The organism is Streptomyces sp. NPDC050549, from assembly GCF_040655035.1.
Classification (GTDB): Bacteria; Actinomycetota; Actinomycetes; order Streptomycetales; family Streptomycetaceae; genus Streptomyces.
Genome location: NZ_JBFAJD010000010.1, coordinates 112,954 through 168,164, shown reverse-complemented (window position 1 = coordinate 168,164; position 55,211 = coordinate 112,954). Strand labels below are relative to the sequence as shown.

Below are 55,211 nucleotides of genomic sequence, written 5' to 3'. Positions count from 1 at the left end.
CGCTCGACCTCCAGGGCATGCGCCTCGGTCCGGTCGTCGCCGCGCCCACCCGCTGGTCGCTGCTCGTCAAGCCGTACTCCATGGAGCAGTTGGGCGAACTGCTCTACGCCAAGGACCACGTCCCCGGCTCGCTCCGCTTCCACGGCGAGGGCGGCTATCTCGCCCTGCCCCCCTCCGAGACCGGCCAGGGCCAGATCCGCTGGGAGCGCGCACCACTGCCCGGCTCGTCCTCGCCCTGGGTCCCCGATGTCGAGGCCGTGGTGGACGCCGTGGTCGAGGCCCTCACTCGTACGGGTGTGAGCGCCCCCGAGTTGTAGGGGTGTCGGGCGCGCGCGGACCGCGGCGCCCGTGGTTGGTCGTTATCTTCCGCTACATGAACCTTCGTCTGCTCGCCCTCGCGGGCGTCGCGGTGTGCGCGGTCGCGCTGCCGCTGGCCGTGGCGTCCGCGGGACCCGTACGCGACGAGGGTCACGCGGTCGTACGTTCCCTGGTCGACTCCTCCGTCTCCTCCGGCGGGGACGCGAAGGAGCCGTCCGCCCTGCCCTCGCCGGCGCCCGCGCCCACCCGCTCCCCGCTGACGCTCGGCCTGGGGCTGGCCACCGCCGCCCGCTGCGGACCCGAACTCTCCACGCCCGACGGCATCGAGGCGCAGACCTGTGTCATGACGCAGGGCGAGGACACCTGGGCGCGCACCTACTACCGCAACGCGACCGGCGACGACCTGGACGCGGTGCTGAGCCTCATGGGTCCGGCGGACCGCACCGTGCAGATGCACTGCGCCGTCAGCGCCGAGGACGAGCCCTCGCTGTGCGAGACGCCCAGGGAGCACACACGGGGCGATCTGGGGGCCTACACGGCCGTCGCGGAGTTCGCCGCCGGACACGGTGGGCGCGGGCCGCTGTTGCTGCGCTCGGGGAGCAACTCCTCGGCGCCTACGGCGAGTTGACGGACGGCATCGTTCCGTACACGCGGGCCGGGCATGAAAAGACCCGGTTGCTGGCGACGGGGGATGCACCAGCAACCGGGCTACTCGAACGGTAACAAGAGATCGGCGGTTCGCAAATTCGATCTCGGCTATTCGGACACCGACTTCCCTTTCACAACGGGGAGTTGCGACAGGAGTCACCGGAGTGAACAGGCCTGTTGCGGCTGACCGGTCGGTCAGCCGAACCCCTGCGTCCTTCTGTGTGTCAGCTGAGCGTGACCTGCCGGTTGGTGAGGCCGCCGCGCGCGCGACGCTCGTCCGCGGTGAGCGGGGCGTCCGCGGCCAGCGCGGCGGTGAGGCGCTCGGCGAACTCGGCGGCCGGCTTCTCCACGTCGTCCGCGCCGAACCCGCTCGGCAGGTCCCAGACGGGCACGGTGAGACCGTGAGCACGGAAGGACCCCACGAGGCGCGTGCCCTCGCCGAGACCGGAGCGGCCGGCGGCGTGCAGCCGGGCGAGAGCGTCCAGAAGCTGCTCCTCCGGGTACGGCATGACCCAGCGCAGGTGGTTCTTGTCCGGCGTCTCGCACCAGTACGCGGCGTCCACGCCCTGGAGTTTCACGGTCGGGATGGCGGCGGCGTTGGCGCGCTCCAGGGAGGCGGTCACCTCGGGCGACGCGTTCTCCGCCTCCGGAACCCAGAATTCGAAGCCCGTGTGCACAACTGGCTCGAACGCGCCTTCCGGGTCGAGCAGTTCCTGCAGTCGGGGACCGTCGGCCGGGGCGCGGCGGGACTGCACCGGAGTGCCCGGCTCCGCGACCAGGGCGCGCTGGAGGGTGTCGGCGAGGTCGCGGCTGATGTCGCCGGACGCCGTGTCGTTCTGCAGACCGAGCAGCACCGAGCCGTCGTCGCGGCGCAGGGCCGGCCAGGCCATCGGCAGCACCGTGGCGAGCGTGACCGACGGAACCCCTTCGGGGAGGCCGCCCTTCAGGGGCAGCGCGACCGTGGCCGCGGGCACCAGCTCGCGCAGTGCCACCCAGTCGCCCTCGCCGGGCAGCCCCTCGAAGGGCCGCTGCACCAGCTCGGTCACCGCGTGCGCGGCGGCCCGGCCGTGGCACGCCTTGTAGCGGCGGCCGCTGCCGCAGGGGCAGGGCTCGCGGGCACCGACGACCGGGACCTCCGCGTCGCTGAGCTGCGGCCGCTTGGCCGTGGTCTGGGGTCGCTTCTTGGCCATCGTGGGTGTCTCCCGGTTACGGCTCGTCTCGTACGGGCGGGAGCCTAGCCGTTCACGCCATGACCGACGGGAGCCTGTGGACAACCCGGCGACGCGGGTCGGCGACCCGCCTGTGGAAAACCCGTCGCCTGTGGACGGACGCGTCGGTTCTGCGCGGACGGGTCAGTTCTGCTCGGACGCGTCAGTCCAGGTCCTCGTAGGCGTCCGCGTAGCCCAGCCGGGGACCTGCGGAGACCGTCGGGGCTGTGACGCGCGTAGCGAAGTCCTCGCGTCGGCGCGCGGCGTCCGGATCATGAACGTCCTCGTGCACGACCACCCACACCGTGACCTCGCCCCGGGTGTCGTCGCGTACGCCCCAGTCGTCGGCCAGCGCCGTGATGATGTTCAGGCCGCGCCCGCCGTGTGCCGTGACCGACGGGGTGGCCGGAGACGGGCGGGTCGGGCCGCCGCCGTCCGTCACCTCGACCGTGAGCCGCCCGCCCGTGTCCACGCGCCAGGCGCAGCGGACGTCACCGTCACCGGCCAGGGCGTCGCCCAGGGGCCGGCCGTGTTTGCACGCATTGCTCAGAAGTTCGGAAAGGATCAGTACGGCATCGTCGATGACCGCTTCCGACACCCCGCCCGTGCGCAACTGGTCGCGCATGCGATGTCTTGCCTGCCCAACGCCCGCAGGGCCATGGGTCACGGCCATGCTCGACGACGTGGGCACCTCCTGTGCCACCACCAACGCCACCCCCGAGACCTCCTTCGCCCCACGCCACGGTGTGGATGCCCTCTTGGCCTGTACCGGAAACCGGCCAATCCACGTTCAGTGACGCATTCGCAACGATCGAACACGGACCGAACGCGCCGGAGCACTCCCTGTAATCGGGTGGCTTGTTTTCGATGGTGTGGCCGAGTTCGGAGGATGGTGCAGGTGAGGCGCCCGGGTCAAGGGGTGTTTGGCGGTCTTTATGAGGTTCTTTAATGTTCTCTGCCGAGCTGGCTCAGAACGGCCCGCGGGCGGTTGGTGATGATGGCGTCAATGCCCAGGTCAACGCAGAGATCGACGTCCTCGGGCTCGTTGACGGTCCACACATGCACCTGATGACCGGCGTTTTTCAGCCGCTCGATGTACGCAGGGTGATTGCGCACGATCCTGATGGAGGGGCCTGCGATCCGGACACCGGCCGGAAGTCGACCGTCCCGGAGGCGCGGCGAGAGGAACTGCAACAGGTAGACCGTGGGCAGCGTCGGGGACGCGGCCCGCACCCGGTGCAAAGATCGCGCCGAGAAACTCATGACCCGTACCGGGGAGTCGGCGGCGGAGGCCGGGGCGTCCAGCCCGAAGCGCTTCAGAAGCACCAGCAGCCGTTCCTCGACCTGCCCCGCCCAGCGCGTCGGATGCTTCGTCTCGATGGCCAGCTCCACCCGCCGGCCCGCGTCCGCGACGAGTTCGAGCAGCCGCTCCAGGGTGAGCACGGAGGTGTCCTCGTGGTCCTCCGGAAGGTGCAGCCAGTCCGGCTCCTCGTCCCGCGTCTTCCAGGAGTCGCGGGACAGGTCGCGGCTCTTCCAGGAACCGAAGTCGAGGGCGGCCAGATCGGCGAGCTCCAGCGCCGAGACCGCTCCGCGTCCGTTCGACGTACGGTTGACGCGTCGGTCGTGGACGCAGACGAGATGGCCGTCGGCGGTCAGTCGTACATCGCACTCAAGCGCGTCCGCGCCGTCCTCGATCGCCTTCTTGTAGGCGGCGAGGGTGTGTTCGGGGGCCTCTTCGGAGGCTCCGCGGTGGGCGACGACTTGGATCCGGTGCTGCCGTGCGTGGGTCACCGCGTCATGGTGCCACCGCAAAGGGGTACACGTGGAACCGAAAAGGCGTAGGTATGCGCCTTTTCGGTGCCTATGACCGCTTATAAAGGATCGCCATGGACCCACAGGCACCGCTTATGGTGCCCTGACGTCCGGTGGGAAAAGCTGACGGCATACAAAAGCACCAGCACAGCTGTTTCGCGCCGGACCGTCGACAAGCGTGAACGAGTGTGACCGCATGCTTCCGAGAACAACAGCCGTGGACCGAGGAGAAGAGCTGTGAGCACCGAGAACGAGGGCACTGAGGTACCCCCGGCCCCGTCTGCACCTCCTGTGCCGGTGGAATCTCCCGCAGCTTCCCCGCAGGCGGCTGCGTCCGAGGGGAGCGCGCCCACCACGCAGCTCCCCCCGGTGCCTCCGAGCGCCCCGCAGGAAGCACCGCACGCCGGGCACACACCCGCGTACGGCGCCGCGCCGCAGGCATCCGGCCCCGAGAACACGGGATCCGCTCCCGACGCCGCCTGGCCGCCCCCGCCCACCACACCGTCGTACGCCGACGGAGGCACCGCCGCGGGCGCGTACGGCGGCGAGGGCGTGGGCGGCTACGGCGGTGACGGATACGGCGGTGACGGTGCGTCCGGTGCGGGTGGCTACGGCGGTGACGGCGCGGGCGGCTGGGGCACCCCGTACCAGCAGCAGCCGGCGCCCAAGAAGTCCGGTGGCGGACGCGGCGGGCTGATCGCCGCCGTCCTGATCGCCGCGCTGGTCGCGGGTGGCCTGGGCGGTGGCCTCGGTTACACCCTGGCCAAGGACAACGACAACAACAGCAACTCCACCACCGTCTCCGCCGACACCGGCAGCAGCGCCTCCGTCAAGCGCGACCCGGGCACCATCGCCGGGGTGGCCGCCAAGTCCCTGCCCAGCACGGTCACCATCGAGGCCGAGAGCACCAGCGGCGAGGGCGGCACCGGCACGGGCTTCGTCTTCGACACCCAGGGCCACATCGTCACCAACAACCACGTCGTCGCCGACGCGGTCGACGGTGGCAAGCTCACGGCGACCTTCCCGAACGGCAAGAAGTACGACGCCGAGATCGTCGGCCACGCCCAGGGCTACGACGTCGCGGTCATCAAGCTCAAGAACGCCCCCACCGACCTCAAGCCGCTCGCCCTCGGCGACTCGGACAAGGTGGCCGTGGGCGACGAGACCATTGCCATCGGCGCCCCCTTCGGCCTGTCCAACACGGTGACCACGGGCATCATCAGCGCCAAGAACCGCCCGGTCGCCTCCAGCGACGGCAGCTCCACCAGCAAGGCGTCCTACATGAGCGCCCTGCAGACCGACGCCTCCATCAACCCCGGCAACTCGGGCGGCCCGCTGCTCGACGCCCAGGGCGCGGTCATCGGCATCAACTCCGCGATCCAGTCGACCAGCAGCGGCGGCCTCAGCGGCAGCAGCCAGTCCGGCTCGATCGGCCTCGGCTTCGCCATCCCGATCAACCAGGCGAAGTACGTCGCCCAGCAGCTGATCAAGACCGGCAAGCCGGTGTACGCCAAGATCGGCGCCTCCGTCTCCCTGGAGGACAGCACCGCGGGCGCGACGATCACCACCGGCTCCTCCGCGGTCGAGGCCGGCGGCCCCGCCGCCAAGGCGGGTCTCAAGGCCGGCGACGTCATCACCAAGCTCGACGACTCGGTGATCGACAGCGGCCCGACCCTCATCGGCGAGATCTGGACCCACAAGCCGGGCGACAAGGTCACGATCACGTACAAGCGCGGCGGCACGGAGCACACCACGGAACTGACCCTGGGGTCACGGGTCGGCGACAGCTGACACACACGGCGGCAGACGTTCGACCGGCGGGCCGGGCAGGGGTTTCCCTGCCCGGCCCGCCCGTTTTCCGCCCCCTCCCTCCACCGGCGCGTGCACACCGCGGGAACCGGATTCCTCCCTGCGGCGAAGTACGGGTGAAAGCCCAATCTTCATCAGCGTGTTCGCATGGACGAGAGGAGCCCCGATGACCGTCGAACCAGGCATCAGGGTGGGGCAGGACAGTGACGCCCCGACGAGTGACGCCTCGGTGATCGAACGGTCCTGGGACGAGCCCGAGGCATTCGCCGCGCTCTTCGACCGCCACGCCGACTCGGTGCACCGTTACGCGGCGCGCCGGCTCGGCCCGGAGGTGGCCGAGGACCTGATGGCGGAGACGTTCACCATCGCGTTCCAGCAGCGCTTCCGCTACAACACGGAACTGGCCGACGCCCGCCCGTGGTTGTTCGGCATCGCGACCAACCTCGTGGGCCGGCACCGGCGCGCCGAGGCCCGGCGGCTGAAGGCGATCGGCCGGCTGCCGTCAACCGCCCCCGCCGACGGTTCCGAGGACGCGGTCGCCGACCGGGTGGCCGCGCGGGTCAGCGCACAGGCCGTACGCGGCGAACCGGCCCTGGGCATGGCCCGGTTGCCCGCCCGCCACCGGGACGTGCTGCTGCTGGTCGCGTGGGCCGACCTGGGCTACGAGGAGGTCGCCCGCGCCCTGGAAATACCGGTGGGAACGGTCAGGTCACGGCTGCACAGGGCCCGCAGAAAACTTCGCGATGCATTGGGCGGATCCGATCCGACAACCCTCCGAGAGGAATCCGACGTTGAGGAATCCGACGTTGAGGAATCCGACGATGAATGAGATGCGGCTCCTGAGGGAGTGGGACGCGGAAGCGCCCCCGCTCACGGACCACGCACGCGCGCGTGCCCGCCTCCGCCTGCACGAGGCGATGACCGCGCCCGCCACCCCCGTGGCCGTCGGTCGACGCCCGTTGCTGCGCATCGCGGTGGCCGGCGTCGCGACGGCGGCGGTCGCCACGACCGTGCTGGTCGCCAACGACTCCTCGCCCCGCACCCAGCCGGTGAGCGCGACCACCGTGCTCCAGGGGGCGGCGGCCGAGGAACGCAGACTGGAGAAGCCGATCGCCGCACGCGACGACCAGTTCATCTACACCAAGGAGGTCATCAAGGAGACCCCCGTCGGGGGCGGCCCGACCCGGACGTACGTCGACGAGAACTGGAACTCGGTCGACGGCTCCAAGAGGTCGTACGTCAGCGAACTCGGCCACAAGCAGTGGGTCCCGGTGTACGGGCCGGGCCAGAGCACCTGGCCGCCGAGCAAGTGGACCGAGCTGAAGCTGATGCCCACCGATCCGCGCAAACTCGCGATCGACCTGCGGGACATGGGCGGAAAGCCGGACTACAGCAAGCCGATGAAGCCGGGCGACTGGCCGATGGTCCAGTACTTCCTCTCCGGCCTGCTCCGCACGCCCGTCCTGCCGCAGGGACTGCGCTCCGCCGCCTACGAGGCGCTCGCCACCGTCCCCGGCATCAAGGTCGTACCCGGCCAGAAGGACGCCGACGGCCGCGTGGGCATCGGCATCCGCTTCGTGCCCGGCCCGGGAACGTCCCGGTCACCGCTCCTGGTCTTCGACGCGAAGACATACCGGTACCTCGGCATGCGCGATCAGCGGACGGCCGGTGGGAAGACGTACGAACAGTGGTCGTACGTCGCGGCGAGCGGTGTGGTGGACCGGATGATGGAGCGGCCGTAGCGAGGTGACGCGCAGGTCGCAGGGGGGTGTCGCTCAGTGGGCGGCGCCCCCGCCACCATGAGCCATGCGACCGGAGGACTGGCATCTCACCCATGACGCCGACGAATTCCTCGCCCGGGCCGGGGAGTTCCTGCGCTCACGACCCGCAGAGCACACCATGGCGCTCACGACGATCGAGAAGATCCGAAAGCGCGGAGTGAGCACATCCGGCGTCGAGGCCCCGCTGTTCGGCCGACTGGAACGAGGGGGCGAGGTGCACGCGGCCTTCTGCCGAGTGACCGCCCACCGCCACCTGAACCCCACCTCGCTCACCCCCGGGCAGGCCGACACCCTCGCCGCACGCCTGGTACGGCTCGGCCAACCGCTCTCGGGCGTCATCGCGGACCACGACACGGCCGACGCGTTCGCACGGGCTTGGCAGTTGCACACGGGTGCGAGGTCGGTACGCACCTGGGGTGCCCGTCTCCACCGCCTCGGCACACTCACCCCACCCCGGCCGACCCCAGAAGGCCGGTGCCGAGTCGCGGGCGAGCAGGACCGTGAGCAAGTCGTGCGCTGGTGCCGCGAGTTCTGCGTAGACGTCGGCGAGACCGTCTCCATTGCCCTCATCGACGCCGGCTCCTGGACCACCTCGCGCTTCGGCGACAGACACTTCACCCTCTGGGAGACCCCGGACGGCACCCTCACCTCCATGGCCGCCGTGACTTCGATGACCGCCGACATGGTCAGGGTGGACCCCGTCTACACCCCGGCCCTCCTCCGGGGCCACGGCTACGCGGGCGCCGTGACGGCCGAGCTGAGCAGAGCCGCGCCGACCGCGGGCGCGACGGACGTCGTCCTGTTCGCCGACCCGGCCAACGCCACGAGCAGCGCCCTCTACCGACGGATCGGGTTCGTACCGGTCGGGGACTTCATCGGCTACGAATTCACCGGGTACGACTTCACGGGTGCGGCGTAGGAGTAGCTCCACGGGATGCCTCCAGCAGGACCACGCCACCTGCGCACCCCCGATGCCGGTACGCTGTACCCGCTCCGTCCCTGGTGGGCGGCAGTGCAGGTGGGTTGCCCGAGCGGCCTAAGGGAACGGTCTTGAAAACCGTCGTCGCAGCGATGTGACCGTGGGTTCAAATCCCACACCCACCGCCGGACGAGAGCCTCTGACCAGCTAAAACGGTCGGGGGCTCTCGCCGTTTCCGCTCGCTGTGAGTACCCGTCATTCACCGTTGCTTTCCGTTGCTCCCCGGGCGACCAGGGATGTCAGGGGCATGGTCACCCCTCGTCATTCAGGCACACGAACTCATGAGCGGGAATGACGGGCTCGCCGGGTGTCGGGTCTATGGCGCCGATCCTGATGGTCACGGTCGCCACGGGGATCGCGGAGTTCGCTGCCTTCGGGTGCATCAAACGCCAACGGTGCCTGGGCGGGACCTTCTTCGCCGGCAACTCGAATGTTGCCAGCTCGACCCAACGGTCGTAGTTGGTGGGGTAGCAACGTACCGGTGCGTGGCACTGTGGGCAGATGCGGGGCTCGATTCATTCCCGTTCATCCGGGTCGGACTCGGGGTTCGGTGCCGCTGTGGCGCCCTCGCACTCGGCCAGCTCGTTGGCGACCTTGTTCCAGCACCTGTCGCAGAGGTCGGCCGACAGGGGAATGATCCGTCCGCGCTCACGAACATCGGGCCCGTTCGAGGAGCACAACAGGCACTCAGGCCGGCTGACACCGTGGGGAACCGCCATTTTCCGAGTGTGAGTGCCCGGTACATCATTCAAACAGAGCGCCTTTCGGCCTTATTCGCCAAAGTCGCACTTCAGTGTCCTGATCAGTGTGCAGGTGCCACTACCGCCTCAAAACACCACATACCCCAGCTTCCTTGCACTCATCGTGGTGTTGGTAAGGGGCGCCCTCAATTGAGGACGCCCCTTACGGGCGTTGGTCGTGTGGCCATCACGCGCCGCGCTCCGGTCTCACCCCCGCCGCCCCGTCATCCGTGCCGCCGAAGCGATCGTCGCCCGTGCCTCCCGTTCCGACAGGCCCGTGCCCAGGGCGGCCTCGACCAGGGGCTCGACGAGTGCCGGGCCGATGTCGTTCTCGTAGGCGCGGCAGGCCGCCCAGAAGAGGCGGGTGTTGCGTTGGCCCTCATGGGCCGCGAGGACGAACTGGACGAGGCCCTGGCCGTGTTGGCCGGTCGAGGTGGGGGTGGGGTGGTCGGTGCGCGGTGGGGGGAGGAGCAGGCGAAGGAGTGAGGGCGGGCAGGGGGCCGGTGCGAGGTGGGCCGTTGCGGGCGCGGCGCCGTAGAAGCCGTGTTCGGTGCGGGAGCCGGGGCCTACGAGGTAGCCGCCGGCGCCGCGGATATCGATGCCGGGGGCGAGGCGGCCCGCGGAGTTGGGGACGATCACGTCGGGTGGGCCGGTGAGCCAGAGGTGCCGGCCGCCGCTGGGGGTCAGGACGACGACTGTCTCGGGGATCGTGAACAGGTGGCGGAGGGCCAGTTCGCGCAGGGCGGAGGACGAGTCCGTACCGGATTTGGTGTCCAGGTCGACGCCGATCAGGTGGTGCGGTGGCAGTCCGCACGCGATGCCGTAGCCGGTGGCCCAGGGGGCGGCGGCGAACAGTTCGCGGATGCGTGCCGGGTCGGTGGAGGCGTCGTAGACCCCGTGGCCGAACAGTCCGCACTCGCCGTGGCAGGGCGGTCCTGCGGTGCCTGTCGCGCCCACCAGGTCGGTGTCGTCGCGGTGCGGCGAGCGCAGGGCCGGGAGTTTTGTTCGGGACAGGGGGATCACGGCCAGTCCGCGTTCGGCGGCTGACAGGGCGTGTGCGAGGGCCAGCGTGGTGGCCTGCCGGTCGATGGTGGCCATGGATCCATGTTCGTACGAGTGTTCGAAAAAGGGAAGAGGGGGTGGCGGTGACGCGCCCGGGAGGGGGCGGTTGCCGGGAAATGTGGCGGAACGCTTCGCCTCTTGTGTGGCCCAGGGCGGGATGTCCGTACCACCCTGAACTGCGGCTTTGGTGGAGTCAAAGGGGTTTATCGACTTGTCATCACGCTTCAGGGGGAATAACCGCTTCCGGCCTGGTTCGCCGGGGATTCGGTGGGCAACTCTGGTCTCGCGACGTCGTGCACCACACCAGGGCGGTAGGCCAACTGCCCTGGTAGAAGCCGTACTTGAAGCCGTACTTCATGTGCGTCCGGCTCAGCAGGCCGCCACGCACTCTGTTCTGGAGGAACAACATGGCAAGCATCCGTACCGCCCGCGTCATCGCCGCCGTCTCCGCCCTCCCGCTCGCAGCCGCCCTCTTCACCGGCGTCGCGGCGGCGGACAACGGCGCCATCGCGGGCAACGGATCGAACGCGGGTGTGGCGACCGTCAGCGGCAGCGGGGTCGGGCACGACAACAAGGGCAACTCGTCCACCACACAGCAGCAGGCGGTCGGCTCGGGGGCCTCGAACCAGAGCAACACCGCCCAGGTCAACGGATCCGCGTTCACCGCCATCAACCAGGGAAACTCGAACGTCGCCGTCAACTTCGCCAACTTCTGGTAGCCGCGCCCGACGACTTCCGTGCGGGGATGCGCGGAGGCGTCTGAGGGTGTGTGAGGTGTGCTCTGTGGGGTCGTAACGCGTCTGTGCGGTGGTGCTTCGGTGCCACCGCACAGACGTTTTCGCGTGCCGCACAGACGTTTTCGCGTGCCGCGCGGACGTTTTCGCGCGCCACGCGCGCGCGGCCGGGCGGCAGTGCGCCTGTGCACTGACGACCTTGACAGTCCACGGCATCTGACGGACAGTCAGAAACCATCGTCCGTACGGCTGAGGCTGTGACTCCGTACGGCTACGACGACCCGGAGGTCCGCGTCGTGCACCTCGCCCCCACCCCTCGCCAGCAGCGGTTGCGTGCCGAACTCCGGGCGTACTTCGCCGCGTTGATGCCGGACGGACCACCCCGCGCGGACGACCCCCAGGGACAGCGGGCGTTGCTGCGCCGGATCGGCGGCGACGGGTGGCTCGGGCTCGGCTGGCCGGTCGAGTACGGCGGTCAAGGGCGCGGCGCGGACGAGCAGTTCGTGTTCTTCGACGAGGCCTACCGGGCGAACGCGCCCGTCTCGATGGTCACCCTGAACACCGTGGGGCCGACGCTCATGAAGTACGGCAGCGATGCGCAGAAGGCCGCCTTCCTGCCGGGCATCCTGCGCGGGGAACTCGTCTTCGCGATCGGCTACAGCGAACCGTCGGCGGGCACGGACCTCGCGTCGTTGCGGACCCGGGCCGTACGCGACGGTCAGGGCTGGCTGATCGACGGGCAGAAGATCTTCACCTCCAACGCCCACAACGCCGACTGGATCTGGCTCGCCTGCCGCACCGACCCCGAGGCCCCCAAACACCGCGGCATCTCGATCATCCTCGTCCCGACCGACGCGCCCGGCTTCTCCTGGACCCCGATCGACACGGTGGGCGGGCAGCGGACGACGGCCACGTACTACGACGGTGTCCGCGTGCCGGCGGCCAACCTGGTCGGCGCGGAGAACGAGGGCTGGTCTCTCATCACCAACCAGCTCAACCACGAGCGGGTCGCCCTCGCCGCGACCGGCATGCAGGCCGAGGACTTCTACACGGCCGCGCTGACCGCCGCCCGCACACCCGATCCGGTGACGGGCAGGCGCCGGGCCGACGAGCCGTGGGTGCGGGCGCAGTTGGCCGAGGCGCACGCCCGGCTGGCGGCGACCCGCCTGCTCAACTGGCGGTTGGTGGGTGACGTGGGAGCGGGCCGACTGGCGCCCGGCGACGCGAGCGGCGTGAAAGTCGTGGGAACCGAATCGACGGTGGCGGTGTACCAGATATGTCAGCACGTCGCCGGAGCGGACGGCGGGCCGGCCGGGCCAGGCGGGTCAACCGGACTGACGGGACTGACGGGACTGGTGCGTTCGGGTTCGCCGGGTGTCTTCGGAGACGGCGAGCTGGAGCGGTTGAACAGAGCGGCGCAGATCAACACGTTCGGGGGCGGGGTGAGCGAGGTGCAGCGGGAGATCGTTGCCACGATGCGGCTCGGGATGGCCAGGGGGCGGCGGTGACGGGGGAGACGGTGGTGAGTGCGGTGGTCGATGAGCTGGGGGCGCGGCTCAAGGCGTACGAAGGGCGTCCGGCCGCCGTCGCGGGCACCGGCAAGGACCCCGTCAACGAGCCGATGATCCGGCACTGGTGCGAGGCGATGGGCGACACGAATCCGGCGTACGCCGGCCCGGACGCCGTCGCCCCGCCCACCATGCTCCAGGCCTGGACCATGGGCGGCCTCTCCGGGCATTCGGGACGCACGGGGGCCTACGACGAGCTGTTCGACCTGCTCGACGAGGCGGGCTGCACCTCGGTGGTCGCCACCGACTGCGAGCAGGAGTATCTACGGCCCCTGCGGCCGGGGGACGAGGTCACCTTCGACGCGGTGATCGAGTCGGTCTCGGACCGCAAGACGACGAAGCTGGGCACGGGGTACTTCGTCACGACGCGCATGGACGTGCGGGTGGGCCAGGACCTCGTCGGCACCCACCGCTTCCGCATCCTGAAGTACGCCCCCGCACGGCAGAAGCAGAAGAGGCAGCAGGAAGAGAAACCGGCTCGCGCCCGCCGCCCCCGTCCCGTGGTCAACCGCGACAACGCCGGCTTCTGGGAGGGCGTGGAGCGGCATCAACTCCTCATCCAGCGCTGCACGAGCTGCGGGACGCTGCGCCACCCCTGGTTGCCGGGCTGCAACACCTGTGGCGGCCCGGACTGGGACACCGTCGAGGCGAGCGGCGACGGGACCGTCTACTCGTACGTGGTGATGCACCACCCGCCCTTCCCCGCCTTCGATCCTCCCTATGCCGTCGGGCTGATCGAACTCGCCGAGGGCGTGCGGATCGTGAGCAACGTGGTGGGGATGCCGTACGACAAAGTGCGCGTCGGGCTGCCGGTACGGCTCGAATTCCGGCGCTACGACGACGATGAGGACGATCCGCTGGTGCTCCCCGTCTTCCGGGTCCAGGAAGGCCGAGAGGGCCGAGAGGGCGGGGTGGGCTGACATGGACTTCACCCCCACGGAGGAACAGGTGGCGGCCCGTGACCTCGCCGCCCGGATCTTCGGTGACCTCGCGACTCCCGAGCGGCTCACGGCGGCCGGGACGAGCAGCGACCCCGAGCTGTGGAAGGCGCTGTGTGCCGCCGGACTGGTGGGCGCCGTCGGGGAGTTGGGCCTGCTCGGCCTCGTCCTCCTCCTGGAGGAGCAGGGGCGGACGACGGCCCAGGTGCCCTTCGCCTCGACGTGCGTGTACGGGCTGCTGGCGGTGGCGGCGCACGGTTCCCGCGAGCAGCGGGAGCGGTTGTTGCCGGGCATCGAGGACGGATCGGTGGTGGTGTGCGGGGCGTTTCCGGCGCAGGGAGGTGTACGGGCGGCGGGCGAGTGGCGTGGCGGTGAACGGGCCTCCGCGCAGGGTGAGTTGACCGGCACGGTCCCTGTTGTCCCCTGGCTGCGTGACGCCACGCATGTCCTTGTCGCCGACGATCTCGGGGAGTTGTGGCTGACGCCGGTCACGGACGCGACCCACGTCGAACCGGTCGAGCTGACCGCACCCTGGTCGGCGGGGCGGCTGACACTGGACGGCACGCCGGCGGAACGGCTCGGTGCCACGGAGGCCCGTGCCGACGGTCTGACCCCCGCACGTGCCGATGTTCGCGTGACGGCCCACGCCGACGTCCTCGCCACCGCCCGTACCGCCTTCGCCGGTCTCCAGGCCGGGGTCTGCGCGGGGTCGCTCGCGCGGGCCGTGGCACATGTCGACGCGCGGGAGCAGTTCGGGCGTCCGCTGGCCACCCGGCAGGCGGTCCAACTCCGGGCCGCCGACGCGTACATGGACATCGAGGCGATACGGGTGACGGCGTACGAGGCGGCCTGGCGGCGCGACGCGGGCCTGCCGTACGCCACGCACGCGCTGACCGCGGCCTGGTGGGCGTCCGAAGCGGGTCGGCGAGTCGTCGACACGGGTCAGCATCTGCACGGAGGTGCGGGAGCGGACCTGGACCATCCGGTCCACCGGCACTTCCTCTGGGGACGCCAGTTGGACGCGTACCTGGGCTGTGGGGCCGAAGTGCTCCAGGAACTGGGGGAGTTGATCGTGAACGAGGAGGCGCAGCCATGAGGGCAGGAGGCGTGGCCGTGGCCGTGAGCGTGGGGCAGGAGTTGCCCCCGCTCGAAATCGAGATCACCCGCACGCTGATCGTCGCCGGAGCGATCGCCTCCCGTGATTACCAGGACGTGCACCACGACGCGGAGTTGGCGCGGCTGAAGGGCTCCCCCGACATCTTCATGAACATCCTGACGACGAACGGCCTGGTCGGCCGCTACATCACGGACCACTTCGGCCCGCGAGCCGTCCTCCGCAAGGTCGCCATACGGCTCGGCGCTCCCAACTACCCCGGCGACACCATGGTGTTGACCGGGAGAGTCGAGGAGACGGACGGCGACACGGCGACAGTGCGCGTACTCGGGACGAACGGCATCGGCAGACATGTGACCGGCACGGTCGTGGTCACGGTCGCCGTACCGACGGCGACGGAGGCCGGGGCATGAGCGCCCGCACCCGCGACACCCTCGGCGGACGGGCCGCGATCGTCGGTATCGGGGCCACGGAGTTCTCCAAGGACTCGGGGCGCAGCGAACTGCGGCTGGCCGTGGAGGCGGTGCGGGCGGCGCTGGACGACGCGGGGCTGACACCGGCGGACGTGGACGGGATGGTGACGTTCACGATGGACACCAACCCGGAGATCACCGTCGCCCAGGCCTGCGGGATCGGCGAGCTGTCCTTCTTCTCCCGGGTCCACTACGGCGGCGGCGCGGCCTGTGCGACCGTCCAGCAGGCGGCGCTCGCGGTGGCGGCGGGGGTCGCCGAGGTGGTGGTCTGCTACCGCGCCTTCAACGAGCGGTCGGGGCGCAGATTCGGCTCGGGCGTCACGCACCGGGAGCCGTCGGCGGAGGGCGCGGCGCTCGGCTGGTCGCTGCCGTTCGGGCTGCTCACCCCGGCGTCGTGGGTGGCGATGGCGGCGCAGCGGTATCTGCACACGTACGGCCTCACACCCGAGGTGTTCGGTCAGGTGGCGGTCGCGGACCGCAAGTACGCGGCGACCAACCCGGCGGCGTACTTCCACGGCAGACCGATCACCCTCGCCGAGCACGCGGCCTCGCGCTGGATAGTGGAGCCGCTGCGGCTGCTGGACTGCTGCCAGGAGACGGACGGCGCGCAGGCGATCGTCGTCACGTCGGTGGAGCGGGCCCGTGACCTGCCGCGCCCGCCGGCGATCGTAGCGGCGGCGGCCCAGGGCGCCGGTCGGGCGCAGGAACAGATGACCAGCTTCTACCGCGACGACCTGACCGGCCTTCCGGAGATGGGCGTGGTCGCACGGCAGCTATGGCGGACGGCGGGGCTCGGGCCGGACGACATGGACGTGGCGATCCTGTACGACCACTTCACGCCGTTCGTGCTGATGCAGCTGGAGGAGTTCGGGTTCTGCGGAAAGGGAGAGGCGGCAGACTTCGTGGCCGAGGAGCGGGTGCCGATCAACACGCACGGGGGACAGCTCGGGGAGGCGTATCTGCACGGGATGAACGGAATCGCGGAAGGCGTGAGACAACTGCGAGGCACCGCAGTGAACCGGATACCGGGGGCCGACCGGGTACTGGTCACGGCGGGTACCGGGGTACCGACATCCGGGCTGATCCTCACCACCGACGCCTGAGCCCCGGCCCACCGCAGCCAACCGAGCCTGACGCGCCCCGGACAACCGACTCCGGACGACCGACTCCGGACGACCGACTCCGGACGACCGACTCCGGACGACCGACTCCGGACAACCGAGCCCCCGAGCAACCCACAGCGTCGACCCCCGCAGGGTCCTGCCCCCAGAGGGGACCCGCAACGCCAGCCCCCGCAGGGTCCTGCCCCCAGAGGGGACCCGCAACGCCAGCCCCTCGCCCAGCTCACCCCCAGGGGTAAACCCGCAGTACGTCCTGGTTGCTCGTCCACCTTCAGGAGGTGGAGCCAGCCCCACCACTACAACCTGAGGCGGAGTCTGCTTCGGGACCTGCGGCCGATCCGCCGAAGCAGCGATCGCTCATAGCGTGGAGCCATGACCACAGCCGTCTGCACCAGCGCTTCGAACGCCGTCGCACGGGCCGCCGAACGGGCCGACGCTCTGACCACGACACGGCCCGGCACCCGCCCCGCGGCGCGCCCCGCCGTACGCCCGGCCGCCCGTCCCGCCACCCGGCCCGCGGCTCGGTCTGCGCAGATCCAGCCGACCGCGACCGCTGCCGCCACTGCCCTCACGTACCCCTCGTTCTCGTCGTACATGAGGGCCAGGCAGCCGGTGCTGCTGCGGACCGCGCGGTCGCTGACCGCGAATCCTTCCGACGCCGAGGACCTGCTGCAGACTGCGCTGACCAAGACGTATGTCGCCTGGGAGCGGATCGAGGACCACCGGGCGCTGGACGGCTATGTGCGCCGGGCACTGCTGAACACGCGGACCTCGCAGTGGCGCAAGCGCAAGGTCGACGAGTTCGCGTGCGAGGAGCTGCCCGAGCCGGAGCCGGGCGGCGGCGCGGAGGACCCGGCCGAGCAGCAGGCGCTGCACGACGCGATGTGGCGGGCGATCGCGAAGCTGCCGGACCGGCAGCGGGCGATGGTCGTCCTCAGGTACTACGAGGACCTCAGCGAGGTGCAGACGGCCGAGGTGCTCGGGGTGTCCGTGGGTACGGTGAAGTCGGCGGTGTCGCGGGCACTGGGGAAGCTGCGCGAGGATCCGGAGCTGGTTCTCGTACGGTAGGACCCGGACAGGTCGAGTGATCGATCACCCGTCCCTAGTGACATACCGTGCGGTATGTGCGCAGAATCAGCGCAACCCTTACTACCGCGTAGGCAATGTCGCCCCGGGAGGACGCCGTGCTGAGCACCATGCAGGACGTACCGCTGTTGATCTCCAGGATCCTGACCCACGGGTCGACGGTCCACGGAACATCGCAGGTCATCAGCTGGACCGGTGAGGGAGAGCCGGAGCGCCGTTCCTTCGCGGAGATCGGTGCCCGGGCGGCCCAGCTCGCCCACGCCCTGCGCGAGGACCTGGGTGTGGCGGACGGCGAACGCACGGCGACCTTCATGTGGAACAACGCCGTCCATGTCGAGGCCTACTTCGCGATCCCCGCCATGGGCGCGGTGCTGCACACCCTCAACCTCCGTCTTCCGGCCGACCAGTTGGCGTGGATCGTCAACCACGCGGCCGACCGGGTGGTGATCGTCAACGGTTCGCTGATCCCGCTGCTCGTACCCCTGCTGCCCAAGCTGCCGACGGTCGAGCATGTCGTCGTCTCCGGACCCGGCGACCGCAGCCCGCTGGACGGCACTTCCGTGCGCGTGCACGAGTACGAGGACCTGATCGCCGGCAAGCCGACCACGTACGACTGGCCCGAGCTGGACGAACGCCAGGCCGCCGCGATGTGCTACACCTCCGGGACCACGGGCGACCCCAAGGGTGTGGTGTTCAGCCACCGTTCGATCTACCTGCACTCCATGCAGGTCAACATGACCCAGTCGATGGGGCTCACGGACCAGGACACCTCACTGGTCGTAGTGCCCCAATTCCATGTAAACGCCTGGGGTTTGCCGCACGCCACCTTCATGACCGGCGTGAACATGCTGATGCCGGACCGCTTCCTGCAGCCCGCGCCGCTCGCCGAGATGATCGAGAGCCAGCGCCCGACGCACGCGGCGGCCGTGCCCACCATCTGGCAGGGCCTGCTCGCCGAACTGACCGCCAAGCCGCGCGACGTCTCCTCCCTCACCCAGGTCACCATCGGCGGCTCGGCCTGCCCGCCCGCCCTCATGGAGGCCTTCGACAGGCTGGGCATGCGGGTCTGCCACGCCTGGGGCATGACGGAGACGTCCCCGCTGGGTACGGTCTCGCGCCCGCCGGCCGAGGCGGTCGGCACGGAGCGGGAGTTCGAGTACCGGCTGACGCAGGGCCGTTTCCCGGCGAGCGTCGAGGCCCGCCTCACCGGTCCCGGCGGCGAGCGGCTCCCCTTCGACGGCGAGTCGGCGGGCGAGCTGGAGGTGCGCGGCCCCTGGGTCGCCGGCGCCTACTACAACGGCCCCGACGCCGAACCCCTGCGCCCCGCCGACAAGTTCAGCGAGGACGGCTGGCTCAAGACCGGCGACGTCGGCACGATCTCCCCCGACGGCTTCCTCACCCTCACCGACCGCGCCAAGGACGTCATCAAGTCCGGCGGCGAGTGGATCTCCTCCGTCGACCTGGAGAACGCCCTGATGTCCCACCCGGACGTCACCGAGGCCGCCGTGGTCGCCGTACCGGACGAGAAATGGGGCGAGCGCCCGCTGGCGACGGTCGTCCTGCGGGAGGGCTCCACCGCCGACTTCGAGTCCCTGCGCGCGTTCCTCGCCGAGGCCGGGAAGATCGCCAAGTGGCAGCTCCCCGAACGCTGGACGATCGTCGAGGCGGTCCCGAAGACGAGCGTCGGCAAGTTCGACAAGAAGGTACTGCGCAGGCGCTACGCCGACGGCGACCTGGATGTCACCGAGCTCTGACGGCTGCCCGGACTGCTCGGCCGGTAGCCGGTGATCCCCACCGGCTACCGGCCGAGCGGGCCGACGAACCGGTCCAGCCGGGAGACGACCTTCCGCAGTACGTCGACCGACCCCTCGGCGTCGTCCTTGAGCTCCAGCGAGTGGTCCGCCGAGGGAATCTCAAGAACCTCGTGCTGCCGCAGGGACGCGGCGACCCGCGAGTCCCACAGCTTGTCGGCACCGCCGCCGACGAGAAGGGTCGGCGCCTGGGCCCGCCGGAGGCCGCGTACCACCTGGTCGATCGTCAGAACAGGAGTGAGCCAGGCCGCCGCGATGTCCCGCTCGGCCGCGACTCCGCACCCGAGGGAGCCCAGGGACTTCCCGACGACCAGCCGACAGGCCCCCGCCTCGGCGTCGACGGCCCGCGAGACCTCCGCCTCCACCCACGCGATCCGCTCCTCCTCGGTGAACCGCGAGAAGTCGTCCGGGATCCGCCACCACAACTCCTGCACCGTCCAGCCGTGTTGGAGGAGTACGGCACGAGCGAAGTGCAGCAGCGGCATGGCGGGCGTGTACCCGACACCCGGCACGACGACCGCGACACGATCGGGCGCACCGTCGTAACGGGTGGGGACGGCGAAGGGGCCGGTCATGGGCGTGGACATGCCCGCAGGCTACTGGCCCGACTGGCCCGACTGGCCCGACTGGCCCGACTGGCCCGACTGGCCGGACCGGTCGGCTAGTTGGTGCCGATCCGAGCCAGCAGGTCCACGATCCTCGACTGGACCTCCGTGCTCGTGGACCGTTCGGCGAGGAACAGCACGGTCTCCCCCGATGCCAGCCGCGGCAGATCCGCCTGGTCCACCGCGGCCGTGTAGACGACGAGCGGGGTGCGGTTGAGCTGCCCGTTCGCCCGCAGCCAGTCGACGATCCCGGCCCGCCGCTTGTGCACCTGGAGCAGGTCCATGACGACCAGGTTGGGCCGCAACTGCCCCGCCAGCGTCACCGCGTCCGCGTCGCTCGCGGCCCGCGCCACCTGCATCCCGCGCCGCTCCAGCGTCGCCGTCAGGGCCAGCGCGATCTCCGCGTGCTCCTCGATCAACAGCACCCGCGGCGGATGCTGCTCACTGTCCCGGGGCGCGAGCGCCTTCAGCAGTACGGCGGGATCGGCGCCGTAGGCCGCCTCCCGCGTCGCCTGTCCGAGTCCGGCGGTGACAAGTACCGGCACCTCCGCCGCTACCGCGGCCTGCCGCAGCGACTGCAAGGCCGTCCGCGTGATCGGGCCGGTCAGCGGGTCCACGAACAGCGCCGCAGGGAACGCGGCGATCTGCGCGTCGACCTCCTCGCGCGAGTGCACGATGACGGGCCGGTACCCGCGGTCGCTCAGCGCCTGCGTGGTCGTCACGTCCGGCGCGGGCCACACCAGCAGCCGGCGCGGGTTGTCGAGCGGCTCCGGAGGCAGTTCGTCGTCGAGCGGCTGCGGCCTCGGCGTGTCCGCGATCTCCACGGCCCCGCCCGGTCCGTCCAGCGGCTCGGGCCCCTCGGCCGCGTTCTCGTCCGGTGCTCCTATGGCGTACGACCGTCCGGCGCCCTCGGTGATCGGCGAGAGCCGCGACTGCCCGGCCATCGAGTGCTGAGCCTGCTCACCCTGGGGATGCGGACGGGCCGCCTGCTCCGGCGCCCCGGCCGCGGGCTCGGGCCGCGTCCCCAGCTTCCGCCGCCGCCCGCCGCCGCCCGGCTGATGCGGCGGAGGCGTGGCGGTCGGCTGCTGCACCTGGGCCGCCTGCCGCGTGAACGGCACGCCCTGCCCCAACGTCCGCACACTGATCGCCCGCCCCTGAGTGGAGTTGGGATCAACACCCCCGACCGAAGCCCCGGCCGGCGCCTGCACCGCAGCTTCGGCGGGCAGCGGCTGCGCGACCCGGGGTTGCGCGGCAGCAGCGGGAGCGGCCGTTGTCGGGGCGTTCGGGTTCGGCTGCGGATTCGGGGCTACGGCGGGGTCGGCGCCGTTCGCCGGTACGGGGGCGCCAGGGACCGGCTGAGCGGCGGGAAGCGCCTGCGGCGGTACGGCCGCAGCGGGCGCACCGGGCTGGGCCTGAGCCCCGGCGACCTGGCCGGGGATGCCGTGCGGAGAGACCGGCTGCCCCTGGGCGCCGGGGACGCCCTGCGGCGGAATCGGCTGACCCGGGAGTCCTTGAGGTGAGACGGGCCGGCCGCCCGGCCCGCCCTGCGGCAACGCCGTCTGTGCCGGGATGCCCTGACCGGGGGTCGACTCCGCCGGGAGCGGCATCGGCTGGGCCGAAGTGGTCTGTCCCTGACCGGGGAGGCCCTGCGCGGGGGCGAGTTGCACGGCGGCGCCCGGCTGACCGGGCACGGGCTGACCGCCGACGGGCGGACCACCGACCGGCTGCGCCGCACCCTGCACCTGTCCCGGGAGCCCTTGTCCCACGGCCGTGTCGCCGGCCGCCGCGAGCTGACCGGAGTTCTGCCCGGGCAGCACGGGCGCGACCCCGACCTGTGCCGGTACGCCGACGGGAACACCCGGCCCCTGCTGAACCGGCTGCTGCCCAGGAGCGACGACCTGCTGTCCCTGGCCCGCCGTCCCCTGTGCCGGAACCACCGCGGCCGCCGCCTGCGCCGGCACACCCTCCGCGGGCTGCTGCGGCTGGGCCACGGCCCGGCGCCGCCGCCCGGTGGGCGCGCTCGCGGGATGCGGCTGCGGCGGAGTGTGGTCCTCGGACTGGTCGTGCAGAACGGCGTCGTGCCGCCCTTCGTCACCGGCAACCTGCCCCGGAGCGACCGGAACTCCCGGGGCGACCGGCATCTGCGCGCCCGTCTCCGGCGTCCGGTCCGCCTCGGCCGGCGGCAGCGCGAACACCGTACGGGCACCCGCCTCCTGCGCGGCGGCCCGCTCGGCCGCAGCCGCAAGGGCACGCCTACGACGCCCGGTCGGCTGCCCGTCCTCGCCACCGGAACCACCGGAGCCGTCGGCCGCACCCCCCGCAGGACCTCCCGCGGGCAACGCGGGCGGCAGCGCCTGCCGCTCGCCACCGGCGGGCGCGGGCACACCCTGCGGCGGCACCGTCCCGCCCAGTCCCGTCCCCGAGGCCGCCGTACCGGCCGCATGCTCGGCCGCCGTCATCACGGCACCCTCGGACACGCCCTCCGCGTCGTCCCCGTCACCGGCGCCGCCCTCGGCCGCCCGCCCGCGCCGTCGCCCCGTACCGCTGGAAGCGCCGTCGCCGCCCGCCTCCACGGCCGCCGCCGACTCCTCGCCCGCACGCCTTCTGCGCCGCCCGGTGGGCACCGCGGCCTCACCGTCGGAGCCGCCGGACTCGCCGTCCGGCACCTCGCTCTCCAGGAACGCGTCCACGGAGGACCGCCGGGCCCGTCGCCGCCCGCTGTTGCCGCCGGCCTGCTCGGGTACGGCGAGCTCGGCACCGCCGGTCGCGGCCGGAACCGCGACGGCCCCTGCCCCGCCCCCGATCGGAACCTCCAGCACATACGCGCTGCCGCTCATCCCCGGTACGTCGTGCGTCTGCAGCACTCCGCCGTGCGCCCGCACGATCCCGCGCACGATCGGCTCGTGCACCGGGTCTCCCCCGGCGTACGGCCCACGCACCTCGATCCGTACGACCTCGCCGCGCTGCGCCGCCGCCACGACGACCGTGTTGTCCATGTAACCGCCCGCCGACGCGGGCGAGTTGCCGGTCGCGTCGACGCCGGCGACGTCCGCGACGAGGTGGGCGAGCGCGGTGGCGAGCAGCACCGGGTCGACCTCGGCCTCGATGGGCGGCGCGTGCACGGCGAACTGCACGCGTCCCGGCCCGATCAGTTCCACGGCCCCGTCGACACCGGCGGCGACGACCGCGTCCAGCATCACTTTGGTCCGCGAGATCTCCTCGGCCCCGGTCTCCAGCCGCTGATAGCCGAGCACGTTGTCGATGAGCTGCGTGATGCGCGAGTAGCCGGCCGACAGATGATGGAGGACCTGGTTGGCCTCGGGCCACAGCTGCCCGGCGTCGTCGGCGGCCAGCGCGGCCAGTTCCCGGCGCAGTTCGTCGAGGGGCCCGCGCAGCGAACGCCCGAGTAGCGTGAGCAGTTGCTCGTGCCGTGCGGCCAGCTCCTCGTAGCGGTCCTTCTCCCGCTCCCCGAGCGCGGCGTACCGCTCCTCGTTCGCCGCGAGCTCCTCCTCGTGCTGCTCCTGGAGCTCCTCGACCTCGGTGATGTGCTTCTGGCGCAGGGCGGTCAGCTCGGAGGCGTGCTCCTCGTCGATCCGCTCCAGCTCGTCCCGGTGCTGCTTGTCGGCGGCCTCCTTCTCCTCGGCGAGCGAGTCGTAGGGCCGCCGGTCGGTGAAGGTCATCACGGCGCCGACGAGCTGGTCGCCGTCGCGCACGGGCGCGGTGGTCAGGTCGACGGAGACCCGGTCCCCGTTCTTGGCGAACAGCACCTGCCCGCGCACCCGGTGCTTGCGCCCGGACCGCAGGGTGTCGGCGAGCGGCGACTCCGCGTACGGGAACGGCGAGCCGTCCGCCCGCGAGTGCAGCACGAGGGTGTGCAGTTCCTTGCCGCCGAGGTCGCTGGCGCGGTACCCGAGGATCTGGGCGGCGGCCGGATTGACGAGCACGACCCGCCCGTCCGTGTCCGTTCCTACGACACCCTCGGCGGCGGCGCGCAGGATCATCTCGGTCTGCCGCTGCGAACGGGCCAGCTCGGCCTCAGTGTCTACGGTGCCGGAGAGGTCGCGGACGACGAGCATCAGCAGTTCGTCGGCGGTGTAGCCGTAGCCGTCGTAGGCCTGCTGGCCGTCTTCGAGGTTGGCGCTGGTCACTTCGACCGGGAACTCGGACCCGTCCGTCCGCCGTGCGATCATCCGGGTCGGCTTGGTCCGGCCGCGCGGGTCCATCGAGTCGGGGCGCCGCATGGAACCGGGGATGAGCCGGGAGTCGAACTCCGGCAGCAGGTCCAGCAGTCCGCGTCCGACGAGCGCGGTGCCGGGCGCCTCGAAGGCTTCCAGCGCGATGGTGTTCGCGTTGACGACCGTCCCGTTGGCGTTGACCAGCACCAACGCGTCGGGGAGTGCGTCGAGTATGGCTGCGAGGCGAGCAGCGCCTCGGGATGGCCTGCTGCTCACGAGACGCTTCCTCCCTGTTACCGCACCTTGCCGACCGCGGAGGCCATCTTGCCAACCGGCCCGCGACGTGTCACGCGAGGGAGTCTAAAGGCACTCCTCGTGCTCGCGGAGTGAGATGAGAGGGAGGTCGCACGGTGAAGTGACGCAGAACGTGTGACCGAACACCGACACCCCCCGATCCCCGGAGTTTCTAGTGGCCGGCGCCGAGGTCGGGCAGCAGCGGGACCATCCGGTTCCAGCGGGAGATCTCGCAGCCGTTGCTCCGGTCGTACGTCGTGTCGACGGGGCGTCCGGCCCATGTGCCGGTGACGTGGGCGGTGGCGGGGCCGCCGTAGATCATCGTGCACATGCTGTCGGGCGGCACCGGGGCGAAGGGGTCCTTGCCCCACCGGGTGTTGCGGCCGACGGCCTCGCAGGCGCCGGTCACGTCCGGGTGGGTCCCGCCGCCGGGGTGGCAGTACAGGTCGCGCGTGCCGTCGGCGGCGCCCGCGTGCCGGACGGTGACGGTGAGATGGTCGCCGCCGGACCGGTCCTCGTCATTTCCGGGCGGTGGGGCGAGGGTGCGGGCGGTCGTGGGGGACGCGGTGGCGGGCGTCGCGGCCACTGCGCCGACGGTGGCGGCGGACGCGGCGGCGATCACGAGGAGACGGTTGACCTGCAACATGACCTGACTAACGCCCACTGCCCCCGGACGTTGCGGACACGGCGGCCGGCATCAACGGCTTTGCCCTGCGGCCCGCCTGCCTAGTACCGTAGACCGCGATTGGTGGCACCCCGCTCGTCTGTGTCATCATCTGCACGCACCACTCGCGCTCGCGCGGGAGGTCGTTGCTGGAGGCGTCGCCTAGTCCGGTCTATGGCGCCGCACTGCTAATGCGGTTTGGGACGCAAATCCCATCGAGGGTTCAAATCCCTCCGCCTCCGCACCCCATCCGAAGCCCCGGTCGAAGCGACCGGGGCTTCGGTCGTTCACAAGGTCGTTTTCAGGCCGTTTCCGCAGCTCACAAGGGGTACGGCTAACGGATTTCACATGGCGGCGGCAGTCATGTAATGTTCTTCCTGTCGCCGCGAGCGGGCCGGAAGGGCCGGGAGCGGCGAAGGAAAACAAGAGAAAATCAAGCACTCGTAGCTTAACGGATAGAGCATCTGACTACGGATCAGAAGGTTGCAGGTTCGAATCCTGCCGAGTGCACATCAGTGACAGGGACCCTGTGGATCACTCCACAGGGTCCCTGTTCTCGTCCGGCGTCACGGGTTCCTCCTCGCCGGCGCGAGGGCGCCGGCTGCTCACCGCGATGTACAGGCCCCAGACGGTGACGAGTGCCCCAGCCACCGCGCCCAGGTCGATGGCGGTGTTCTTGATCCAAGCAAACGACCTCTCCGGTGTTGTCGGCCGTCACCTTCCACCGCCACGCCGCGCGGTCGTCCTTCGCCAGTACGCCCGCGGGCGGATGTCAACGGCCCGTCACATCGGCGTGGAAGAACCGCGCTCGCCCGCCTCCCGTTCTCGGATCTGCCCGGCCCGCGAGAGACGGGTTGCCGCCAGTCTGCGGGGCGCGGTCGCGCGGCGCTTTACTTGAAGAGTCTGAGGAGAAGGGCGGGGACACGGCATGCGTATAGGGATCACCGGGCACCGAGGGCTGCCCAGCGACACCGGGCGGGCGGTCACCGCGGCCATCCGGGAGGCGGTGAACGCCTGCCCCGTGGCCGACCTCGTGGGTGTTTCGTGCATCGCGGACGGCCCCGACGCGTGGTTCGCCCAGGCGATCCTTGAGCACGGCGGCTCGCTTGAGATCGTCGTACCTGCCTCGAAGTACCGTGCGTCTCTGCCGGATTGGCACCAGGCGGTCTACGACGACCTCGTGCACCGGGCGTCCGAGGTGCACGGGACCGGTCTGACGGACGCCGACTCCCACGCCCACATGGTCGGCAGCGAGGTCCTGGTCGGTCTGGTCGACGAGCTGTTCGCCGTCTGGGACGGGCGGCCGGCACGCGGTCACGGCGGTACCGCCGACGTCGTGGCGTACGCGGAGCGCGCCGGCGTACCCGTACGGATCCTGTGGCCCGCCGGAGCCGCCCGCGACTGAGGGCAGTCCCGACGGCGGCCCGCCCGGCAACGCCCTCGACCGCCAGGCACCCGCCGCACACCCATCCGCTCCTGCGCCCATCCGCCCCGGCACCCAAGTGACGTTGCTCACATGATTTCGTGTGCTCGGCGAGGGTGTCAGCGAGGTCGGCGACCAGGTTGTGATGAACAAGCGATGTGGACGGCCTCAGCGGGAGGCGTGTCTAGGCCCATACTGGAAGCAATGACAAAGCCAGCTGCACCGAAGCGCTATCTGCCCACCAGTCCCTTCAAGGCACCGGCCGCGGCGGCCCCCAAGCATTTCGCCGTGGGCGACCAGGTGACACACGACATGTACGGCCTCGGCCGGGTCATCGGCATCGAGGACGGCATCGCGGTGCTCGTCGACTTCGGGTCGGTTCAGGAGCGCATCCTGAGTCCGTACGCCAAGATGAGCAAGCTGTAGGACCGCAGTGCCCGGTCACGGCACACCAGGTCCTGGCGGCCTGTAACGAACGGGAGACCTCTCATCGAACTGACCTCGCTGTTCTCCGCCCCGGAAGGGGCGTCCCGCCGTGCCAACGCGGGATCGCCCCCTCCGGCGACGAACCCCTTCCAGGCCCCCGACTTCGGGGAGGACGAGACGCTGCCGCTCGACGACGGACCGGCGACGTTCTCGGAGCTGGACGAGGCCTACCGCCGGGCGGGCTAGACAGGACGGCCCAGCCACGGGGGGCCGGGCTTCCGAAGGGGAACGGGTTGTTTCCGGCGGCGGACCGGGCGTGCACAGTCATGCCCACTGCTCCTCCTCCCCCCCTCAACGGACCGAGCGGATGAGGACCAGGGACCCTTCATGGGCCTCCGCGTCCCGCAGCGCTCCGTGCCGCGCGTCCCAACTCCCGTCCGCCAAGGCGGTTTGATACGGCCGACGTACTGCGCCCGCGTCCCGTCCGCCACGAAACTCCAGGCCCGGCAGGCCTGGACCGCGCCGGGATCGAGAGCCTCGTTGAACCGTCCGTGCAGTCCGAGGGGACCGGCACGGCGGTGGCGGTGACCGTCCCCCCCCCGAGGGTGTCGGCGATGCCGGCGACGGACGGATGGCGGCGGGCCTCCGTGTCCAGGACCAGCGGCGCGTACTCGTACAGCCAGAAGTCCTGGACGAAACCGGGATCGCAGGAGGTCGGTACGGCGACCGGACCCCGTGTCACCCCGCGCATCTCACGCAGCCCGGCGCCGGTGTCGCTCCACTGGTGCACGCCGAACGTCGTCATCGCCGCGTCGAACGTCCCGTCGGGGAACGGCAGTTGCACGGCCACCCGCGTCCACTGCCGCGGCGAGCCCCCGAGGCCGCTGCTCACGCATCCAACGGGACGGCTCGACAGGGGTGACCCGCAGCCCCACGGTTTCGCGCGAACCCGCCCCCGCCCCCACGTTCAACACACTCTCCACCCCCGCCCCGAGCGCCTCGCGAACCACCCGCGCGATCCTCGGATCCCGCCGCCGATACCCGCTGTGCCCGGCCCGACGACCCCGCAGCCGACGTCCCCCGCACGGCCGTGCAGACGCTATCGAGCAGGTCGACGAGCCGATGACCCGCTCCACTCGGATGTACTTCAGCCATGACCACCCACCGCCAACAGCACACCGCCGCCTGGGTCCGCTACTTCGCCGACCGCGGTCACCCGGGCGCCCGGCCGCTCGCCGCCGGTGTCGAAGGTGCCGTCTACCGGCTCGGCGACGGGACGGTCGCCAAGGTCTGGAGCGGGAGGCGGCCGGCCGCTCTGGAGCTCGTGCGACGGGTCTACGACGACATCGCCCGGCACGCGCCGTCGTTGCCGTTCGCCACGCCGGAGATCCAAGTCGTCGAGGAGCACGAGGGCGTCCTCGTCACCTATGAACGCGAGCTGCGGGGAACGCCGTTGCGGGCCGACTCGGCGATCGCGGCACCGCCCCGGGAGCTGCCCGCGAGGGAGAACGACGCCCTGCTGACGGTTCTGCGCGCCCTGGCCGCCGTACCCGGCACCGAAGCCATGCGCCGTCTCACCGTCCAGGGCGACGACCGCCCCCTCTGGGAGGGCCACGCCCGCTTCCCCGACGCGCTCGCCGCACTCGTCCGGCGTGCGGTCGGCAGGCACGGCGACCTGCTCGCCGCCAGGGTCCCCGACCTCGCGGCGATCGTACGACGGACCACGGAGTCCCTGGTGGCGCTGCCGGGCAGCCCGTTCGTCTCCGTCGTGCACGGCGACCTCGTACCGCCCAACATTCACGTCGACGACACCGGCGCCCCCACGGCCGTACTCGACTTCGGGTTCTTCACCACCGCCGGCGATCCGGCCTTCGAGGCCGCGGTGACCGCCGCCGTGTGGGACATGTACGGGCCGTACGCCGAGCGCCACACCGCCGTGCTCACCCGCCTGTTCGCCGAGGAGCTCCACCACTCGCCGGACACGCTCGCCCTCTATCAGCGGGCCTACGCCCTGACGACGTACGACCTGTTCTCCTCGGACGGGAGCGACGGTCACCTCCGCTGGTGCGCGGGGCTGTTGGGGCGCGGAACTCTTATGCCGCCGCGCTGAACACGGGCGTCGCCGGGACCGGCCGTACCGGGATCGCTACGGTCGCCGGTGTGGTGCGGTCGGCGAATACGAACAGGCGCAGGACCAGGAAGCGGCCGATGCCGGCGAGGGCCGAGGCGCTGAGGTAGACGATCTGCTCGGTGAGCATGGTGGGGGAGGCCTGGACGGTGTGGAGGACGAGTATCGCGGCGGAAGTCGCCGCGTAGGCCGCCGTGGCCGAACCCGCCGACTGCCAGTGCTCACGCAGACCGGGACGGCGCCCGGTGCCGAAGGTGAACAGGGCGTGCAGCTCGGTGCAGAGGATGGTCGAGGCGACCGTGATCAGCGCGTTCGCCACCGCCCAGGGCATCAGCGCGGCCAGCAGCGGTACCGCCAGGCTGGACAGCACCCCGACCCCGCCCCCGCACACCACGAACCGTACGAAGGAAGCGAACGGACCGGGAGCGGTTGTCATGGGATTTCCCTCCGTGCGGCGGCCGTTCGACCTGCGCCGGTCCTCCTGACCGGCTGAGATCAACGATGCCGTCGTACGGCTGCGGGCACGATGAAGCGGTCTCCCGAACCGTTGGTGCAGCGGGCTCCACCAACGGGGTCGGGCTTACCCCCGGCTCCCACCCCCGTCCTGCTCCCCGTCCTGCTCCCGGTCCTGCTCCTTGTCCCGCGTGCGGAGTTCCTCGATGTAGTCCTGCGCCAGCGTCGACGTCCGCGCGAACCAGTCGGCCAGTACGGCGATCTCCTCGGGGGAGTAGTCGGCGAACTGGGCGTTGAGGCGGTCGTAGTAGGGGCCGTAGAGCGCGACGACCCGGGTCACCGCGGCCGGTACGGAGGCCACGCGGACGCGGCGGCGGTCGGTGGGGTCGGGGACGCGGGTGATGAAACCGGCGCGTTCCAGCCGGTTGAGGATGCCGGTCACCGCGCCCGTCGTGACGTGGGCGTGTTCCGCCAGGTCGCCCGCCGTGAGCAGGTTCTCGCCCGCCTTCAGGACGCAGGCGAAGCAGAGGAGATCGGTGACGTTCAGGCCCAGCCGCTCGGCCATTTCCTGCTGGCCGAGCTGGGCGGTGGCGATGAGGGAGTCCATCGCGTCCAGTGCCTGGGCCGGGGTGGCGGCGGGGCGGGGCTTGGCTTGCATGGATATTGCCTTAGCTAGTGAGAGGTTAATGCTCTAAACTTCTTAGATGGTGAGAGATTCGAGGGTTACCTGCGGGCTGTCATCTGCGGTTTGTCGTCTGTCGTCTGTCGAAGGGGCTGGCACATGAGCGCACACCAGTATGACGAGGGGCATACGGTCGCCGGGTGGACCGGATTCGGCATCGCGACCGTCGGGACGGCCGTCGCCGGCGCGGGGGTGTGTACCGTCTCCGCCGCGCTGATCGGCGGCGGACTGGGGATCGTCGTCGTCGCCGTCCTGGTCACCTGGGCGCTCCACCTCACCGGCTGGGGCAAGCCGCCCGGGCGGCGGGACCGGGCGCAGTGGGGGATGCGGGTGCGGGACCCGCTGGCGCGGGCCGGGCACGCCGGGTGTGTCGGGTGCCGGCTGGCGGGGCGGGGACGGCCGGCGGAGGAGTGCACGGACGAGGAGCGCGCGGTCGCGCTCCGGAAGTCCGCTTCCGTCCTGGTCGGAGAAACCGCAGGCTGAGGCCGTTGTCAGTGGCGCCCTCTAATCTCGTGAGCGATGGCACAGACATCACGGGCACAACGGACGTGGAAGTGCTCGGGACTCCGATGGACGGTGGGCGGTCCCGAGCTGAAGTGGGACGGCGGGCGCGGGAGCCCGCTGCCCCGGGGGAAGCGGGTGGCCTTCGAGGTCGCGGAAGGGGGCGGGCGGACATGTGTGGGAGCGCGGGGGCATACCTGTCCGGTGCGGGCGGCCGTGCCGGAGCGCAGCACGGGCGCGCGGTGCGAGGAGTGCGCGCGGCTGGACCGGGCGCACTCGGTGGCCGCCGACACGATCGCGGACGACCCACGGCCGTACCACGTATATCTGGCCTGGTTCGGCCCCGGCCTGCTCAAGGTCGGCATCACCGCCGAAGAGCGCGGCTCCGCGCGACTGCTTGAGCAGGGCGCCGTCTGCTTCAGCTGGCTGGGCCTCGGCCCCCTCATGGCAGCCCGCCGCTCGGAGGAACTCCTGCGCGCCGCACTCCGGGTACCGGACCGGATTCCCTACGGCGAGAAGCGCGCCGTCCGCTCCGTGCTCCCGGGCTCGGCGGCGGAGCGCGCGGCCGAGATCGCCGACCTGCACGCCCGGGCTCTCGCGCTGCCCGAATGGCCGGAGTCGCTCCACCGCGAGCCGTATCAACCCGTGGACCACGTCGACGTGTTCGGCCTCACTGACCTCCCGGCCGCCGTCGGCGAGGTGAGCGGGCTGATCGCGGGCGGAGTGGTGAGCGGGGAGGTGCTCGCGGCCGCGGGGCCGGATCTCCACCTCGCGACCGGGCGGGGAGTGGTCGTGCTGGACACGCGGCTGATGACGGGGTGGGAGCTGATCCCGGCCGGGGGCGAGACGGTCGAATTCACCGTGCCGGTAAGGGAGTTCAGGAGGGAAGCGCCGGGGGTCCAGGAGGGGTTGTTCTGAGCGCTCCGGTGGCGGCTCAGCTACCGTTTCACGCTGGCCCTCCTTGCGGACGAGCAGGGGCCGGTGGGCAGGAGTGGGGTCCCGTATGGGCAGTGAATCCGGTGATCGCGGCGAAACGGCCGAGGCGGCCGAGGCGGTCGAGATCCGGCGGTTCTGGGAGCGGCTCGGGCTCCCCGGACTCGTCGACGTGCACACCCACTTCATGCCCGAGCGGGTGCTGCGCAAGGTCTGGGGTTACTTCGACGCGCTCGGGCCGTCGACCGGCGGTGCGCTCGAATGGCCGATCGCGTACCGGAAGGAGGAGGACGAACGGGTCGCGCTGATAAGGGAGTTCGGAGTACGCGCTTTCACCGCCATGCTCTACCCGCACAAGCCCGGCATGGCCCGCTGGCTCAACGGCTGGGCCGTCGACTTCGCCGCCCGTACCCCCGACTGTCTGCACACCTCAACTCTCTTCCCGGAGCCGGGAGTCGAGGACTACGTCAGGGAGTCGCTGGAGTCCGGCGCGCGGGTGTTCAAGGCGCATGTGCAGGTCGGGGCGTACGACCCGGACGACGAACTCCTCGATCCCGCCTGGGGGTTGCTCGCCGAGTCCGGTACACCGGTCGTGATCCACTGCGGATCGGGGCCCGCTCCCGGCAAGCACACCGGGCCCGAGCCGATCGGCCGGGTGCTGGCCAGGCACCCGCGGCTGCGGCTGGTCGTCGCGCACATGGGGATGCCGGAGTACGAGGACTTCCTCGGCCTCGCCGAGCGGTACGGGGAGGTGCGGCTGGACACCACGATGGCGTTCACCGACTTCAGCGAACGCCTCGCCCCCTTCCCGCCCCGTGCGCTCCCCCGGCTGGCCGCCCTGGGAAACCGCGTTCTACTCGGCAGCGACTTCCCGAACATCCCGTATCCGTATCTGCACCAACTGCACGCCCTGGAGCGGCTGGGCCTCGGGGACGACTGGCTGCGGGCCGTCTGCCATCACAACGGGGCCAGGCTGTTCGGGCTTTGACGGAGACGCGGAGGTTGGGGGGGGATACAGGGGAGACCGAGGCGGCACGGGCGGAACGCACAGGTCCGCCGGAGCCGTGTGCGGGACGGGATAAGTCCCGGGCAAGAGATTCCAAGGTGTTCCCTGAGAGGCCCCTGTGCGTTTCTCAGGAAAATCACAGACTCTAGAAAGCGTGCTCTAAGAGGACCACGACAACGTGTCCACCATGACCACGACCTCGCCCCAGGGGCGCACCGAACTGCTGAGGCCGGACGGGAGCCCCGTCCGAGTGCTTGTGGTGGACGACGAGCTGTCGATCACCGAACTGCTGTCCATGGCCCTTCGCTATGAAGGCTGGCAGATCCGCAGCGCGGGTGACGGAACCGGCGCGATCCAGACCGCGCGTGAGTTCCGGCCCGACGCCGTCGTCCTCGACATGATGCTGCCCGACATGGACGGCCTGACCGTCCTGGGCCGGCTGCGTCGTGAGCTGCCGGACGTTCCGGTGCTGTTCCTCACCGCGAAGGACGCGGTCGAGGACCGGATCGCGGGTCTCACCGCCGGCGGCGACGACTACGTCACCAAGCCCTTCAGCCTCGAAGAGGTCGTGGCCCGGCTGCGCGGGCTGATCCGCCGCTCCGGTGCGGCGGACCGCCGTTCGGACTCCGTGCTGGTCGTGGGTGACCTCACCCTCGACGAGGACAGCCACGAGGTGTCGCGGGCAGGCGAGGGCATCCACCTCACCGCCACCGAGTTTGAGCTGTTGCGCTTCCTGATGCGTAATCCCCGTCGTGTACTCAGCAAGGCACAGATCCTCGACCGTGTGTGGTCGTACGACTTCGGTGGGCAGGCCAATGTGGTCGAGCTCTACATCTCGTACCTCCGCCGGAAGATCGACGCGGGACGTGAGCCGATGATCCACACTCGACGCGGTGCCGGTTACCTGATCAAGCCCGCGGCCTCATGAGCGGGCGACGACGGCCGCGTGCGCAGAAGAAGCGAGCGGGTAAGCCGCGCACCCTGCGGACCCGGCTCGTCGTCGCGTCCGTGACGCTGATCGCGGTGGTCTGCGCGGTGATCGGTACGGTGACGACCGTTGCGTTGAAGTCGCACCTGTACGACCAGCTCCAGAACAAGGTGCAGGAGACGGCCATTCGTGCGGTGGGCCGTGGCCCACAGGGCAGCCCGGGTGCTGACGGACCGGCTCCGTTGAACCCGAACGGCTCGTCGTCCTCCTCCACTTCCAAGAGCGGCGATCCCGATCAGAACCTCACGCCCGCCGCCAAGGTCAACAGGCTCTTCGGTATCGGTGCACAGGAGAAGACGGTCGCCGCCTATGTGAAGAAGGGCTCGATCACCACAGCGTCCTACAGCCAGCAGAAGACCGACAGCACTGGCGTGGGCAAGGGAATGGGTTCCGTGGGTCTCACCACGGCGCAGAAGCAGGCCCTCGCCTCCGTGGCGAAGGACAACAAGACGCACACCGTGACCATCCCGGGTCTCGGGAGCTATCTCGTCAAGTACGCCGCGATCCCTGACAACAGCAGCGAGGGTTTTTACGTCGCCCTGCCGACGACGGACGTCGACAACACTGTCGACACACTCATCCTCGTCGAGCTCAGCGTCACTGCCGCCGGCCTGGTCGCCGCAGGGATCGCCGGTTACGTCCTCGTCGGCGTAGCCACCCGCCCCCTCCGCCGAGTCGCCGCCACCGCCACCCGAGTCTCCGAACTCCCCCTCCACACGGGCGAGGTGACCCTGAACGAACGGGTCCCCGAGTCCGAGACCGACCCGCACACCGAGGTCGGCCAGGTCGGGGCCGCGCTCAACCGGATGCTCGACCACGTGCACGGGGCCCTGCACGCCAGACAGCAGAGCGAGATGCGCGTACGGCAGTTCGTGGCCGACGCCAGTCATGAGCTGCGGACGCCACTCGCCTCCATCCGTGGATACGCCGAGCTGACCCGTCGCGGGCGCGAACAGACCGGGCCCGACACCAAGCACGCCCTCGGCCGGATCGAGTCCGAGGCCGGGCGCATGACCCTGCTCGTCGAGGATCTGCTCCTGCTCGCCCGGCTCGACGCGGGCAGACCGCTGCAGTTCGACCAGACCGACCTGATCCCGCTCGTCGTGGACACCATCAGCGACTCGCGCGCGGCCGGCATGGGGCACAACTGGCGGCTCGACCTGCCCGACGAACCGGCCCTCGTGTCGGCGGACGCGGCCCGTATCCAGCAGGTGCTGGTCAATCTGCTGGGCAATGCGAGAAAGCACACCCCACCGGGTACGACGATCACCGCACGCGTGCAGCGGCGCGGGCCGTGGATGTGCGTGGACGTCGAGGACAACGGCCAGGGCATCCCGCCGGATTTGCTGCCGCACGTCTTCGAACGGTTCGCGCGCGGCGACTCGGCGCGTTCCCGCTCCACCGGGTCGACAGGTCTGGGCCTCGCCATCGTGCAGGCGGTCGCGACCGCGCACGGCGGTGCCGTCACCGTGGACAGCGTTCCCGGACGCACTGTGTTCACCGTGCATCTGCCCGCGCTTGCACCGGCTGTGCCCATGCCCGCCCCCGAAACGAATTGGCAATCGCACTCACAGGCACAGCACAGTGCCACCACATGGGTGCAACAGGGCGCTTGAGGAGAGTCGGTTCATGCGAACCGACTCTTCTCCCGGCACCCTGCCGGCGCGGGAGCACCTCCCGGCCGGAGACGCCGGTACGCCTGTCCTGGACGTAGTGATCCCCGTCTACAACGAGGAGAAGGACCTCCAGCCATGTGTGCTCAGACTGCACGAGCACCTCAAGCGCACGTTCCCGTACGCGTTCCGCATCACCATCGCGGACAACGCGTCGATCGACACCACTCCTCAGGTGGCGGCGCGGCTGGAGTCGGAAATCCCGGAGGTCAAATCCTTCCGGCTGGAGCAGAAGGGGCGCGGTCGAGCACTGCGCACCGTCTGGTCCGCCTCGGACGCCCCGATCCTCGCCTACATGGACGTCGACCTCTCAACCGACCTCAACGCGCTGCTCCCCCTGGTGGCGCCGCTGATCTCGGGTCACTCCGACCTGGCGATCGGTTCCCGGCTGGCCCGCTCGTCGCGTGTCGTGCGTGGCGCCAAGCGCGAGTTCATCAGCCGGACCTACAACCTGATCCTGCGCGGCTCGCTGCAGGCCCGCTTCTCGGACGCCCAGTGCGGGTTCAAGGCGATCCGGCGTGATGTGGCCCAGGCGCTGCTGCCGCTCGTCGAGGACACCGGCTGGTTCTTCGACACCGAGATGCTGGTGCTGGCCGAACGGGCCGGACTGCGCATCCACGAGGTGCCGGTCGACTGGGTCGACGACCCGAACTCGACGGTCCACATCGTGAAGACGGCGACCGAGGACCTGAAGGGAGTGTGGCGCGTGGGCAAGGCCCTGGCCTCCGGTTCGCTGCCGCTCGACCGTGTCACGCGCCCCTTCGGCGACGACCCGCGCGACCGTGACATCAAGGACGTGCCCAAGGGGCTGGCCCGCCAGCTCGTCGGGTTCTGTGTCGTGGGCGGTCTCTCCACCCTCTTCTACCTGGTGCTCTACAGCGCCTTCCGGCAGTTCTCCGGCTCGCAGATCGCCAACGCGCTCGCGCTGCTGGTCTCGGCGGTCGCCAACACGGCCGCCAACCGCAGACTGACCTTCGGGGTCCGCGGCCGGGGCGGCGCCGTCCGCCACCAGGCACAGGGCCTCGTCGTCTTCGCCATCGGCCTCGCGCTGACCAGTGGTTCGCTCGCCGCACTGAACGCGGCCAGCAGCAACCCGGCGCACTCCACCGAACTCGCGGTCCTGGTGGCCGCCAACCTCGCGGCGACCGTCCTGCGCTTCCTGCTCTTCCGCGCCTGGGTCTTCCCGGACCGCGGCGACGGCGCCGACGAGTCGACGCTCGCAGCCCTCAACACCTCTTCGTCGCCCACCTATTCGACGGCGGCGACGACACCCCAGCACGCGCAGCACCACGGTGCGTACGGCCCGCTGCCCATGCGGCAGCCCCAGCAGGGAACGTCGTACGACACCACCACCCAGTTCCGCGCCGGTGAAGCCGCGGACGGCACCTGGAGGGACGCGACCATGCAGTTGCAGCCGGTGCGTCCCCACGACACCGACCCGAGGGACCCCCGATGACCACCGAAACCGATCAGACGACCTATCCGGGAGGAGGCGGCCCCTCGTCCTGGGGGGCGCCGACCGGTGACAGCGGTGCCAGAGACACGGCCCTGCACGAACCGGTGGCGACCTCGGACACCCTGGCCCCCCAGGCCGGTGAGCCCAAGCAGCCGCTCGGCCGCCGCCTGTGGCGCGGCCGGCCCGAGGACCCCCGCTGGGTGCGCCCCGCGTTCTGGGGCATGCTGCTCGCGACGGGTCTGCTCTACCTCTACAACCTGAGCGCGTCCGGCTACTCGAACTCCTTCTACTCGGCGGCGGTCCAGGCCGGCAGCAAGAGCTGGAAGGCGTTCCTGTTCGGCTCGCTGGACGCGGGCAACGCGATCACCGTAGACAAGCCCTCGGCGTTCCTGTGGCCGATGGAGATCTCGGTCCGGATCTTCGGCCTCAACTCGTGGGCGATCCTGGTCCCCGAGGTCCTCATGGGCGTCGGCACGGTCGCGGTCGTCTACGCGGCGGTCCGCCGCCGCCACAGCCCCGAGGCCGGTCTGATCGCGGGCGCCGTGCTGGCGCTCACCCCGGTCGCCGCGCTGATGTTCCGGTTCAACAACCCGGACGCCGCACTGGCGTTGCTGATGTCGGTCGCCTGCTACCTCGTCGTCCGGGCCCTGGAGGACGGCCGTACGAAGTGGCTGGTGTGGGCCGGTGTCGCGATCGGCTTCGCGTTCCTCGCGAAGACGCTCCAGGCCTTCCTGATCCTGCCGCCGCTGGCCATCGTGTACGCGGTGTGCGCGCCGGTGAGCGTGAAGAAGAGGTTCGCCCAACTGGGCCTGGCGACGGGTGCGTTGGTCGCCGCCGCCGGCTGGTGGGTGGCGATCGTCGAGCTGTGGCCCGCCTCCTCGCGCCCCTACATCGGCGGCTCGCAGAACAACAGCTTCCTTGAACTGACCTTCGGCTACAACGGGTTCGGCCGCCTCAGCGGCGACGAGACCGGCAGCGTCGGCGGCGGAGGCGGCGGCACCGGCACCGGCATGTGGGGTGCCACCGGCTGGAACCGCATGTTCAACTCCGAGATCGGCAGCCAGGTCTCCTGGCTGCTGCCCACCGCGCTGATCCTCCTGGTCGCGGGCCTGGTGGCCACGCGCAAGCTCAACCGCACGTCGGTCAGGCGCAGTTCGCTCCTGGTGTGGGGCGGCTCGCTGGTGACGACCCTGGTCGTCTTCAGCTACATGGCCGGCATCTTCCACCAGTACTACACGATCGCCCTCGCTCCCTACATCGCGGCCGTGATCGGCATCGGCGCGGGCTCCCTGTGGGAGCGACGCGGCGAGATCTGGGCGTCGATCACCCTCGCGGCGGCGGTGGTTGCCGCGGGCGTGTGGGGTTACGTCCTCCTCAACCGCACCTCCGACTACCTGCCCTGGCTGAAGTGGCTGGTCCTCCTCGGCTCTCTCGCCGGCGCGCTCGGCCTGATCTTCGTCGCGAAGATCGGCCGTCAACTCGCCCTCGCGGCAGTCGGCCTGAGCATCGTGGCGGGCCTGGCCGGCCCTGCGGCCTACACCATGTCCACGGTCAACTCGGCGCACACCGGCTCCATCCCGACGGCCGGTCCGGCGGGCGCGAGCATGATGGGCGGCGGTCCGGGCGGTGGCCGGGGCGGCTTCGGCGGCGGCAACCGCACCGGCGGCACGGGCACGATGCCCGGCCAGCAGGGCGGCGGCACCACCCAGAACCAGGGCGGCGGCTTCCCCGGTGGCGGCACGATGCCCGGCGGCGGAACGGGTACCACGCCCGGCGGCGGCACCGGCACCGCGCCCGGTGGCGGCGGCACGACCCAGAACCAGGGCGGCGGCTTCGGCGGCGGCCAGATGGGCGACGGCGGCATGGGCGGCGGTGGCGTAGGCGGTCTGCTCAACGGCGCGACGGTCACCTCGGCGGCCAAGAAGCTGCTCCAGACGGACGCGAGCAAGTACACCTGGGTCGCCGCGTCCATCGGCTCCCAGAACGCCGCGAGCTACCAGCTCGCCACCGGTGACCCGGTGATGGCGATCGGCGGCTTCAACGGCACCGACCCGTCGCCGACGCTGGCCCAGTTCCAGAAGTACGTGGCGGACGGCAAGATCCACTACTTCATCTCGGGCGGCACCGGCATGGGCGGCAGCAGCACCGGCAGCTCCTCGCAGATCTCCTCGTGGGTCGAGAAGAACTACAAGAAGGTGACGGTCGGTTCGGCCACCTTCTACGACCTGACGCAGAAGACGAGCAGCTGACACCCGGCTGACGGTTCGGAGCCGAGAGGGGGCGGTGACCACACGGTCACCGCCCCCTCTCCGTGTCCGGAGCATCTCTGTTGTACGCCGTATAGTAAATGTTCTACGGTGTACAATATGAGCTCCCACCCCAAGCGCTGGATCGTCCTCGGAGTCATCTGCCTCGCGCAGCTCACCGTGCTGCTCGACAACACCGTCCTGAACGTCGCGATCCCCTCGCTCACCCGCGAACTCGACGCGAGCACCGCGGACATCCAGTGGATGATCAACTCGTACTCGCTCGTACAGTCGGGGCTCCTGCTCACCGCGGGCAGCGCCGCCGACCGCTACGGCCGCAAGAAGATGCTGATCACAGGTCTCGCGCTGTTCGGCACGGGCTCACTGATCGCCGGACTCGCCCATTCCACCGGGCAGTTGATCGTCGCGCGGGCCGGCATGGGGGTGGGCGCGGCGCTGCTCATCACCACCACCCTCGCCGTCGTGATGCAGATCTTCACTCCCGAGGAACAGCCGAAGGCGATCGGCATCTGGTCCGCCGTCAACGCGCTCGGCTTCGCGACCGGACCGCTCCTCGGCGGCTTCATGCTCAACCACTTCTGGTGGGGCGCGATCTTCCTGATCAACCTCCCCGTCGCGGCCCTGGCCCTGGTGGCCGCGGTGGTCCTGGTCCCCGAGTCGAAGAACCCGCGCGGCGACCGCCCCGACCTCCTCGGCGCCCTGCTCTCCACCATCGGGATGGCCGCGCTGGTCTACGCGATCATCTCCGGCCCCGCGCACGGCTGGACGTCGGACCGGGTACTGCTCACCGGGACGGTGGCGGTCCTGGTGCTGGCCGCCTTCGCGTACTGGGAGAACCGCGTCCCGTACCCCATGCTCGACCTCGACTTCTTCCGCGACCGCCGGTTCACGGGCGCGGTCACCGGAGTCGTCCTGATCACCTTCGGCATGGCGGGCTCGCTCTTCCTCCTCACCCAGCACCTCCAATTCGTCCTCGGCTACGGCCCGTTGGAGGCCGGGGTGCGGACGGCACCGCTCGCCCTGGTGATCGTCGCGCTCAACTTCTCGGGGTTGGCCGCGAAGTTGACGGCGAGGACCGGCGCCCCGTCGGCCATCGGGCTGGGCATGGTGCTGATGTCGGCGGGGTTGGTGTCGATCGCGTCGCTCGCGTCCGGTGGGTATGCGGGGACTCTGGTGGGGTTGATGCTGATCGGGGCGGGGACCGCGCTGGCCACTCCGGCGATGGCTCACGCGATCATGAGTGCGATTCCCGTGGAGAAGGCGGGGATCGGTGCGGGCATCAACGGCACGTTGGGGGAGTTCGGGAACGGGCTGGGGGTCGCCGTTCTCGGTGCGGTGCTGAGCTCTCGGTTCGCGGCGAGCTCCTTGCCGGAGGGATTGGCGGCGGCGACTTCGGCGGCCGAGCGGAAGAGGGCGACCGATTCCTTCTCTTCCGCGCTGGAGGTCGGTCAACTTGTTGGGGCGGTCGCTGTTTTGGCCGGGGGCTTGCTTGCTGCCGCGTTGTTGTGGCGGGCGGAGCGGGCAGACTCGGGGGTGGTGGTCGCCCAGTAGCTCGGGTGGCGGGGTGCGTGGACGACTGCGGGTGCGTTGTGGCTGGTCGCGCAGTTCCCCGCGCACCTGGATACTGGCCCGGAATTGAAATGCTGAGGTAGGTGCGTCATGGCCAAGACAAGCCCGTCGTCCGGGCGTTCCGCGCGTAGCAGTGTCTGGCTGGAGACCCGGACGCGCCGGAGCGGACGTGGGGGCGGACAGCCCTCCGGGCTTGATCGCGACCGCATCACCCACGCCACCGTACGACTACTGGACGCCGAGGGACTCGCGAAGTTCTCCATGCGGCGGCTCGCCACCGAGTTGAACGTGACCGCGATGTCCGTCTACTGGTACGTCGACACGAAGGACGACCTCCTGGAACTCGCCCTGGACTCCGTCTTCGGCGAGTTGCCGTTGCCCGATCCGGAGGCCGAGGCCGAGGACTGGCGGGACCAGCTCCGCATGCTGGCCACGGAGTACCGGGCGCTGCTGGTACGGCACCCGTGGCTGTCCCCGGTCGCCGGGACGTTCCTCAACATCGGGCCGAACTCGCTGTCCTTCTCCCGCGTCGTCCAGCGCGTGGTCCGGCGCACGGGGCTGCCGGACCACCGGCTGACGGGGGCCATCTCGGCCGTCTTCCAGTTCGTCTACGGCTACGGCACGATCGAGGGCCACTTCTTCGCCCGGGTCGCCGACACCGGCATGACCCCCGACGACTACTTCCGGCACGCCATGACCACGCTGGACGGGGCTCCGACGGCCGCCGAGGTCGTGGAGGAGTCCAAGCGGCTCATGGCGGCCCGGGGCGGCGACACGGTCGCGGAGATGATGGAACGGGACTTCACCTTCGCCCTGGACCTGCTGGTGGCGGGCATCGAGGCGATGGTGAAACGGGGCTGAGCCCAAGCCCTACTCGCCGTCCGCGAGCCGTGCGGGGAAGCCGCCGGTGGCCACCGGGCCCCAGCGCTCGGGCGTGACGCGGATGATCGACTTGCCCTGTTTGAGCATCGCCGCCCGGGCCCCTTTTGTCCGCGTCCCTCGCACTGCTTCGCAGGCTTCGGGGCGCTGCGCCGGACTCCGTCCGTCGGGTTGGGGTGGTACGTGGCTGTCTACTCGCCGTCCGCGAGCCGTGCGGGGAAGCCGCCGGTGGCCACCGGGCCCCAGCGCTCGGGCGTGACGCGGATGATCGACTTGCCCTGCTTGAGCATCGCCGCCCGGTACTCGTCCCAGTCCGGGTGCTCGCCGGCGATGTTGCGGTAGTACTCGACGAGCGGTTCCACGGAGTCCGGCGGGTCGATGACCTCGGCGGTGCCGTCGATCTGGACCCACGGGTCGTTCCACTCGTCGCTCAGGACGACGATGCTGACGCGCGGGTCCCGCTTGGCGTTGCGGGTCTTGGCGCGCTCGGGGTAGGTCGAGACGACGATCCGCCCGGAGTCGTCCACCCCGCAGGTCAGCGGTGAGGCCTGGGGGCTGCCGTCGGCCCGCCGGGTCAGCAGCAGGGCGCGGTGACGGGGTCGTACGAAGTCGAGCAACTCGTCCAGGGAGACGGTGGTGTTGGTCGCGATGTTCGGTGCCATACCGCCACCCTAGGCGCACGGCACCGCGTTACGCCTGAGGCAGCGACTTCCCCTGCACCGCCTGGATGTCCAGCTCGACCTTGAGGGTCGTGCCGATGGCGGCGATGCCCGCCTGGACGACCTGGTTGTAGTTCATCGCGAAGTCCTCGCGGTGCAGTTCCGTAGTGGCCCGGAACGCGGCGCGGGTGCCGCCCCAGGGGTCGGCGCCGGTGCCGAGGTAGGCGAGGTCGAGGTCGACCGGTCGTACGACACCGTGGAGGGTCAGTTCGCCGGAGACCGTCCAGCGGTCGGAGCCGGCCGGGGCGAGGCCCGTGGAGCGGTAGGTGATCTCCGGGTAGCGGGCCACGTCCAGGAAGTCCGGGGAGCGCAGGTGGTCGTCGCGCATGCCGTTGCCGGTGTCGATGGACGCGGCCCGGATGACCGCCTCCACACGGGACTTGGCGATGTCGTCCGGCGCGATCTCGACCGTGGAACTGAAGTCGGTGAAACGGCCGCGCACGCTGGAGATGCCCAGGTGCTGGGCGACCGCGCCGACCGTGGAGTGCGCGGGGTCCACGGTCCAGGGCCCGGGCGGCGGGAGTTCGGTGCCGCCCTGGCGGGCCAGGGTGACCGTGCCGACCTCGGCCCGGCCGCTCGCGGTGACGATCGCGGTGGCGGCGGCGGGCGCGTATCCGACGGCGGTCACGATCACCGTGTACGGCCCGGGGGCCATGGGGTTCGGGTCCCGCACCGCTCCCTCCGCGTCCGCCTCGGCCCGCAGCACCTGCGCGCCGGTCGTGTCGGTCACCGTGACGACCGCGTGCGACACGGCCCATCCGTCGCGGGTACGGATCTTCGCGGTCAGTCCCATGTCTCTCGTCACTCCTAGCCGTACAAAGCCGCACAAAGGGAACCGGCCCGTGGGGCGTGCCTCCGCTCGGGACACGTTCCACGGGCCGGGGTGGGGGGGTGAACTACTCGCCGGGGTGGGCGAGTTCGATGTCGTGGCCGTCGGTTCCGCTGCCGTTCAGCGTGAGGGCGGTCGCGACCGGCGGGTAGCCCGTCGCGATCACCGTGTACTCGCCGCCGCTCAGGTCGGTGAAGGCGTACGCCCCGTCCGCCCCGGTGGTGGCGGTGCCGACCACGTTGCCCGCCGCGTCCACGAGGGTCACCCGGGCGTCGGCCAGCGGGCCGTGCGGGGCCCGGACCACACCGAGGACCTGGGCGCCGGAGTCGAGGTCTATCTCGATCCGGGTGACACCGGTGCCGCCGACCTCGACGGGCAGCGCGCGCGGCCGGTACCCGGCGGCGTTCACCGCGACGGTCACCGCCCCCGGCACCAGCTCGGCGAAGGCGAACTCGCCCTGCTCACCGGTGGTTCCGGTGGACAGCAGATCCCCGCGCACATCGGTCACGACGACCATCGCGTCCTTGACCGGCTGACCCGAATCGGCCGCCCGGACAAGGCCGTTGAGGCCGCTGGTGCCGCTGAGGAGGATGTCGTACGACACCGGGTCGCTGCCGTTCACGACGACCGTCGACGCCTGCGGCTGGAAGCCGTCGGCAGAGGCGATCAGGACGTACGAGCCGACGCTCGGCGCGTCCAGCGCGTAGGAGCCGTCCGCCTGCGTGACCGAGCGGCCCAGCTGGCGTCCCCCGAGGGAGATCAGGGTGACGGCGGCCTGCGGGACGGGCGCGCTCTCGGCGCCGCGGACGAAGCCGCGGACGGAAATTCCGCCGGAGGCGGGGACGGACGCGGATGCGGTCACGGGTGCGGTCTCCTCCCTGGTCGCCGTGGCCACGGCGGCGGTCCGAGTCTCGGAAGTGGCGGCCCAGCTGGGGGTGTTGTTCTCCTTGGCCGGCGGCGGAACCTCGGCCGCGTCCAGCACGCCCACGGCCTCCTCGGCGGCCTGCGCCAGCCCGCCGGACGTCCGCAGCGGGACCTCCTTGATGAACATGACGACGACGAAGGCGATGAGGGCGAAGGGCGCCGCGTACAGGAAGACATCGGCGATGCCGTGGCCGTAGGCGCTCTCCAGCCAGGTGCGGACCGTGCTCGGGAGGGCGTCCATGTCCGGGAGCGCGCTGCTGCCGACGGCCTTCGCCGCGGCGGCCTGCGACTGCGGGTCGAGCGAGGTGACGGTGTCCTTGGCGTAGTGGGTGATCCGGCCGGACATGACCGAGCCGAGCACACCGACGCCGACCGCGCCGCCGAGGGACCGGAAGAAGCTCACCGTGGAGGAGGCGGCGCCGAGGTCCTTCGGGGTGACCTGGTTCTGCGTGGAGAGGACCAGGTTCTGCATCATCGTGCCGACGCCGATGCCCAGCATGGCCATGTAGATGGACAGTTCCCAGTACGGGGTGTCGTAGCGCATCAGACCGAGCAGGCCCAGACCGGCGGTGAGGAACAGGCCGCCGGCGACCAGCCAGCCCTTCCAGCGGCCGGTCCTGGTGATGAAGCGGCCGGAGACCATCGACGCGACGAACAGACCGCCGATCATCGGGATCGTCATGACACCGGACATCGTCGGGGACTTGTCGCGGGCCAGCTGGAAGTACTGGGAGAAGAACACGGTGCCCGAGTACATGCCGACCCCGACGAACAGCGAGGCCAGGGAAGCCAGGGAGACCGTGCGGTTGCGGAACAGGCGCAGCGGGATGATCGGCTCGCTCGCCCGGGTCTCGGTGAACACGAAGAGCAGCGCCAGCACGAACGTGCCGCCCACCATCGTGTACGTCTGCCACGACAGCCAGTCGTACTTGTCGTCGGCGAAGGTCACCCAGACCAGCAGCAGCGACGCGGCGGCGGTGATGAAGAAGGCGCCGGCCCAGTCGACCTTGACCTTCCGCTTGGTGACCGGGAGGTTCAGCGTCTTCTGCAGGACGATCAGCGCGATCAGCGCGAAGGGGATGCCGACGAAGAGGCAGTAGCGCCAGCCGAGCCACGAGGTGTCGGTGATCACACCGCCGAGCAGCGGACCGCCGACGGTCGCCACGGCGAAGGTGGCGCCGGTGTAGCCGGAGTACCGGCCGCGCTCACGCGGGGCGATCATCGCGGCCATCACGACCTGGACGAGGGCGGAGAGACCGCCGGCGCCGAGGCCCTGGATGACACGGGCGCCGATCAGCATCGCCGGGTTCTGCGCGAGGCCCGCGACGACCGAGCCGATGATGTAGATGACCAGGGATATCTGGACCAGGGCCTTCTTGCTGACCAGGTCCGCCATCTTGCCCCACAGCGGCACCGAGGCCGTCATGGAGAGCAGGGCCGCGGTGACGACCCAGGTGTAGGCCTCCTGGCCGCCGCCCAGGCTGCCGATGATGGTCGGCAGGGCGTTGGTGACGATCGTCGAGGAGATGATCGCGGCGAACAGACCGAGCAGCAGCCCGGAGAGCGCCTCCATGATCTGCCGGTGCGTCATCGGAGCGCCGTCGGGGGCCGCGGGGGATCCCCCTCCGTGCTTGGCGTGAGCCCGCACACCGGCTGGTGTGGTCGTTGCCATGGGCTTCCTTTTCTTCCGTGCTTATGCGGGTGTACGGGTGGTGCGGTCGAGTTCGGGGTGGGGGGAGTGGGGGGTGTGAGGTACGTGGGGAGCGGTGAGGCGGGACGGCGGCGCGGTGCGGCAGTCGCCGAAGTCGGCGCGGAGCCGGGCCATCAGGCGGATCAGCTGGCCGACCTCGTCGTCGCTCCAGTCGCCCAGCCGGTCGGCGAGCAACTGGGCGGTCCGCCGGGACAGTTCGTCGAGCCGGACCTGGCCGCTGGAGGTGAGGCGCAGGATGCGGGAGCGCTTGTCCGAGGGGTCGGCGGACCGTTCGATCCAGCCCCGGTCGGCCACGTGCGCGACATGGCGGCTGGTCACGGACATGTCGACGGCGAGCAGCTCCGCGAGCTTGCTCATGCGCATGTCGCCGTGCCGGCCGAGCAGGGTCAGTACGGCCGCGGAACCGCTGGGGCAGTCGGACGGCAGGATCCGTCCCAGCTCCCTGCGTACGGCGCCGAAGGCGCTGAACTGACGCATCAGCTCCTCGTACTGCGTCCGCTCGGCCATCACACCTCCCCTGCTCGCCGTGTTCGTTGCTTAGGGCAACCATAAGAGAGGTTGGTTGCTACAGGCAAATAAAACGGGGCAGGTGTGGCATAAAAAGTTGGCAAAGGCAAGCATTGTTGAACGTAAACCCACAGGTGGGAATGGCTGCGCGAGGCCCCGCACTTGGGTGTCCCCCGGGGATTCGCTAGTGTCTCGGCCCATGGCAAACACCCAGGGCCCCGAGGGCAACTACGACCCCGCCGGCAGCACCCAGATGTTCCGTGCCTTCGTCGACGAGACCCCCCAGGGCGGTCGGCAGCAGCAGGCCGCCGCCTCCGCCGGACCCCGTATCGGCCTGATCGTCGGCGTTGTCGTCGCCGTGCTGGTCGTGGCGGCGGTGGTGTACATGGCGATGATGTAGCGCAGACCGCGCGACTCGGGCGGCTACCGGGCCGGCCCCACGGGGAACCGGTGGACCGTCGAATCCCGGGCCCGGAAGCCCAGCCGCTCGTACAGACGGTTGGCCGCGGCGCGGTCGGGGCGTGAGGCGGGACCGACGCCCCGGGCACCGGCTTCCCGGGCGATCCGCAACGCCTCGGGAACCGATCAATCGCGCTGCGCGCGGTCCGCCGTCGATCGGCTGCGGCTTCGTCGTGGCTGGGCGCGCCGTTCCGCGCGCCCCTTCGGGGCGCTGCTCAGCGCCACTCGACCGAGACGTCCCGTGTCTCGATGTGCATCCCCAGCGGCACGCGCCACGCGTCGACGCACACCGTCCAGGACTTCTGCCTGCGCGTGCCGGGTGCGATCGGCACGGGGAGTTGCTCGGTGGAGTCGATCGTCGCCCAGTCGATCCCCAGAGCCCCGATGATGTGCGTCCCGAACGTCACCGTGCCCGAACGGACCGCCGTACCCCCGGAGTTGTGGAAGCTCATGGTGACGTCCTCGCACCAGCGGTGGGCCGTGGGCCTGCGGGTGGGGGTGTCCCAGGTGAGGGCGGCGGGGGTGGCCGGAGCTGTCGTAGGAGCGGTGGCTGGGGTCGGTGGTGGTGAAGGTGTGCTGCCACTGCCGGACTTGGCGGCCTTGGACGGAGTCTGTGCTGAAGTCCCGGTCGGGCGCGGCGGCTTGGGTGACCTGGGGGCATCCAGCGGTACCAGCGTCACGCCGCCGGTCGGGCGGGACGTCGTAGCGGATGGTGGCCGGGGTGGGCCGACCGCCGCGTAACCGCCGTTGCCGCTGCCCGCGCACGCGGTCAGCGTCGCGCAGACGACGGCCGCCGACGCACCCAGCAGGGCGCCTCGGCGGCCAGTTGTCCGTGTGGGACGACGCATCGCGCCATGGTGGCTGACACTTCGTCAAATAGGAACCCTTGGCGGCGGGTTCAGAAGGGGACTCAGTCCGAGATCAGGCCCTCGCGCAGGGTGGACAGGGTGCGCGTGAGGAGCCGGGAGACGTGCATCTGGGAGATGCCGACCTCCTCGCCGATCTGCGACTGGGTCATGTTGGCGAAGAAGCGCAGCATGATGATCCGGCGCTCGCGGGGCGGGAGCTTGGCCAGGAGGGGCTTCAGCGACTCGCGGTACTCCACGCCCTCCAGGGCCGTGTCCTCGTAGCCGAGGCGGTCCGCGAGGGAGCCCTCGCCGCCGTCGTCCTCGGGGGCCGGGGAGTCGAGCGAGGAGGCCGTGTAGGCGTTGCCGACCGCGAGGCCGTCGACGACGTCCTCCTCGGACACGCCCAGCACCGCGGCGAGTTCGGGGACGGTCGGGGACCGGTCCAGCTTCTGGGAGAGCTCGTCGCTGGCCTTCGTGAGGGCCAGCCGCAGCTCCTGGAGGCGACGCGGGACGCGCACCGACCACGACGTGTCGCGGAAGAAGCGCTTGATCTCGCCCACGACGGTCGGCATCGCGAACGTCGGGAACTCCACCCCGCGTTCGCAGTCGAACCGGTCGATCGCCTTGATCAGGCCGATCGTGCCGACCTGGACGATGTCCTCCATCGGCTCGTTGCGGGAGCGGAAACGCGCGGCGGCGTAACGCACCAGCGGGAGGTTGAGCTCGATGAGGGTGTCCCTGACGTAACCGCGCTCGGGGCTGTTCTCGTCGAGTGCGGCGAGCCGCAGGAAGAGGGAGCGGGACAGGGTGCGGGTGTCGATGGCTCCCGTGGTCGGGAGGGCCGGGGCCGGTACGGCGGGTACGGCCTCCAGGACCGTAACGGCGTCGAGTGCGGGCTCAGCCTCGCTCTTGGTGAGCGTGAGCACCTTCGAGCTGCCCTGGTCTGCGGACATGCCACCCCCTTTGGGTCGCGGGACGGTCGCGGCGATCGCCCCCGTCTGGGGAGCGGTGCCTTCACCTGAATACCGGAGCCTGGGCCACGGCAAACGCGCTTCCGGCAGAATGTCACATGTCGGCAACACGCTGTAGTGACATGTCGACATGTCAGTTACGAATCAGCCCTGGAAACGGGGGGTCTGACGGTTTTTCAGCGAAGAACTGTCGGGAACCGCCCTAATGGGCGATTCACTCGTACCGGTGACAGTTCGCCAGTACTTTCGGTTATGCCTCGATGCGGTTCGCGGAGCGCAGTCGCTGGAAGCTGCGCGCGAGGAGACGGGAGACGTGCATCTGGGAGACGCCGAGTTCCGCGCTGATCTGCGACTGGGTGAGGTTGCTGTAGTAGCGCAGGAGCAGGATCCGCTGTTCGCGCTCCGGGAGTTGGACCAGCAGGTGCCGGACGAGGTCGCGGTGTTCCACGCCGTCCAGGGCCGGGTCCTCGTAGCCGAGCCGGTCCAGCAGGCCGGGCAGTCCGTCGCCCTCCTGGGCGGCCTCCAGTGAGGTCGCGTGGTACGAGCGGCCGGCCTCGATGCAGGACAGCACCTCGTCCTCCCCGATCCGCAGCCGCTCGGCGATCTCGGCGGTGGTCGGAGTGCGCCCGAAGGCGGTCGTCAGGTCCTCGGTCGCCGCGTTGACCTGCACCCACAACTCGTGCAGCCGGCGCGGGACATGGACCGTGCGGACGTTGTCGCGGAAGTAGCGCTTGATCTCACCGATGACGGTCGGCATCGCGAACGTCGGGAACTGCACGCCCCGGTCCGGGTCGAAGCGGTCGATGGCGTTGATCAGACCGATGGTGCCGACCTGGACGACGTCCTCCATCGGCTCGTTGCGGGAGCGGAAGCGGGCGGCGGCGTAGCGCACGAGCGGGAGGTTGGCCTCGATGAGCGCCCCGCGCACCCGGTTGTGCTCCGGCGTACCCGGCTGGAGCCCCTTGAGCTGGCCGAACAGCACCTGGGTGAGGGCCCGGGTGTCGGCGCCGCGGCTGCGGGGCGGAGCGGCTGCCGCCGGGGGCTGGGCGGGAGCCTCTTCCTGAGGCGGCGCTGTACTGGCCGACACGGTCAACGCCACACCTCTTCAATAGGTCAACTCATCCGTCAAAAGCGGTCATAGCATCACAAGACATGTGCACTGTGTGCAAGCACCGACTAATACCTTGTTAGGCCGTGTTGACGGGCAAGTTGGGGCATAAGGCGCAGTAAAGCCCCCTGCCGCGACGGCAGGGGGCTCTTCGGTGGCGCGTTCAGATCTCGTAGTCGGCGATCACCCAGGTGGCGAACTCGCGCCACAGCGCGACGCCCGCCTGGTGCGCGGGGTGTTCGACATACCGCTTCAGGGCGTCGGCGTCGTCGGCCGAGGAGTTGATCGCGAAGTCGTAGGCGATGGGGCGGTCGCTGATGTTCCAGCCCAGCTCCCAGGAGCGCAGGTCCTGAATCAGGTCGCCGAGCGGACGGAAGGCCTCGACGCCCGCCACCACCCGCGGGTCGTCGCGCTGGACGCCCTCGTTGAGCTTGAAGAGGACGAGGTGGCGGATCATCTGCACGCTCCCGGGTGGTCGGCTACTGCGCCCCGTCGGCCAGCCAGGTCATGAAGTCGCCGATGGCCTTCGCGGCGTCCGATATGCCCTCGAAGCCTATCTGGACGTAGTCGGCCGCCTTGGACGGGTCCGTGATGATCACGTACAGCGCGAAGACCACGAGCACATAGACGGCGATCTTCTTCGCGTTCACCGCCATCGCGGCCTCCCCTGTGACGTCCGTGCCCGTGGGCCCCCTGTTGCCGGCGGTGAGTGTAACCTTCACGGCCCCTTTTTGGATCTACGCACGAAGGGCCCCGTCTCTCGACGGGGCCCTCCAGAAGCGGTAGCGGAGGGATTTGAACCCTCGGTGACTTGCGCCACACTCGCTTTCGAGGCGAGCTCCTTCGGCCGCTCGGACACGCTACCGAGAGAGACCTTACAACAAGGTGGGGCGTGGTTTGAAATCGGTAATCGGCGGCCTGCTACCGGCTGCGGAAGAACTCCGTGAGGACGCGCGCGCACTCGTCCGCGAGCACGTCCCCGATCACCTCGGGGCGGTGGTTGAGCCGCCGGTCGCGTACGACGTCGAAGAGCGAGCCGGCCGCGCCGGCCTTCTCGTCGCGGGCGCCGTAGACGACCCGGTCGACCCGGGACTGTACGAGCGCGCCCGCGCACATCGTGCAGGGTTCGAGGGTGACGACCAGGGTGCAGCCGGACAGCCGCCACTCGCCGAGGCGCGCGGCGGCCCTCCGGATCGCGAGGACCTCGGCGTGCGCCGTCGGATCGCCGGTGGCCTCGCGTTCGTTGTGCCCGGTGGCCAGCACGGTCGTACCGTCCGGGGACAGTACGACCGCGCCGACCGGGACGTCGCCGCCCAGGGCGGCCTGTCCGGCCTCGTCCAGGGCGAGCCGCATCGCGGCCCGCCAGCGGTCGCGTACCGGGTCCGGAGTCCCTTCTGTGCGTGCTGTTGTCAGCGGACGGTCTCCAGGACCTCCGAGGCCCCCAGGGCCTCGGCGATGGAGCTCAGCGCGTCGTCGGCGTCGAGTTGGCGCAACTCCTTCTCGCCGACGCCCAGGTCGTCGAGGATCTGGCTGTCCCCGACCGGGCTGTGCGGAACGGCCTCGGCAGACGTGCCGTCCTCGTCGTCGTCCTCCTCGGAGTCACCGTCCTCGGTGCCGTCGAGGTCGAGGGAGTCCAGATCGACGACATCGTCGTCGTCCGGATCCCTGCCGAGCAGCTCGTCCGTGAGCAGGATCTCGCCGTACGAGCTGCGGGCTGCCGCAGCTGCGTCCGAGACGTAGATCCGGGGGTCGTCCTCGCCGTCGATGCGGACGACGCCGAACCAGGCGTCCTCCTGCTCGATGAGCACCAGCACCGTGTCGTCCTCGGGCGAGGCTTCACGGGCCAGTTCGGCCAGATCCGACAGGCTCTCGACATCGTCGAGCTCTGTGTCGCTCGCTTCCCACCCGTCTTCGGTGCGCGCGAGCAGTGCGGCGAAGTACACCGTGACTCTCCCACTGGTCTTAGGCGTGCCGGTTGGGGGTCCCCCCGGCGGAGGTTACGGGCGGGGAGAGCTCGTGCTCCGAGCCCCACCCACTCGGAATCGTGGCAGAAACAAGGCGTTCAGGGGACGTCTTCGGCTCCCTGTGTCCGCCCGTTTTGATCGACCACCAGCGGGATCGTACGCGTCGATCGCCGTGCACACGCACCCGGTTGGCCTTACAAGGTGCTGTGAGACAGGCCTCAACTACCAGCGGAAGGTCCGCATACGCATGGCGTGGCGCAGCCGGGCGGCCTTGGCGCGGCGGGGCTGGACGCGGTCGCGCAGCTCACGGGCCTCGGTCAGTTCGCGCAGGAACTGTGCCCGGCGCCGTCTGCGCTCGGCATCGTTCTCCCGGCTCTCGTGTTGTGACGGGTCCTCGTGGGACTCACGGTCAGGCATCGGCTCACCACCCCGGTCCGTCCCTCCCACTTTCCCGCGGACGGGCGGTTTGATGCCAGTGCGGGCGGAATCGTGGCCGGTGGGGGGCGTCGTCGCGGAGGGCCGGAGCGGGGCCGCGGCAGCCGCGGGGCCCGGCTACTGTTGTGGACATGCGTCTCCACGTCGTCGACCACCCCCTGGTCGCCCACAAGCTCACCACGCTGCGCGACCAGCGCACCGACTCCGCGACCTTCCGCCGCCTGGCCGACGAGCTGGTCACCCTGCTCGCCTACGAGGCCACGCGCGACGTGCGCACCGAACAGGTCGACATCACGACGCCGGTCGCTCCGACCACCGGCGTCAAGCTGTCCTACCCGCGCCCGCTGGTGGTGCCGATCCTGCGAGCCGGCCTCGGCATGCTGGACGGCATGGTCAGGCTGCTGCCCTCGGCGGAGGTCGGCTTCATGGGCATGGTGCGCAACGAGGAGACGCTGCAGGCCTCCACGTACGCCACGCGCATGCCGGAGGACCTCTCCGGCCGTCAGGTGTACGTCCTGGACCCGATGCTGGCCACCGGCGGCACCCTGGTCGCGGCGATCCGCGAGCTGATCAAGCGCGGCGCGGACGACGTCACCGCCGTGGTGCTGCTCGCCGCCCCCGAGGGCGTCGAGGTCATGGAGCGCGAGCTCGCGGGCACCCCGGTGACGGTCGTGACGGCCTCGGTCGACGAGCGCCTGAACGAGCACGGCTACATCGTCCCGGGCCTCGGCGACGCGGGCGACCGGCTGTACGGGGCGGCCGAGTAAGGCCGAGCAGGACTCGGGTCAACACCCGATTCCCGTACGGCTCTTACCTGCCGTGGGGCTCGCGGGCCCTACGAGCAGGCCTTCGGGGTCGTGGTGGCCGTCGGTGCCGGTCCGCTCAGCGCGGCCAGGGCCTTGTCGGCGGCGGCCTTCGCCGTGAGGTCCTTGAAGGCGGTGCCGATGATCAGGTCCACGGCGGTGCCCTTGCGGGTGGCCTCGGTGCGGCGCTCGGCGCCGGTGAGCTGGGTGGCGAGGACGGGCAGCGAGGTGTCGAGGGAGGCGGCGGGGCCGAGCAGTATCCCGGTGCCCTTGACCTTCTTGTCGAACTGCGGGGACGCGTTGCCCACGTCGCCGATTTTGAAGCCGCGCTTCTTGAGTTCGTCGGCGGTCGACTTGGCGAGGCCGCTGCGGGGCGTGGCGTTGTAGACGTTCACGGTGATCTGGGCGGGCTTCGGCACGGCGGCGTTCGCGCCGGTGCCTGCCGAAGCCGACGGGCTCGCCTTGGTCGCGCAGTCCGCCTTGGGACCGGCCGCCGAGGCCTGCTTGCCGCCACCGGTGAAGACGTCGATGAGCTGCAGTGTGCCCCACCCGCCCACACCCAGTACGGCGACGGACGCGACCACCATGAGGACGAGCCTCCCGCGGCGCCGCGGACGGCGCATGCGCGGGTATTTGTCCCCCGTGATCCGGTACTGGCCGCCCATGCCTGGGGGAGTCAGCATGCTCATGAGCGCAGCGTAGTGCGCCCGGGCGACGATGCCTACTAGATGATCATTCGACAGCGCCGAGACCAACCCGAAAGGGTCAACGGTCTACTGGAAGACAGTCGTCTGGGCCTTGTCGGGGGTGCGGCTCAGTCCAGTTCGAGGACGCGCGCGTGCAGTACCTGCCGCTGCTGCAGCGCGGCGCGGACGGCGCGGTGCAGGCCGTCCTCCAGGTACAGGTCGCCCTGCCACTTCACGACGTGCGCGAAGAGGTCGCCGTAGAAGGTCGAGTCCTCGGCGAGCAGGGTCTCCAGGTCGAGCTGGCCCTTGGTCGTCACCAGCTGATCGAGGCGGACCGGGCGCGGCGCGACATCCGCCCACTGCCGGGTGCTTTCCCGGCCGTGGTCGGGGTACGGCCGGCCGTTTCCGATGCGCTTGAAGATCACACGGAAAGCCTACCGGTCATGACGTTCCGGGCGCAGCCATGGAGACGGAGTGCGACGCTGGAAAAGATGCCGCAAAGATGGGCAAAAAGGGAACAGGGGCCTGATATGAGTGACAGCGAGACGATCGCCGCCGGGTACGCCTTCACAGGACCTGCACTCGATCTGGGCGCCCTGCTCTGGGACGGAGCCTGTCTGTCCGAGGCGCAGATCCGCATCCCGCTCCCGATGCTCAACCGCCACGGTCTGGTCGCGGGCGCCACCGGTACCGGCAAGACCAAGACGCTCCAGCTCATCGCCGAGCAGCTCTCGGCACAGGGCGTGCCCGTGTTCCTCGCGGATGTGAAGGGCGATGTGTCGGGCATTTCGGCGCCGGGCGCGGCGAACGACAAGGTCGCGGGCAGAGCCGCCGAGGTCAAGCAGCAGTGGACGGCGACCGGCTTCCCCGCCGAGTTCTACGCCCTCGGCGGCATCGGCCACGGCATCCCCGTCCGCGCCACGATCACCGGCTTCGGGCCGGTACTGCTCTCCAAGGTCCTCCAGCTCAACCAGACCCAGGAGCAGTCCCTCGGCCTGATCTTCCACTACGCCGACACCAAGGGCCTGGAGCTGATCGACCTCAAGGACCTCCGGGCCGTCGTCACCTTCCTGACCTCGGACGAGGGCAAGCCGGAACTGAAGAACATCGGCGGCCTGTCCACCGCCACGGCCGGCGTGATCCTGCGCTCCCTCACCGCCTTCGAGGCGCAGGGCATGGCCGACTTCTTCGGCGAGCCGGAGTTCGACACGAGCGAGCTGCTGCGCACCGCGCAGGACGGCCGGGGCATGGTCTCCGTCCTCGAACTCCCCGCCGTCCAGGACAAACCGCAGCTCTTCTCGACCTTCCTGATGTGGCTGCTGGCCGACCTCTTCCACGACCTCCCGGAGGTCGGCGACGCCGACAGGCCGAAGCTCGTCTTCTTCTTCGACGAGGCGCATCTGCTCTTCAACGACGCCTCCAAGGCCTTCCTCGACTCCATCACGCAGACCGTCCGTCTGATTCGCTCGAAAGGGGTCGGCGTCTTCTTCGTGACCCAGACCCCCAAAGACGTCCCGGGCGACGTCCTGGCCCAGCTCGGCAACCGCGTCCAGCACGCGCTGCGCGCCTTCACCCCCGACGACCAGAAGGCCCTGAAGGCCACCGTGAAGACCTTCCCGAACTCCGCCTACGACCTGGAGGAGATCCTGACGGGACTGGGCACGGGGGAGGCCGTCGTCACCGTCCTGAGCGAGAACGGCGCCCCGACCCCCGTCGCCGTCACCCGCCTCCGCGCCCCCGAGTCCCTGATGGGTCCGGTCGACGCGACGACCCTCGACCAGGCGGTCAAGTCCTCGTCCCTCTACGGCCGTTACGCACAGGCTGTGGACAGAGAGTCGGCCTACGAGAGGCTGTCGGAGGCGCGACCGGCTCCTGCCGAGACACCGAAGGCGGCAGCGAAGAGGGCTCCGGCCAAGGAGGACG

54 protein-coding genes, 4 tRNA genes and 2 pseudogenes (2 of these 60 only partly in view) are annotated in these 55,211 nt (G+C 70.5%); 32 read left to right on the top strand and 28 right to left on the bottom strand.

Going from position 1 to position 55,211, the window contains the following annotated elements:
- Together AB0I51_RS17465 and AB0I51_RS17460 are read left to right on the top strand one after the other, a co-directional pair.
- A protein-coding gene (locus AB0I51_RS17465) for a bifunctional DNA primase/polymerase (RefSeq protein WP_362975891.1) crosses the window boundary here: on the top strand, positions 1-317 show its end. 349 nt of this gene lie to the left of the window's left edge; the window shows 317 of its 666 coding nt (coding positions 350-666); its start codon lies off the left edge, out of view; it ends in the stop codon at positions 315-317.
- 56 nt (positions 318-373) lie between these two features.
- A complete protein-coding gene (locus AB0I51_RS17460) occupies positions 374-946 on the top strand; it encodes a hypothetical protein (protein WP_362975889.1) in 573 nt (190 codons plus the stop codon).
- 244 nt (positions 947-1,190) lie between these two features.
- Here the strand turns inward: AB0I51_RS17460 and AB0I51_RS17455 are convergent, their stop codons facing one another.
- The 3 genes from AB0I51_RS17455 to AB0I51_RS17445 all read right to left on the bottom strand — a co-directional run bounded on the left by AB0I51_RS17455 (position 1,191) and on the right by AB0I51_RS17445 (position 3,965).
- Complete coding sequence (locus AB0I51_RS17455) at positions 1,191-2,156, bottom strand: DUF5926 family protein (RefSeq protein WP_362975887.1); 966 nt, start codon at positions 2,154-2,156, stop codon at positions 1,191-1,193.
- Between the two features lie 181 nt (positions 2,157-2,337).
- Positions 2,338-2,847, bottom strand: a complete 510-nt coding sequence (locus AB0I51_RS17450; protein WP_362976050.1) for an ATP-binding protein — start codon at positions 2,845-2,847, stop codon at positions 2,338-2,340.
- A gap of 272 nt (positions 2,848-3,119) precedes the next feature.
- Positions 3,120-3,965, bottom strand: a complete 846-nt coding sequence (locus AB0I51_RS17445; protein ID WP_362975885.1) for a glycerophosphodiester phosphodiesterase — start codon at positions 3,963-3,965, stop codon at positions 3,120-3,122.
- A gap of 258 nt (positions 3,966-4,223) precedes the next feature.
- Between AB0I51_RS17445 and AB0I51_RS17440 the strand changes: the two genes are divergently transcribed.
- The 5 genes from AB0I51_RS17440 (at position 4,224) to AB0I51_RS17420 (ending at position 8,680) form a co-directional block, all read left to right on the top strand.
- Positions 4,224-5,777, top strand: a complete 1,554-nt coding sequence (locus AB0I51_RS17440) for a trypsin-like peptidase domain-containing protein (RefSeq protein WP_362975883.1) — start codon at positions 4,224-4,226, stop codon at positions 5,775-5,777.
- Between the two features lie 184 nt (positions 5,778-5,961).
- Complete coding sequence (locus AB0I51_RS17435; RefSeq protein WP_362975881.1) at positions 5,962-6,624, top strand: RNA polymerase sigma factor; 663 nt, start codon at positions 5,962-5,964, stop codon at positions 6,622-6,624.
- Entirely contained in the window at positions 6,617-7,537 is a 921-nt protein-coding gene (locus tag AB0I51_RS17430; RefSeq protein WP_362975879.1) for a CU044_5270 family protein, read from the top strand. The genes AB0I51_RS17435 and AB0I51_RS17430 overlap by 8 nt, the downstream gene beginning before the upstream one ends.
- A gap of 64 nt (positions 7,538-7,601) precedes the next feature.
- Positions 7,602-8,495, top strand: coding sequence for a GNAT family N-acetyltransferase (locus tag AB0I51_RS17425; protein ID WP_362975877.1), 894 nt, complete (start codon positions 7,602-7,604; stop codon positions 8,493-8,495).
- A gap of 98 nt (positions 8,496-8,593) precedes the next feature.
- Positions 8,594-8,680: transfer RNA gene (locus tag AB0I51_RS17420), tRNA-Ser, on the top strand.
- Positions 8,681-8,806: 126 nt separating this feature from the next.
- Here AB0I51_RS17420 and AB0I51_RS17415 read toward each other — a convergent pair.
- Complete coding sequence (locus AB0I51_RS17415) at positions 8,807-9,058, bottom strand: DUF6083 domain-containing protein (RefSeq protein WP_362976048.1); 252 nt, start codon at positions 9,056-9,058, stop codon at positions 8,807-8,809.
- Between the two features lie 444 nt (positions 9,059-9,502).
- On the bottom strand, positions 9,503-10,393 hold the full coding sequence (locus AB0I51_RS17410; protein WP_362975875.1) for a bifunctional DNA primase/polymerase: 891 nt from the start codon (positions 10,391-10,393) through the stop codon (positions 9,503-9,505).
- A gap of 371 nt (positions 10,394-10,764) precedes the next feature.
- Between AB0I51_RS17410 and AB0I51_RS17405 the strand changes: the two genes are divergently transcribed.
- The 8 genes from AB0I51_RS17405 to AB0I51_RS17370 all read left to right on the top strand — a co-directional run bounded on the left by AB0I51_RS17405 (position 10,765) and on the right by AB0I51_RS17370 (position 19,145).
- Entirely contained in the window at positions 10,765-11,076 is a 312-nt protein-coding gene (locus AB0I51_RS17405; RefSeq protein WP_033285529.1) for a hypothetical protein, read from the top strand.
- 311 nt (positions 11,077-11,387) lie between these two features.
- A complete protein-coding gene (locus AB0I51_RS17400) occupies positions 11,388-12,599 on the top strand; it encodes an acyl-CoA dehydrogenase family protein (RefSeq protein ID WP_362976046.1) in 1,212 nt (403 codons plus the stop codon).
- A gap of 14 nt (positions 12,600-12,613) precedes the next feature.
- Positions 12,614-13,579, top strand: a complete 966-nt coding sequence (locus tag AB0I51_RS17395) for a bifunctional MaoC family dehydratase N-terminal/OB-fold nucleic acid binding domain-containing protein (protein WP_362976044.1) — start codon at positions 12,614-12,616, stop codon at positions 13,577-13,579.
- A 1-nt stretch (position 13,580) separates the two neighbouring features.
- A complete protein-coding gene (locus AB0I51_RS17390; protein ID WP_362975873.1) occupies positions 13,581-14,693 on the top strand; it encodes an acyl-CoA dehydrogenase family protein in 1,113 nt (370 codons plus the stop codon).
- Positions 14,694-14,716: 23 nt separating this feature from the next.
- The gene (locus AB0I51_RS17385; protein ID WP_362976042.1) at positions 14,717-15,124 is read left to right on the top strand and encodes a MaoC family dehydratase; all 408 of its coding nucleotides are present in this window, start codon (positions 14,717-14,719) and stop codon (positions 15,122-15,124) included.
- On the top strand, positions 15,121-16,287 hold the full coding sequence (locus AB0I51_RS17380) for a lipid-transfer protein (protein WP_362975871.1): 1,167 nt from the start codon (positions 15,121-15,123) through the stop codon (positions 16,285-16,287). Before AB0I51_RS17385 ends, AB0I51_RS17380 begins: the two co-directional genes overlap by 4 nt.
- Positions 16,288-16,677: 390 nt before the next feature.
- Positions 16,678-17,373 (top strand): SigE family RNA polymerase sigma factor, encoded by a 696-nt coding sequence (locus AB0I51_RS17375; RefSeq protein WP_362975869.1) that lies wholly within the window; start codon positions 16,678-16,680, stop codon positions 17,371-17,373.
- 95 nt (positions 17,374-17,468) lie between these two features.
- Entirely contained in the window at positions 17,469-19,145 is a 1,677-nt protein-coding gene (locus tag AB0I51_RS17370; RefSeq protein WP_362975867.1) for a long-chain fatty acid--CoA ligase, read from the top strand.
- A 44-nt stretch (positions 19,146-19,189) separates the two neighbouring features.
- On the opposite strand, the gene AB0I51_RS17365 is transcribed toward AB0I51_RS17370, so the two are convergent.
- From AB0I51_RS17365 to AB0I51_RS17355, 3 genes are all read right to left on the bottom strand, one after another.
- Positions 19,190-19,789: an alpha/beta hydrolase gene (locus AB0I51_RS17365; protein WP_362975865.1), complete on the bottom strand. Its 600-nt coding sequence runs from the start codon at positions 19,787-19,789 to the stop codon at positions 19,190-19,192.
- A 74-nt stretch (positions 19,790-19,863) separates the two neighbouring features.
- Entirely contained in the window at positions 19,864-24,258 is a 4,395-nt protein-coding gene (locus AB0I51_RS17360) for a PAS domain-containing protein (RefSeq protein WP_362975863.1), read from the bottom strand.
- Between the two features lie 190 nt (positions 24,259-24,448).
- Positions 24,449-24,922, bottom strand: coding sequence for an SSI family serine proteinase inhibitor (locus AB0I51_RS17355; RefSeq protein ID WP_362975861.1), 474 nt, complete (start codon positions 24,920-24,922; stop codon positions 24,449-24,451).
- Positions 24,923-25,091: 169 nt separating this feature from the next.
- Between AB0I51_RS17355 and AB0I51_RS17350 the strand changes: the two genes are divergently transcribed.
- From AB0I51_RS17350 to AB0I51_RS17335, 4 genes are all read left to right on the top strand, one after another.
- Positions 25,092-25,182 (top strand) — tRNA-Ser (locus tag AB0I51_RS17350).
- A 195-nt stretch (positions 25,183-25,377) separates the two neighbouring features.
- Positions 25,378-25,450: transfer RNA gene (locus AB0I51_RS17345), tRNA-Arg, on the top strand.
- A gap of 418 nt (positions 25,451-25,868) precedes the next feature.
- On the top strand, positions 25,869-26,345 hold the full coding sequence (locus tag AB0I51_RS17340; RefSeq protein WP_362975859.1) for a hypothetical protein: 477 nt from the start codon (positions 25,869-25,871) through the stop codon (positions 26,343-26,345).
- Positions 26,346-26,567: 222 nt separating this feature from the next.
- Complete coding sequence (locus AB0I51_RS17335; RefSeq protein ID WP_019073270.1) at positions 26,568-26,789, top strand: hypothetical protein; 222 nt, start codon at positions 26,568-26,570, stop codon at positions 26,787-26,789.
- A 385-nt stretch (positions 26,790-27,174) separates the two neighbouring features.
- Here the strand turns inward: AB0I51_RS17335 and AB0I51_RS17330 are convergent, their stop codons facing one another.
- A complete protein-coding gene (locus AB0I51_RS17330) occupies positions 27,175-27,681 on the bottom strand; it encodes a hypothetical protein (protein ID WP_362975857.1) in 507 nt (168 codons plus the stop codon).
- A 261-nt stretch (positions 27,682-27,942) separates the two neighbouring features.
- Between AB0I51_RS17330 and AB0I51_RS17325 the strand changes: the two genes are divergently transcribed.
- On the top strand, positions 27,943-28,899 hold the full coding sequence (locus tag AB0I51_RS17325; protein WP_362975855.1) for an aminoglycoside phosphotransferase family protein: 957 nt from the start codon (positions 27,943-27,945) through the stop codon (positions 28,897-28,899).
- On the opposite strand, the gene AB0I51_RS17320 is transcribed toward AB0I51_RS17325, so the two are convergent.
- A complete protein-coding gene (locus AB0I51_RS17320; protein WP_362975853.1) occupies positions 28,883-29,353 on the bottom strand; it encodes a hypothetical protein in 471 nt (156 codons plus the stop codon). The two genes, AB0I51_RS17325 and AB0I51_RS17320, sit on opposite strands and share 17 nt — an antisense overlap.
- 144 nt (positions 29,354-29,497) lie before the next feature.
- The gene (locus AB0I51_RS17315) at positions 29,498-30,028 is read right to left on the bottom strand and encodes a MarR family transcriptional regulator (RefSeq protein WP_362975851.1); all 531 of its coding nucleotides are present in this window, start codon (positions 30,026-30,028) and stop codon (positions 29,498-29,500) included.
- A gap of 123 nt (positions 30,029-30,151) precedes the next feature.
- On the opposite strand from AB0I51_RS17315, the gene AB0I51_RS17310 reads away from it, so the two are divergent.
- The 9 genes from AB0I51_RS17310 (at position 30,152) to AB0I51_RS17270 (ending at position 41,306) form a co-directional block, all read left to right on the top strand.
- A complete protein-coding gene (locus tag AB0I51_RS17310) occupies positions 30,152-30,535 on the top strand; it encodes an HGxxPAAW family protein (RefSeq protein ID WP_362975849.1) in 384 nt (127 codons plus the stop codon).
- A 36-nt stretch (positions 30,536-30,571) separates the two neighbouring features.
- Positions 30,572-31,471 (top strand): DUF2797 domain-containing protein, encoded by a 900-nt coding sequence (locus AB0I51_RS17305; RefSeq protein ID WP_362975847.1) that lies wholly within the window; start codon positions 30,572-30,574, stop codon positions 31,469-31,471.
- Between the two features lie 85 nt (positions 31,472-31,556).
- Positions 31,557-32,474 carry an amidohydrolase family protein gene (locus AB0I51_RS17300; RefSeq protein WP_362975845.1) on the top strand — a complete coding sequence of 306 codons (918 nt, stop codon included), beginning with the start codon at positions 31,557-31,559 and terminating at the stop codon, positions 32,472-32,474.
- A 205-nt stretch (positions 32,475-32,679) separates the two neighbouring features.
- Complete coding sequence (locus tag AB0I51_RS17295; protein ID WP_026179246.1) at positions 32,680-33,420, top strand: response regulator transcription factor; 741 nt, start codon at positions 32,680-32,682, stop codon at positions 33,418-33,420.
- A complete protein-coding gene (locus tag AB0I51_RS17290) occupies positions 33,417-35,096 on the top strand; it encodes a HAMP domain-containing sensor histidine kinase (RefSeq protein WP_362975843.1) in 1,680 nt (559 codons plus the stop codon). Before AB0I51_RS17295 ends, AB0I51_RS17290 begins: the two co-directional genes overlap by 4 nt.
- A gap of 13 nt (positions 35,097-35,109) precedes the next feature.
- Positions 35,110-36,609: a bifunctional glycosyltransferase family 2/GtrA family protein gene (locus AB0I51_RS17285; protein WP_362975841.1), complete on the top strand. Its 1,500-nt coding sequence runs from the start codon at positions 35,110-35,112 to the stop codon at positions 36,607-36,609.
- Positions 36,606-38,858, top strand: coding sequence for a glycosyltransferase family 39 protein (locus AB0I51_RS17280; RefSeq protein ID WP_362975839.1), 2,253 nt, complete (start codon positions 36,606-36,608; stop codon positions 38,856-38,858). The genes AB0I51_RS17285 and AB0I51_RS17280 overlap by 4 nt, the downstream gene beginning before the upstream one ends.
- A gap of 117 nt (positions 38,859-38,975) precedes the next feature.
- Positions 38,976-40,427: an MFS transporter gene (locus AB0I51_RS17275; protein ID WP_362975837.1), complete on the top strand. Its 1,452-nt coding sequence runs from the start codon at positions 38,976-38,978 to the stop codon at positions 40,425-40,427.
- 108 nt (positions 40,428-40,535) lie between these two features.
- Positions 40,536-41,306: a TetR/AcrR family transcriptional regulator gene (locus AB0I51_RS17270; RefSeq protein ID WP_362975835.1), complete on the top strand. Its 771-nt coding sequence runs from the start codon at positions 40,536-40,538 to the stop codon at positions 41,304-41,306.
- Positions 41,307-41,315: 9 nt separating this feature from the next.
- Here the strand turns inward: AB0I51_RS17270 and AB0I51_RS17265 are convergent.
- The 5 genes and pseudogenes from AB0I51_RS17265 to AB0I51_RS17245 form a co-directional block, all read right to left on the bottom strand.
- Positions 41,316-41,423: pseudogene (locus tag AB0I51_RS17265) on the bottom strand (PPOX class F420-dependent oxidoreductase); the annotation flags it as partial.
- Between the two features lie 92 nt (positions 41,424-41,515).
- Entirely contained in the window at positions 41,516-41,986 is a 471-nt protein-coding gene (locus tag AB0I51_RS17260; RefSeq protein WP_362975833.1) for a PPOX class F420-dependent oxidoreductase, read from the bottom strand.
- A gap of 28 nt (positions 41,987-42,014) precedes the next feature.
- Entirely contained in the window at positions 42,015-42,836 is an 822-nt protein-coding gene (locus AB0I51_RS17255; protein WP_362975831.1) for a YceI family protein, read from the bottom strand.
- 103 nt (positions 42,837-42,939) lie between these two features.
- Positions 42,940-45,468: an MFS transporter gene (locus AB0I51_RS17250; protein ID WP_362975829.1), complete on the bottom strand. Its 2,529-nt coding sequence runs from the start codon at positions 45,466-45,468 to the stop codon at positions 42,940-42,942.
- A gap of 21 nt (positions 45,469-45,489) precedes the next feature.
- Positions 45,490-46,014, bottom strand: coding sequence for a MarR family transcriptional regulator (locus tag AB0I51_RS17245; protein WP_362975827.1), 525 nt, complete (start codon positions 46,012-46,014; stop codon positions 45,490-45,492).
- 199 nt (positions 46,015-46,213) lie between these two features.
- On the opposite strand from AB0I51_RS17245, the gene AB0I51_RS17240 reads away from it, so the two are divergent.
- Positions 46,214-46,414, top strand: coding sequence for a hypothetical protein (locus AB0I51_RS17240; protein WP_362975825.1), 201 nt, complete (start codon positions 46,214-46,216; stop codon positions 46,412-46,414).
- 23 nt (positions 46,415-46,437) lie between these two features.
- Here AB0I51_RS17240 and AB0I51_RS17235 read toward each other — a convergent pair.
- The 10 genes and pseudogenes from AB0I51_RS17235 to AB0I51_RS17190 all read right to left on the bottom strand — a co-directional run.
- Positions 46,438-46,590 (bottom strand): annotated as a pseudogene (locus AB0I51_RS17235) (GNAT family N-acetyltransferase); the annotation flags it as partial.
- A gap of 98 nt (positions 46,591-46,688) precedes the next feature.
- Complete coding sequence (locus AB0I51_RS17230) at positions 46,689-47,321, bottom strand: hypothetical protein (protein WP_362975823.1); 633 nt, start codon at positions 47,319-47,321, stop codon at positions 46,689-46,691.
- A 62-nt stretch (positions 47,322-47,383) separates the two neighbouring features.
- Complete coding sequence (locus AB0I51_RS17225) at positions 47,384-48,274, bottom strand: RNA polymerase sigma factor SigF (RefSeq protein WP_019073292.1); 891 nt, start codon at positions 48,272-48,274, stop codon at positions 47,384-47,386.
- A gap of 268 nt (positions 48,275-48,542) precedes the next feature.
- Entirely contained in the window at positions 48,543-49,391 is an 849-nt protein-coding gene (locus tag AB0I51_RS17220; protein ID WP_262060894.1) for an RNA polymerase sigma factor SigF, read from the bottom strand.
- Positions 49,392-49,563: 172 nt separating this feature from the next.
- Positions 49,564-49,857 carry a Dabb family protein gene (locus AB0I51_RS17215; protein WP_362975820.1) on the bottom strand — a complete coding sequence of 98 codons (294 nt, stop codon included), beginning with the start codon at positions 49,855-49,857 and terminating at the stop codon, positions 49,564-49,566.
- Between the two features lie 22 nt (positions 49,858-49,879).
- Positions 49,880-50,122, bottom strand: a complete 243-nt coding sequence (locus tag AB0I51_RS17210) for a hypothetical protein (RefSeq protein ID WP_362976058.1) — start codon at positions 50,120-50,122, stop codon at positions 49,880-49,882.
- A gap of 58 nt (positions 50,123-50,180) precedes the next feature.
- Positions 50,181-50,265: transfer RNA gene (locus tag AB0I51_RS17205), tRNA-Ser, on the bottom strand.
- Between the two features lie 56 nt (positions 50,266-50,321).
- On the bottom strand, positions 50,322-50,753 hold the full coding sequence (gene tadA, locus AB0I51_RS17200; RefSeq protein ID WP_362975818.1) for a tRNA adenosine(34) deaminase TadA: 432 nt from the start codon (positions 50,751-50,753) through the stop codon (positions 50,322-50,324).
- Positions 50,754-50,809: 56 nt separating this feature from the next.
- Positions 50,810-51,343, bottom strand: coding sequence for a hypothetical protein (locus AB0I51_RS17195; RefSeq protein WP_262060897.1), 534 nt, complete (start codon positions 51,341-51,343; stop codon positions 50,810-50,812).
- 243 nt (positions 51,344-51,586) lie between these two features.
- Complete coding sequence (locus AB0I51_RS17190) at positions 51,587-51,781, bottom strand: hypothetical protein (protein WP_362975816.1); 195 nt, start codon at positions 51,779-51,781, stop codon at positions 51,587-51,589.
- A 149-nt stretch (positions 51,782-51,930) separates the two neighbouring features.
- Here AB0I51_RS17190 and upp point away from each other — a divergent pair, with 149 nt between their 5' ends.
- Complete coding sequence (gene upp, locus AB0I51_RS17185) at positions 51,931-52,566, top strand: uracil phosphoribosyltransferase (RefSeq protein WP_200715914.1); 636 nt, start codon at positions 51,931-51,933, stop codon at positions 52,564-52,566.
- A 68-nt stretch (positions 52,567-52,634) separates the two neighbouring features.
- Here the strand turns inward: upp and AB0I51_RS17180 are convergent, their stop codons facing one another.
- Positions 52,635-53,267 carry a LytR C-terminal domain-containing protein gene (locus AB0I51_RS17180; RefSeq protein ID WP_362976040.1) on the bottom strand — a complete coding sequence of 211 codons (633 nt, stop codon included), beginning with the start codon at positions 53,265-53,267 and terminating at the stop codon, positions 52,635-52,637.
- A 149-nt stretch (positions 53,268-53,416) separates the two neighbouring features.
- A complete protein-coding gene (locus AB0I51_RS17175) occupies positions 53,417-53,713 on the bottom strand; it encodes a type II toxin-antitoxin system VapB family antitoxin (protein ID WP_003999914.1) in 297 nt (98 codons plus the stop codon).
- 105 nt (positions 53,714-53,818) lie between these two features.
- Here AB0I51_RS17175 and AB0I51_RS17170 point away from each other — a divergent pair, with 105 nt between their 5' ends.
- A protein-coding gene (locus tag AB0I51_RS17170) for a helicase HerA-like domain-containing protein (RefSeq protein ID WP_362975814.1) crosses the window boundary here: on the top strand, positions 53,819-55,211 show its 5' portion. 122 nt of this gene lie beyond the right edge of the window; only the first 1,393 of its 1,515 coding nucleotides appear in the window; the start codon lies at positions 53,819-53,821; its stop codon lies off the right edge, out of view.

Excerpts from the sequence above, each read along its gene's own strand:
- AB0I51_RS17340 (WP_362975859.1), top strand. The coding sequence starts at position 25,869 with ATGCGTATAGGGATCACCGGGCACCGAGGGCTGCCCAGCGACACCGGG.
- AB0I51_RS17270 (WP_362975835.1), top strand. The coding sequence starts at position 40,536 with ATGGCCAAGACAAGCCCGTCGTCCGGGCGTTCCGCGCGTAGCAGTGTC.
- AB0I51_RS17450 (WP_362976050.1), bottom strand. The coding sequence starts at position 2,847 with ATGGCCGTGACCCATGGCCCTGCGGGCGTTGGGCAGGCAAGACATCGC.
- AB0I51_RS17275 (WP_362975837.1), top strand. The coding sequence starts at position 38,976 with ATGAGCTCCCACCCCAAGCGCTGGATCGTCCTCGGAGTCATCTGCCTC.
- AB0I51_RS17280 (WP_362975839.1), top strand. The coding sequence starts at position 36,606 with ATGACCACCGAAACCGATCAGACGACCTATCCGGGAGGAGGCGGCCCC.
- AB0I51_RS17375 (WP_362975869.1), top strand. The coding sequence starts at position 16,678 with ATGACCACAGCCGTCTGCACCAGCGCTTCGAACGCCGTCGCACGGGCC.
- AB0I51_RS17355 (WP_362975861.1), bottom strand. The coding sequence starts at position 24,922 with ATGTTGCAGGTCAACCGTCTCCTCGTGATCGCCGCCGCGTCCGCCGCC.
- AB0I51_RS17320 (WP_362975853.1), bottom strand. The coding sequence starts at position 29,353 with ATGACAACCGCTCCCGGTCCGTTCGCTTCCTTCGTACGGTTCGTGGTG.
- AB0I51_RS17230 (WP_362975823.1), bottom strand. The coding sequence starts at position 47,321 with ATGCGTCGTCCCACACGGACAACTGGCCGCCGAGGCGCCCTGCTGGGT.
- AB0I51_RS17370 (WP_362975867.1), top strand. The coding sequence starts at position 17,469 with ATGTCGCCCCGGGAGGACGCCGTGCTGAGCACCATGCAGGACGTACCG.
- AB0I51_RS17250 (WP_362975829.1), bottom strand. The coding sequence starts at position 45,468 with ATGGCAACGACCACACCAGCCGGTGTGCGGGCTCACGCCAAGCACGGA.
- AB0I51_RS17300 (WP_362975845.1), top strand. The coding sequence starts at position 31,557 with ATGGGCAGTGAATCCGGTGATCGCGGCGAAACGGCCGAGGCGGCCGAG.
- upp (WP_200715914.1), top strand. The coding sequence starts at position 51,931 with ATGCGTCTCCACGTCGTCGACCACCCCCTGGTCGCCCACAAGCTCACC.
- AB0I51_RS17310 (WP_362975849.1), top strand. The coding sequence starts at position 30,152 with ATGAGCGCACACCAGTATGACGAGGGGCATACGGTCGCCGGGTGGACC.
- AB0I51_RS17455 (WP_362975887.1), bottom strand. The coding sequence starts at position 2,156 with ATGGCCAAGAAGCGACCCCAGACCACGGCCAAGCGGCCGCAGCTCAGC.
- AB0I51_RS17190 (WP_362975816.1), bottom strand. The coding sequence starts at position 51,781 with ATGCCTGACCGTGAGTCCCACGAGGACCCGTCACAACACGAGAGCCGG.
- AB0I51_RS17290 (WP_362975843.1), top strand. The coding sequence starts at position 33,417 with ATGAGCGGGCGACGACGGCCGCGTGCGCAGAAGAAGCGAGCGGGTAAG.
- AB0I51_RS17460 (WP_362975889.1), top strand. The coding sequence starts at position 374 with ATGAACCTTCGTCTGCTCGCCCTCGCGGGCGTCGCGGTGTGCGCGGTC.
- AB0I51_RS17225 (WP_019073292.1), bottom strand. The coding sequence starts at position 48,274 with ATGTCCGCAGACCAGGGCAGCTCGAAGGTGCTCACGCTCACCAAGAGC.
- AB0I51_RS17430 (WP_362975879.1), top strand. The coding sequence starts at position 6,617 with ATGAATGAGATGCGGCTCCTGAGGGAGTGGGACGCGGAAGCGCCCCCG.
- AB0I51_RS17215 (WP_362975820.1), bottom strand. The coding sequence starts at position 49,857 with ATGATCCGCCACCTCGTCCTCTTCAAGCTCAACGAGGGCGTCCAGCGC.
- AB0I51_RS17390 (WP_362975873.1), top strand. The coding sequence starts at position 13,581 with ATGGACTTCACCCCCACGGAGGAACAGGTGGCGGCCCGTGACCTCGCC.
- AB0I51_RS17315 (WP_362975851.1), bottom strand. The coding sequence starts at position 30,028 with ATGCAAGCCAAGCCCCGCCCCGCCGCCACCCCGGCCCAGGCACTGGAC.
- AB0I51_RS17325 (WP_362975855.1), top strand. The coding sequence starts at position 27,943 with ATGACCACCCACCGCCAACAGCACACCGCCGCCTGGGTCCGCTACTTC.
- AB0I51_RS17180 (WP_362976040.1), bottom strand. The coding sequence starts at position 53,267 with ATGGGCGGCCAGTACCGGATCACGGGGGACAAATACCCGCGCATGCGC.
- AB0I51_RS17260 (WP_362975833.1), bottom strand. The coding sequence starts at position 41,986 with ATGGCACCGAACATCGCGACCAACACCACCGTCTCCCTGGACGAGTTG.
- AB0I51_RS17335 (WP_019073270.1), top strand. The coding sequence starts at position 26,568 with ATGACAAAGCCAGCTGCACCGAAGCGCTATCTGCCCACCAGTCCCTTC.
- AB0I51_RS17255 (WP_362975831.1), bottom strand. The coding sequence starts at position 42,836 with ATGGGACTGACCGCGAAGATCCGTACCCGCGACGGATGGGCCGTGTCG.
- AB0I51_RS17305 (WP_362975847.1), top strand. The coding sequence starts at position 30,572 with ATGGCACAGACATCACGGGCACAACGGACGTGGAAGTGCTCGGGACTC.
- AB0I51_RS17410 (WP_362975875.1), bottom strand. The coding sequence starts at position 10,393 with ATGGCCACCATCGACCGGCAGGCCACCACGCTGGCCCTCGCACACGCC.
- AB0I51_RS17240 (WP_362975825.1), top strand. The coding sequence starts at position 46,214 with ATGGCAAACACCCAGGGCCCCGAGGGCAACTACGACCCCGCCGGCAGC.
- AB0I51_RS17245 (WP_362975827.1), bottom strand. The coding sequence starts at position 46,014 with ATGGCCGAGCGGACGCAGTACGAGGAGCTGATGCGTCAGTTCAGCGCC.
- AB0I51_RS17285 (WP_362975841.1), top strand. The coding sequence starts at position 35,110 with ATGCGAACCGACTCTTCTCCCGGCACCCTGCCGGCGCGGGAGCACCTC.
- AB0I51_RS17365 (WP_362975865.1), bottom strand. The coding sequence starts at position 19,789 with ATGTCCACGCCCATGACCGGCCCCTTCGCCGTCCCCACCCGTTACGAC.
- AB0I51_RS17425 (WP_362975877.1), top strand. The coding sequence starts at position 7,602 with ATGCGACCGGAGGACTGGCATCTCACCCATGACGCCGACGAATTCCTC.
- AB0I51_RS17435 (WP_362975881.1), top strand. The coding sequence starts at position 5,962 with ATGACCGTCGAACCAGGCATCAGGGTGGGGCAGGACAGTGACGCCCCG.
- tadA (WP_362975818.1), bottom strand. The coding sequence starts at position 50,753 with ATGCGGCTCGCCCTGGACGAGGCCGGACAGGCCGCCCTGGGCGGCGAC.
- AB0I51_RS17380 (WP_362975871.1), top strand. The coding sequence starts at position 15,121 with ATGAGCGCCCGCACCCGCGACACCCTCGGCGGACGGGCCGCGATCGTC.
- AB0I51_RS17405 (WP_033285529.1), top strand. The coding sequence starts at position 10,765 with ATGGCAAGCATCCGTACCGCCCGCGTCATCGCCGCCGTCTCCGCCCTC.
- AB0I51_RS17295 (WP_026179246.1), top strand. The coding sequence starts at position 32,680 with ATGACCACGACCTCGCCCCAGGGGCGCACCGAACTGCTGAGGCCGGAC.